General features: G+C 61.3%; 56 protein-coding genes (1 of these 56 only partly in view). 36 read left to right on the forward strand and 20 right to left on the reverse strand.

Annotated features, from left to right (window positions below):
- Positions 1–147: 147 nt before the first annotated feature.
- Positions 148–744 (forward strand): MarC family protein, encoded by a 597-nt coding sequence (locus tag E4O98_RS13860; RefSeq protein WP_003171467.1) that lies wholly within the window; start codon positions 148–150, stop codon positions 742–744.
- On the opposite strand, the gene E4O98_RS13865 is transcribed toward E4O98_RS13860, so the two are convergent.
- The 5 genes from E4O98_RS13865 to cobG all read right to left on the reverse strand — a co-directional run bounded on the left by E4O98_RS13865 (position 741) and on the right by cobG (position 6,091).
- On the reverse strand, positions 741–1,520 hold the full coding sequence (locus E4O98_RS13865; RefSeq protein ID WP_032878118.1) for a hypothetical protein: 780 nt from the start codon (positions 1,518–1,520) through the stop codon (positions 741–743). The genes E4O98_RS13860 and E4O98_RS13865 overlap by 4 nt on opposite strands.
- A gap of 237 nt (positions 1,521–1,757) precedes the next feature.
- The gene (gene cobJ, locus E4O98_RS13870) at positions 1,758–3,395 is read right to left on the reverse strand and encodes a precorrin-3B C(17)-methyltransferase (protein ID WP_228309295.1); all 1,638 of its coding nucleotides are present in this window, start codon (positions 3,393–3,395) and stop codon (positions 1,758–1,760) included.
- Positions 3,395–4,126, reverse strand: a complete 732-nt coding sequence (locus E4O98_RS13875) for a precorrin-2 C(20)-methyltransferase (protein ID WP_005784378.1) — start codon at positions 4,124–4,126, stop codon at positions 3,395–3,397. The genes cobJ and E4O98_RS13875 overlap by 1 nt, the downstream gene beginning before the upstream one ends.
- Complete coding sequence (locus E4O98_RS13880; RefSeq protein ID WP_005784376.1) at positions 4,126–4,752, reverse strand: precorrin-8X methylmutase; 627 nt, start codon at positions 4,750–4,752, stop codon at positions 4,126–4,128. Before E4O98_RS13880 ends, E4O98_RS13875 begins: the two co-directional genes overlap by 1 nt.
- Positions 4,745–6,091: a precorrin-3B synthase gene (cobG, locus tag E4O98_RS13885; protein ID WP_248135525.1), complete on the reverse strand. Its 1,347-nt coding sequence runs from the start codon at positions 6,089–6,091 to the stop codon at positions 4,745–4,747. The genes E4O98_RS13880 and cobG overlap by 8 nt, the downstream gene beginning before the upstream one ends.
- Before the next feature lie 38 nt (positions 6,092–6,129).
- Between cobG and cbiE the strand changes: the two genes are divergently transcribed.
- The 22 genes from cbiE to ureC all read left to right on the forward strand — a co-directional run bounded on the left by cbiE (position 6,130) and on the right by ureC (position 28,635).
- Positions 6,130–7,335 (forward strand): precorrin-6y C5,15-methyltransferase (decarboxylating) subunit CbiE, encoded by a 1,206-nt coding sequence (gene cbiE, locus E4O98_RS13890; protein WP_148852868.1) that lies wholly within the window; start codon positions 6,130–6,132, stop codon positions 7,333–7,335.
- The gene (locus tag E4O98_RS13895) at positions 7,332–8,051 is read left to right on the forward strand and encodes a cobalt-precorrin-6A reductase (protein ID WP_248128430.1); all 720 of its coding nucleotides are present in this window, start codon (positions 7,332–7,334) and stop codon (positions 8,049–8,051) included. The genes cbiE and E4O98_RS13895 overlap by 4 nt, the downstream gene beginning before the upstream one ends.
- Positions 8,052–8,309: 258 nt before the next feature.
- A complete protein-coding gene (locus E4O98_RS13900) occupies positions 8,310–8,702 on the forward strand; it encodes a DUF2946 domain-containing protein (protein WP_248135527.1) in 393 nt (130 codons plus the stop codon).
- A 47-nt stretch (positions 8,703–8,749) separates the two neighbouring features.
- Positions 8,750–9,232: a copper chaperone PCu(A)C gene (locus E4O98_RS13905; RefSeq protein WP_032878127.1), complete on the forward strand. Its 483-nt coding sequence runs from the start codon at positions 8,750–8,752 to the stop codon at positions 9,230–9,232.
- 9 nt (positions 9,233–9,241) lie between these two features.
- Positions 9,242–9,631, forward strand: coding sequence for a DUF2946 domain-containing protein (locus E4O98_RS13910; protein ID WP_248135529.1), 390 nt, complete (start codon positions 9,242–9,244; stop codon positions 9,629–9,631).
- Between the two features lie 93 nt (positions 9,632–9,724).
- Positions 9,725–11,785 (forward strand): TonB-dependent copper receptor, encoded by a 2,061-nt coding sequence (locus E4O98_RS13915; protein ID WP_248135531.1) that lies wholly within the window; start codon positions 9,725–9,727, stop codon positions 11,783–11,785.
- A gap of 117 nt (positions 11,786–11,902) precedes the next feature.
- Positions 11,903–13,285 carry a PepSY domain-containing protein gene (locus tag E4O98_RS13920; RefSeq protein ID WP_248135533.1) on the forward strand — a complete coding sequence of 461 codons (1,383 nt, stop codon included), beginning with the start codon at positions 11,903–11,905 and terminating at the stop codon, positions 13,283–13,285.
- A 151-nt stretch (positions 13,286–13,436) separates the two neighbouring features.
- Entirely contained in the window at positions 13,437–15,545 is a 2,109-nt protein-coding gene (locus E4O98_RS13925; protein WP_248135535.1) for a TonB-dependent receptor, read from the forward strand.
- Positions 15,545–16,333, forward strand: a complete 789-nt coding sequence (locus E4O98_RS13930) for an ABC transporter ATP-binding protein (protein WP_228309289.1) — start codon at positions 15,545–15,547, stop codon at positions 16,331–16,333. Before E4O98_RS13925 ends, E4O98_RS13930 begins: the two co-directional genes overlap by 1 nt.
- Positions 16,330–17,277: an ABC transporter substrate-binding protein gene (locus E4O98_RS13935; RefSeq protein ID WP_223018723.1), complete on the forward strand. Its 948-nt coding sequence runs from the start codon at positions 16,330–16,332 to the stop codon at positions 17,275–17,277. Before E4O98_RS13930 ends, E4O98_RS13935 begins: the two co-directional genes overlap by 4 nt.
- On the forward strand, positions 17,274–18,284 hold the full coding sequence (locus E4O98_RS13940) for an iron ABC transporter permease (protein ID WP_032878137.1): 1,011 nt from the start codon (positions 17,274–17,276) through the stop codon (positions 18,282–18,284). Before E4O98_RS13935 ends, E4O98_RS13940 begins: the two co-directional genes overlap by 4 nt.
- Before the next feature lie 184 nt (positions 18,285–18,468).
- A complete protein-coding gene (gene urtA, locus E4O98_RS13945; protein WP_032878139.1) occupies positions 18,469–19,734 on the forward strand; it encodes an urea ABC transporter substrate-binding protein in 1,266 nt (421 codons plus the stop codon).
- Between the two features lie 139 nt (positions 19,735–19,873).
- Positions 19,874–21,376 (forward strand): urea ABC transporter permease subunit UrtB, encoded by a 1,503-nt coding sequence (urtB, locus tag E4O98_RS13950; RefSeq protein WP_148852887.1) that lies wholly within the window; start codon positions 19,874–19,876, stop codon positions 21,374–21,376.
- Positions 21,376–22,443: an urea ABC transporter permease subunit UrtC gene (gene urtC, locus E4O98_RS13955; protein WP_248135537.1), complete on the forward strand. Its 1,068-nt coding sequence runs from the start codon at positions 21,376–21,378 to the stop codon at positions 22,441–22,443. Before urtB ends, urtC begins: the two co-directional genes overlap by 1 nt.
- On the forward strand, positions 22,440–23,273 hold the full coding sequence (urtD, locus tag E4O98_RS13960; protein WP_087149500.1) for an urea ABC transporter ATP-binding protein UrtD: 834 nt from the start codon (positions 22,440–22,442) through the stop codon (positions 23,271–23,273). The genes urtC and urtD overlap by 4 nt, the downstream gene beginning before the upstream one ends.
- 148 nt (positions 23,274–23,421) lie before the next feature.
- Positions 23,422–24,120 carry an urea ABC transporter ATP-binding subunit UrtE gene (gene urtE / locus E4O98_RS13965; protein WP_078820165.1) on the forward strand — a complete coding sequence of 233 codons (699 nt, stop codon included), beginning with the start codon at positions 23,422–23,424 and terminating at the stop codon, positions 24,118–24,120.
- Between the two features lie 31 nt (positions 24,121–24,151).
- Positions 24,152–24,991 carry an urease accessory protein UreD gene (locus E4O98_RS13970; RefSeq protein WP_032878148.1) on the forward strand — a complete coding sequence of 280 codons (840 nt, stop codon included), beginning with the start codon at positions 24,152–24,154 and terminating at the stop codon, positions 24,989–24,991.
- A gap of 159 nt (positions 24,992–25,150) precedes the next feature.
- Positions 25,151–25,453 carry an urease subunit gamma gene (gene ureA / locus E4O98_RS13975; protein ID WP_032878149.1) on the forward strand — a complete coding sequence of 101 codons (303 nt, stop codon included), beginning with the start codon at positions 25,151–25,153 and terminating at the stop codon, positions 25,451–25,453.
- A gap of 9 nt (positions 25,454–25,462) precedes the next feature.
- Positions 25,463–25,975, forward strand: coding sequence for a GNAT family N-acetyltransferase (locus E4O98_RS13980; RefSeq protein WP_248135539.1), 513 nt, complete (start codon positions 25,463–25,465; stop codon positions 25,973–25,975).
- Positions 25,976–25,980: 5 nt separating this feature from the next.
- Complete coding sequence (locus E4O98_RS13985; protein WP_223018727.1) at positions 25,981–26,514, forward strand: GNAT family N-acetyltransferase; 534 nt, start codon at positions 25,981–25,983, stop codon at positions 26,512–26,514.
- Complete coding sequence (locus E4O98_RS13990) at positions 26,511–26,816, forward strand: urease subunit beta (RefSeq protein ID WP_148852890.1); 306 nt, start codon at positions 26,511–26,513, stop codon at positions 26,814–26,816. The genes E4O98_RS13985 and E4O98_RS13990 overlap by 4 nt, the downstream gene beginning before the upstream one ends.
- A gap of 118 nt (positions 26,817–26,934) precedes the next feature.
- Complete coding sequence (gene ureC / locus E4O98_RS13995; protein WP_078820161.1) at positions 26,935–28,635, forward strand: urease subunit alpha; 1,701 nt, start codon at positions 26,935–26,937, stop codon at positions 28,633–28,635.
- 45 nt (positions 28,636–28,680) lie between these two features.
- Here ureC and E4O98_RS14000 read toward each other — a convergent pair whose 3' ends face one another.
- The gene (locus tag E4O98_RS14000) at positions 28,681–29,619 is read right to left on the reverse strand and encodes a DnaJ C-terminal domain-containing protein (protein WP_032878155.1); all 939 of its coding nucleotides are present in this window, start codon (positions 29,617–29,619) and stop codon (positions 28,681–28,683) included.
- Between the two features lie 238 nt (positions 29,620–29,857).
- Here E4O98_RS14000 and E4O98_RS14005 point away from each other — a divergent pair, with 238 nt between their 5' ends.
- Positions 29,858–31,126: an Hsp70 family protein gene (locus E4O98_RS14005; RefSeq protein WP_078820160.1), complete on the forward strand. Its 1,269-nt coding sequence runs from the start codon at positions 29,858–29,860 to the stop codon at positions 31,124–31,126.
- A gap of 83 nt (positions 31,127–31,209) precedes the next feature.
- On the opposite strand, the gene E4O98_RS14010 is transcribed toward E4O98_RS14005, so the two are convergent.
- The 3 genes from E4O98_RS14010 to E4O98_RS14020 all read right to left on the reverse strand — a co-directional run bounded on the left by E4O98_RS14010 (position 31,210) and on the right by E4O98_RS14020 (position 33,592).
- Positions 31,210–32,223 (reverse strand): AI-2E family transporter, encoded by a 1,014-nt coding sequence (locus tag E4O98_RS14010; RefSeq protein WP_032878157.1) that lies wholly within the window; start codon positions 32,221–32,223, stop codon positions 31,210–31,212.
- Positions 32,224–32,432: 209 nt separating this feature from the next.
- On the reverse strand, positions 32,433–32,732 hold the full coding sequence (locus tag E4O98_RS14015; RefSeq protein WP_005784310.1) for a PsiF family protein: 300 nt from the start codon (positions 32,730–32,732) through the stop codon (positions 32,433–32,435).
- A gap of 71 nt (positions 32,733–32,803) precedes the next feature.
- On the reverse strand, positions 32,804–33,592 hold the full coding sequence (locus tag E4O98_RS14020) for a helix-turn-helix transcriptional regulator (RefSeq protein WP_005784308.1): 789 nt from the start codon (positions 33,590–33,592) through the stop codon (positions 32,804–32,806).
- Positions 33,593–33,689: 97 nt separating this feature from the next.
- Between E4O98_RS14020 and E4O98_RS14025 the strand changes: the two genes are divergently transcribed.
- From E4O98_RS14025 to E4O98_RS14035, 3 genes are all read left to right on the forward strand, one after another.
- The gene (locus E4O98_RS14025) at positions 33,690–34,580 is read left to right on the forward strand and encodes a DMT family transporter (RefSeq protein ID WP_228309285.1); all 891 of its coding nucleotides are present in this window, start codon (positions 33,690–33,692) and stop codon (positions 34,578–34,580) included.
- Between the two features lie 97 nt (positions 34,581–34,677).
- The gene (locus E4O98_RS14030) at positions 34,678–35,208 is read left to right on the forward strand and encodes a ferritin-like domain-containing protein (RefSeq protein ID WP_005784304.1); all 531 of its coding nucleotides are present in this window, start codon (positions 34,678–34,680) and stop codon (positions 35,206–35,208) included.
- A 181-nt stretch (positions 35,209–35,389) separates the two neighbouring features.
- Positions 35,390–36,100 carry a hypothetical protein gene (locus tag E4O98_RS14035; protein ID WP_050549358.1) on the forward strand — a complete coding sequence of 237 codons (711 nt, stop codon included), beginning with the start codon at positions 35,390–35,392 and terminating at the stop codon, positions 36,098–36,100.
- On the opposite strand, the gene E4O98_RS14040 is transcribed toward E4O98_RS14035, so the two are convergent.
- Positions 36,097–38,166 (reverse strand): AsmA family protein, encoded by a 2,070-nt coding sequence (locus E4O98_RS14040; RefSeq protein ID WP_032878160.1) that lies wholly within the window; start codon positions 38,164–38,166, stop codon positions 36,097–36,099. The two genes, E4O98_RS14035 and E4O98_RS14040, sit on opposite strands and share 4 nt — an antisense overlap.
- Positions 38,167–38,523: 357 nt before the next feature.
- On the opposite strand from E4O98_RS14040, the gene E4O98_RS14045 reads away from it, so the two are divergent.
- Complete coding sequence (locus tag E4O98_RS14045; protein ID WP_005784302.1) at positions 38,524–38,844, forward strand: hypothetical protein; 321 nt, start codon at positions 38,524–38,526, stop codon at positions 38,842–38,844.
- 151 nt (positions 38,845–38,995) lie between these two features.
- The gene (locus tag E4O98_RS14050; protein ID WP_005784300.1) at positions 38,996–39,628 is read left to right on the forward strand and encodes a TetR family transcriptional regulator; all 633 of its coding nucleotides are present in this window, start codon (positions 38,996–38,998) and stop codon (positions 39,626–39,628) included.
- A gap of 4 nt (positions 39,629–39,632) precedes the next feature.
- Here the strand turns inward: E4O98_RS14050 and E4O98_RS14055 are convergent, their stop codons facing one another.
- The gene (locus tag E4O98_RS14055; RefSeq protein WP_148852897.1) at positions 39,633–40,130 is read right to left on the reverse strand and encodes a C40 family peptidase; all 498 of its coding nucleotides are present in this window, start codon (positions 40,128–40,130) and stop codon (positions 39,633–39,635) included.
- 337 nt (positions 40,131–40,467) lie between these two features.
- Here E4O98_RS14055 and ureE point away from each other — a divergent pair, with 337 nt between their 5' ends.
- From ureE to E4O98_RS14080, 5 genes are all read left to right on the forward strand, one after another.
- Positions 40,468–40,968 (forward strand): urease accessory protein UreE, encoded by a 501-nt coding sequence (gene ureE / locus E4O98_RS14060; RefSeq protein ID WP_005784297.1) that lies wholly within the window; start codon positions 40,468–40,470, stop codon positions 40,966–40,968.
- Positions 40,965–41,639 carry an urease accessory protein UreF gene (locus E4O98_RS14065; protein WP_032878161.1) on the forward strand — a complete coding sequence of 225 codons (675 nt, stop codon included), beginning with the start codon at positions 40,965–40,967 and terminating at the stop codon, positions 41,637–41,639. The genes ureE and E4O98_RS14065 overlap by 4 nt, the downstream gene beginning before the upstream one ends.
- A 24-nt stretch (positions 41,640–41,663) precedes the next feature.
- Positions 41,664–42,278: an urease accessory protein UreG gene (gene ureG, locus E4O98_RS14070; protein ID WP_005784294.1), complete on the forward strand. Its 615-nt coding sequence runs from the start codon at positions 41,664–41,666 to the stop codon at positions 42,276–42,278.
- Positions 42,279–42,300: 22 nt separating this feature from the next.
- Complete coding sequence (locus tag E4O98_RS14075) at positions 42,301–42,873, forward strand: HupE/UreJ family protein (RefSeq protein ID WP_032878162.1); 573 nt, start codon at positions 42,301–42,303, stop codon at positions 42,871–42,873.
- 173 nt (positions 42,874–43,046) lie between these two features.
- The gene (locus tag E4O98_RS14080; protein ID WP_248135547.1) at positions 43,047–44,156 is read left to right on the forward strand and encodes an AGE family epimerase/isomerase; all 1,110 of its coding nucleotides are present in this window, start codon (positions 43,047–43,049) and stop codon (positions 44,154–44,156) included.
- A gap of 108 nt (positions 44,157–44,264) precedes the next feature.
- Here E4O98_RS14080 and E4O98_RS14085 read toward each other — a convergent pair whose 3' ends face one another.
- The 9 genes from E4O98_RS14085 to E4O98_RS14125 form a co-directional block, all read right to left on the reverse strand.
- Positions 44,265–45,170: a cation diffusion facilitator family transporter gene (locus E4O98_RS14085; RefSeq protein WP_005784289.1), complete on the reverse strand. Its 906-nt coding sequence runs from the start codon at positions 45,168–45,170 to the stop codon at positions 44,265–44,267.
- Between the two features lie 156 nt (positions 45,171–45,326).
- Entirely contained in the window at positions 45,327–46,094 is a 768-nt protein-coding gene (locus E4O98_RS14090) for an SDR family oxidoreductase (protein WP_186562749.1), read from the reverse strand.
- Between the two features lie 824 nt (positions 46,095–46,918).
- On the reverse strand, positions 46,919–47,635 hold the full coding sequence (locus tag E4O98_RS14095) for an ABC transporter ATP-binding protein (protein WP_005784287.1): 717 nt from the start codon (positions 47,633–47,635) through the stop codon (positions 46,919–46,921).
- Complete coding sequence (locus E4O98_RS14100; protein WP_005784285.1) at positions 47,632–48,507, reverse strand: ATP-binding cassette domain-containing protein; 876 nt, start codon at positions 48,505–48,507, stop codon at positions 47,632–47,634. Before E4O98_RS14100 ends, E4O98_RS14095 begins: the two co-directional genes overlap by 4 nt.
- On the reverse strand, positions 48,504–49,781 hold the full coding sequence (livM, locus tag E4O98_RS14105) for a high-affinity branched-chain amino acid ABC transporter permease LivM (RefSeq protein WP_005784284.1): 1,278 nt from the start codon (positions 49,779–49,781) through the stop codon (positions 48,504–48,506). Before livM ends, E4O98_RS14100 begins: the two co-directional genes overlap by 4 nt.
- Positions 49,782–49,783: 2 nt before the next feature.
- Positions 49,784–50,698, reverse strand: a complete 915-nt coding sequence (locus E4O98_RS14110) for a branched-chain amino acid ABC transporter permease (RefSeq protein ID WP_003188099.1) — start codon at positions 50,696–50,698, stop codon at positions 49,784–49,786.
- Between the two features lie 201 nt (positions 50,699–50,899).
- Positions 50,900–52,036 (reverse strand): branched-chain amino acid ABC transporter substrate-binding protein, encoded by a 1,137-nt coding sequence (locus E4O98_RS14115; RefSeq protein WP_248135549.1) that lies wholly within the window; start codon positions 52,034–52,036, stop codon positions 50,900–50,902.
- A 374-nt stretch (positions 52,037–52,410) separates the two neighbouring features.
- Positions 52,411–53,694, reverse strand: coding sequence for an FAD-binding oxidoreductase (locus tag E4O98_RS14120; RefSeq protein WP_032878169.1), 1,284 nt, complete (start codon positions 53,692–53,694; stop codon positions 52,411–52,413).
- 170 nt (positions 53,695–53,864) lie between these two features.
- Entirely contained in the window at positions 53,865–55,355 is a 1,491-nt protein-coding gene (locus E4O98_RS14125; RefSeq protein ID WP_032878171.1) for an aldehyde dehydrogenase family protein, read from the reverse strand.
- 153 nt (positions 55,356–55,508) lie between these two features.
- On the opposite strand from E4O98_RS14125, the gene E4O98_RS14130 reads away from it, so the two are divergent.
- Both E4O98_RS14130 and pncB read left to right on the forward strand, forming a co-directional pair.
- A complete protein-coding gene (locus E4O98_RS14130; RefSeq protein ID WP_078820151.1) occupies positions 55,509–56,399 on the forward strand; it encodes a LysR family transcriptional regulator in 891 nt (296 codons plus the stop codon).
- A gap of 207 nt (positions 56,400–56,606) precedes the next feature.
- Positions 56,607–56,750, forward strand: the 5' portion of a protein-coding gene (gene pncB / locus E4O98_RS14135; protein ID WP_248135551.1) for a nicotinate phosphoribosyltransferase. It continues 1,071 nt past the right edge of the window; only the first 144 of its 1,215 coding nucleotides appear in the window; it begins with the start codon at positions 56,607–56,609; the stop codon falls past the right edge of the window.

Here is a 56,750-nt window from a genome sequence, read left to right on the forward strand (position 1 = left end):
GACTCGCTTCGCATCGTGGTTACCGTCGGCTGCTACAACCTACAAAATTGTGTAGATACCTATGGCTATCGCAGTTCAAGCCAGCTCCCACATTTGATCTCTGTCGGATAGACTCCTCCACACTTCCCCCGCCCGCGAGCCGCCCCCATGCTCCATGTGTTATTCAGCGTTTACCTGAAGATGCTGGTGCTCTACAGCCCGTTTTTTGTGCTGTCCTGCTTTATCAGCCTGACCCGTGGCTATTCCAGCAAGGAACGTCGGCGCCTGGCCTGGAAAGTCGCACTGGCGACCCTGGTATCGAGCGTGTTGCTCTACCTGTTCGGCAGGGTGATTTTCAGCGTGTTCGGCATTACCGTGGACGCGTTCCGTATCGGCGCCGGCAGCGTGTTGTTTATCTCGGCCCTGGGCATGGCTCAGGGCAAGTCGGCGGTGCAGACCGACAACGTGCAGCAGGACGTGACCATCGTGCCGCTGACCATCCCGCTCACTGTCGGCCCAGGCACCATCGGTGCGCTGCTGGTGATGGGCGTGAGCCAGCCCCACTGGGACGACAAGCTCACCGCCATCCTCAGCATCGCCTTGGCCAGCCTCACAGTGGGTGTGGTGCTGTACCTGTCCAACCGTATCGAACGGATTCTCGGCGACCAGGGCTTGCAGATTGTAAGCCGGTTGATGGGCCTGTTCGTATGCGCCCTGGCCGCGCAAATCATTTTTACCGGGGTTCGCGGCTACCTGGTGCCTTAGATCCGGTATTTGGCAATCGCCAGCTGCACCTTGTCACCGGCGCTTTCGCGCATCAGCTGGATGGTTTTTTCGTTGACCACCGAGGTGTTCAGCACCAGGCAGGTTTGCCCGCTGAAAGCCTCGAACGATGAGCTGTCCCATTCAAGGAACGGCACTCCCACCTGTTTGTTCACGCCGTGGCTGCTGAAGGTCACCAGCACCATCATCACTTCACCATTGGTTTCGGCGCAGGACGCCACGCCGAAGTCACCGCCCTCATGCACCGCGCTATTGCGCTTGAACAAATCAAAAGACGCCGGCTGCCGCTTCAATGCCTCCAGCGCATCGGCGGCCAGTTTTGGCAGCGCGGTAACCAGCGGCCCCGACAGTGACATCGACGCCAGCAGCGCGCCGATAATATTCAGCGCCGCCAATTGCACCGTCAGTCCCTTGCCGGAGCGCGAGACACGCTCGAAACTGCTGCGCACCGGCAGCCAGCCAAGACTGACCATGACCTTGATAAATTCGTCGTACCACGCCTCGGTGCCCCGATGTACTTTCAATACATCGCTCACGTAACTGCTGGCCAGCAGGTAACTCTTGCGAATGTATTCGCGGTTCAGCCCAGACAGCCCCTCGGCGAAGGAAATCACCCCGTTGTTGACCACCGCCGCATTGCAGTCGTCGTCAGTGTCCAGGGGTAACGCCGCGTGCACTCCTGGTGCCCCCGGCAACTTGTAGGCGGCAATCAGCTTGCGCCGTTTGATAGTGTTGATCCTTCTGTGACGTCGCTCCATTTTTCAGTTCTCCACAAGCACCCGACATGGGGCTTTCCTTCACACTAGTCCAGCGGGCGGAGGGCTTTCCATGCGACAAACATGCCTTGGTGGCACCGGTCAAAACCCAGTGCCCAGCAATCACAAGGCACAGCCGGCAGGCTTGCGGTTTTCACCGTAAAAAAAAGAAAAAGCCCCGAACAACCTCAGGAGAATCCCAGGGTCATTCGGAGCTTTCCGGCGGCCAGCGGGCCGTTTTCAGGAGGCGGGTTTGTCGCCGTACCAACGCGGCGTGTACACCCACGCCCCGCCACCGGCACGCGGGAACACGCAGGTGGTGGACGAGCCGATCAGCACCATGGTGCGCATGTCCACCTGCTCGGGCGTCAATTGGCCCAGGGTGGTGACGCGTAGCGTCTGGCCCGGGCGGCCGATGTCGCGGCCCAGCACCACCGGCGTATCGGGCGTGCGGTGCAGGCCGACGATCTCCAGGGCACGCCCCAGTTGCCAGGGCCGCGAACGCGAGATCGGGTTGTAGAACGCCAGGGCCAGATCGGCCTGGGAAGCCAGGTCCAGGCGCTTTTCAATGATCGACCAGGGCTTGAGGTTATCCGACAGCGACATGACGCAGAAGTCATGCCCCAAGGGTGCACCGGCCTGGGCGGCGGTGGCCAAGGAGGCAGAAACCCCCGGCAGGATTTCCAGGTCGACCTGATGCCAGGCCGGGTCCGTGGAGTCGTGCAGCGCCTCGATCACCGCGGCGGCCATGGCGAATACACCCGGGTCGCCGGACGACACCACCACCACCGAACGCCCCTGCGCAGCCAGCTCGAAAGCATGGCGAGCGCGCTGCATTTCTTCGCGGTTGTCGGTGCAGTGTTGCACTTGATCGTCACGGAACGGCCCGGCCATGCGCACATAGGTTTCATACCCCAGCACATCGGTGCAACGCGCCAGTTCCGCCTTGACCGCCGGCACCATCAACTCGGCCGCGCCGGGACCCAGGCCGATCACTGCGAGACGGCCACGGGGGCGTCCCACCTGCGACACGTCCAAGGGCTGTTCGGCCACGGTAATGCTGATGTCCGCAATGGGCGTCACCGGGGCAAAACGCAGCGGCACACCCAACGCCAGCGCAGCTTCATGCAATGAGGCGTCGGCCATCTGCAGGTCGCTGGCCAACAGGCAGGCCACGGCTTGCACCGCGATCCCCGCCTCATGCAGCGCAGTGCGCACGCGCTCGGCCAACCGCGCACCAGGCTTGCAGGTAATGCAGACGTTTTGCGGATAAATCAGCAGCTCGTTCGCTGCCGGTGGGCGCTCGGCACTGCCCACATGAATCGCCAGGCGCGCCTGTGGGTCCTGGGCCAGATTGGCTTGATCCAGCCACGGCGCCACGCCTTCGACGCGTACCGACTCACCGGCCAAAAGGTCCGAGACAAAGCGCTTGCCCAGTTCAATGTCCGCCAGTTGATAACCCGTCGGCGGGTTGAGCAGGCAGGTGCCAAAACGCAGTTCGCCACTGGTGGTGATTGCCGCGGATACGCCCAATGCCGCGGCGATGTCCCGCGCCATCACATTCACCCCGCCCAGGCCACCCAGCAGCGGCACCACGGCGCTGCCGTCTTCTGCCACGGCCAGCACGGCGGGTTCCTCGCCCTTTTCCAGCAGCAGCGGCGCCAAGGTGCGAATCACAATGCCGGCCGCGCACAGGGCAATCAGCGGCGTGCCTTGCTGGTAGAGCTGGCGCAGCGTCGCGCCGAACTCGCTGTAGCTCTGGTCCGCCCCTTCAACCCGAGCGGCCAGGCCGTGAATCAACGCGCCAGGGTAAACCTGCTGGATCTTGCGCGCCGTGGCCAAACTGCCTTGGCCCAGAATCACAATCGCCGGAGTCATCAACCTTGCCACCTTTCACCGGGCACGATGATCAGCGAGAAATACGGCGACGACATCGGCTCCACCTGGTCCAGCGGCACGATCTTCTGGTTGGCCATGGTGGCGCGCTCCACGTACAACGCACGTTCGGCCAGGCCCAGCTCTTCCAACACCTGGCGCACCTTCGGGAAGTTGCGCCCCAGCTTCATGATCACTGCGGCATCGGCATCCGCCAGGCGGCGCTTGAGGTCATCATGGGGCAACACGCCCGAGAGCACCGACAAGCTCTGGTTGCGATACACCAACGGCGCGCCGAGCACCGAAGCGCCACCGAGCATCGAACACACGCCCGGAATTACCTGGGCTTCGTAGCGCTCGGCAAGGCGGTCATGCAGGTACATGTAGGAGCCGTAGAAGAACGGATCACCTTCGCAGATCACCGCCACATCGCGGCCCGCGTCCAGGTGCGCGGCCACGTCGAGGCTGGCGTTGTCGTAGAAGTCGCTGATCACTTGTTCATAGGACAGCGGCGCCGGCAGCGCTTCAGTGGTGACCGGGTACACCAGCGGCATCAGGGTCTGCTGTGGCACCAGGTGGCCTTCGATGATGCCGAAAGCGTTGCCCTTCTTGCCCTTGGCCACGAAATACGCCACCACCGGCGATTCACGCAGCAGGCGCAGGGCCTTGAGGGTGATCAGTTCCGGGTCACCGGGGCCTACGCCCAGCCCGATCAAACGTCCGCGCACCTGCATTATTCGACCTCCGTGGCCAGGGCGTTGACGGCGGCGGCGGCCATTGCGCTACCGCCCAGGCGGCCTTGCATGATCACGAAGGGTACGCCACGGCTGTCGGCGGCAAGCATGGCCTTGGATTCGGCGGCGCCGACGAAACCGACCGGGAACCCCAGGATCAGCGCCGGTTTTGGCGCGCCGGCGTCGAGCATTTCCAGCAGGTAGAACAAGGCGGTCGGCGCGTTGCCGATCACCACCACGCTGCCTTCCAGGTGCGGGCGCCACAGCTCCAGGGCGGCGGCGGAACGGGTGTTGCCCAGCTCCCGCGCCAGCTGCGGCACGCTGTCGTCGCGCAGGGTGCAGATCACTTCGTTATTGGCCGGCAAACGAGCACGAGTCACGCCCTCGGAGACCATCCGCGCATCACACAGGATCGGCGCGCCAGCAGCCAGTGCATCGCGCCCGGCCTTGCCCGCCCCTTCGGAAAATTGCAGACCGTCGATGGCCTCGACCATGCCGCACGCATGAATCACCCGCACCGCGAGTTTTTCCAGATCGGCCGGGATGCGGTCCAGGTTGGCTTCCGCGCGAATAATGGCAAAGGAGTTGCGATAGATCTCCTGACCGTCGCGGATGTAATCAATCATCGGTGTTGCTCCGTGGGCGAGCGCGTAACAGGGCGCCCGCCGCTTCAATGGAAAGAGTGCGCGCGTGCAGCCGACCGAAACCCGGGTGGGCTGCATCGCGAAAATAGAGGTCGTAATGGCCGGGGCTCACCGCCAGCAACGTGACCGGCGCGGTGTGCGCGGCGGCGCATGAGCGCGGGCAGCCGGACAGGTGCGCTTCGACGCCGGGTTGCAGGGCGGCCAGTTGCACCGCGTCGACCTTGGTATCGGCCAGGCCCTTGCCGCAACCGCTGGAACCGGTGCAGGCAATCATGCGCGCCAGGGGTTGGTCGATTGAACACACAAAGCCCAGTTGCGCCAGGCGTTCGGTCACGGCGCCAACGCGTTCAATGTTGGCCAGTAGCACGCCCTGCCAGGGCGTGAAGCGCAACGTGCCATCGCCGTACTCGCTGGCCAGTTGCGCGGCGCCCTGGAGCATCAGCGAATCCAGGCGGCCCAATGGCGCGACTGCCGCGACGTAAAACTGATTCTTTTGGGCCTGTGGATAACTGCCGATGTGCAACAACGCACCACTGGCCGGGCGCTTGAAGCCCTGCGCCGACAACAGCGGCAGCCTCAGGCGGCCCAACAAGTTATCCACAGGCAGATGACGCATACGTGTTTGCTCGGGCGTCGCCAGGTCGAGAAAGGCCTCCAGCACCGCCACCACCAGCGCATGCCCCTGGTCCAGCGGCACTGCTGCCACGGGCGCATCCAGCCCCGGACAACCGGCCAGGCCGAACGCCAACAGCGTCTGACCATCGCGCACAAACGCCGACAGCCACAGGTCATGGTGATGCTCCAGCATCGCCAGGGCTTCACCGCCATCGAGTTGTATCGCGAACTTGGCCGACAGCTGGTGGAACCGCGCATGGTTTTGCAAGGTGGCAAGAATCTGCGTGGCCAGCGGGCGGGTGTCGAACAGCATCTGCGGGTCGATACCAGCAGCGGGGCTGAGCATCAGGTTGCGCACGTCGTCACCGGCAGCGTTATTGGGGCCCAGACCGGCGGCAAGCAACCTGGCGATCAAGGCGTCCTGCTCGGCGCCAATGCCGCGGATCTGCAAGTTGGCGCGGTTGGTCGCCTCGATTATCCCCCCCGCGTACGTACGGGCCGCGTCGGCCACGGCGCTGGCCTGGGCTGCGGTGATCGAACCACCGGCGAGTTTGATCCGGCAAATGCCGCCGTCCAACGCCTGGACAATACGCAGCAACCCCGGACAAGCCGAGGGGCGCATGGTATTCACAGCGGGCGTTGGGTTCACGGGGCTACCGGTTGACGGGTAAAGGCGCGGTATTATGCCTGCTTTGTCCGGCGGCATGAAAAGCCTGCCCGTCGGATGTCGCTCAAGGAATTGATATGTCGCCCTGGCTGACGGTTGTAGGCATCGGTGAAGACGGCTTCAAGGGCCTGGGCAGGAATGCCCGGCACGCCCTGTTGCGCGCCACGCGGATTATAGGCGGCCAACGCCAGTTGGACCTTTTGCCGGTGTGTATTCGCGGCGAACGCCAGGTGTGGCCGAGCCCGTTTTCCCTGGAGCCGGTGTTGTCGCGGCGCGGGGAGCCTGTGTGCGTCTTGGCCAGTGGCGACCCGATGTTCTATGGCGTCGGCGCCAGCCTGGCCCGGCAAGTGGCAGCTGAAGAGTTGTTGATTTTGCCCGCACCATCGTCGGTGTCCCTGGCGGCAGCGCGCCTGGGCTGGCCGTTGCAGGAGGTGGTGACGCTATCGGTGGTCGCTCGTCCGTTGGCGGCACTTAATGCGCATCTGGCCGCTGGCGTGCGCTTGTTGGTCTTGAGCAATGACGGCAGCAGCCCCGCTTTGATGGCTGCGTTGTTGGCCGAACGCGGTTTCGGCCCCAGCCGGATTACTGTGTTTGAACACCTGGGCGGCCCGGCTGAGGGGCGCATCGACGGGCACGCGCAATCGTGGGAACACGCCGAAGTTGCCGCTTTGAACCTGGTCGCCATCGACTGCCTGGCGGATGCGAACGCACCACGTCTGTCACGCCTTGCAGGTTTGCCCGACGCGGCCTTCAAGCACGATGGCCAACTGACCAAACGCGACGTGCGCGCCATGACCCTCGCCCGCCTCGCCCCCATGCCCGGCGAACTGCTGTGGGACGTGGGCGCGGGCAGCGGCTCCATCGGCATTGAATGGATGCGCACGCATCCAAGCTGCCGCGCCGTGGCAATCGAGGCCGACGCAGGCCGCCAAAGCCTGATCGAACACAACCGCGACGCCCTCGGCGTGCCCGGCCTGCAACTGATTCGCGGCAAGGCGCCGGATGCGTTAAGCGGTCTGGAAGCACCGAACGCCATCTTCATCGGCGGCGGCGTCACCCGCGAAGGCGTGCTCGACACCTGCTGGCAACACCTGCGCCCCGGTGGACGGTTGGTGGCCAATGCCGTGACCCTGCAAAGCGAAATGACCTTGATGAACTGGCGCGCCGAGCATGGCGGCGAACTGACCCGCATCCACGTGGCCCAGGCGCAACCATTGGGCGAGTTCGATACCTGGCGCCAGGCATTGCCGATCACGCTATTGGAAGTGATCAAGCCCCTATGAAAAGGATTCTGTTGCTGGGCGGCGTGACGGAGGCGCTGGCCGTTGCCCGCACCCTGGGGCCGGAGCATATCTACAGCCTGGCGGGCGTAGGCCGTGTGCCGACCGACCTGAGCTGCCAGGTTCGAGTCGGGGGTTATGGAGGCGCTGAAGGGCTCGCGCAGTTTGTTCGTGACGAGCGTATCAGCCTGATTCTCGATGCCACGCATCCGTATGCGGCGCAGATCAGCCACAACGCGGCCCAGGCGGCGCGATTGAGCGATGTGCCTTGCTGGGCGTTGCGACGTCCAGCGTGGCAGCCGCAGGTGGGGGATGACTGGCGGGAAGTGCCTGACTGGGCCGCACTGATAGCCGCGTTGAAGCCCTTCAAGCGCCCATTGTTCACCTTGGGTCGCGAACCGTTGCAGCATCTGGAGGAAATCCCCGCCGACCAGTTCTGGACGCTGCGCGCACTGGACGTTTATCCGGGGAATGCGCGGTGTGAAGTGATCGGCGCGCGCGGACCGTTTCTGATCGAGGATGAGCGGGCTTTATTCGAACGGCGCAGGATCGATGTACTGATCAGCAAGAACAGCGGCAGCACCGCCACCGAACCGAAGCTGGAAGTGGCGCGTGAGCGTGGCGTGCCGGTATTGGTGCTGAAGCGGCCAGTGCTGGCGGCGGTGAATCGAGAGTTCACCACCGTAGCTGCGGTGCTACAGGCAATACACCCCCTCTGAGCAACACCGACCTAATGTGGGAGGGGGCTTGCTCCCGATGGCGGCGGATCAGCCAACAAATCAGTAACTGACACACCGCGATCGGGAGCAAGCCCCCTCCCACATTTGACCTGCGCAGCCCTGAAGATCCTCATCCACTCAATTCCCGTCTACGCTCAAATCCAGCACTGCGACACCAAACCACACCGCCCCTTTTTACTTATCCCCCCCGATCAGGCTAAATACCCCCTGATCGTTTAACCCTACGGATTATCCGCCATGGCCCGTCAACGCTTTGCAATTGCCTGGATCGCCTGCCTTGCAGTGCTGTTCAATGCGTTTGCCATGCCGTTGGCCAGTGCGATGCAGCAGACTGATGACCCGGTCAAGCGTCTGATGAGGGGTGGGTTCTGTTCGTCCAATGGTGCGAGCCTGAAGGCGATTGCCCTGGGCAAGCTGGAAATCCCGGCAGCGCCGGACGATCACTCTGCCATGCAGCATTGCTGGTGTTGCTCGGGCTCGGCGCCGTTGGTGGCGTTGCCGGGGCATGTGCCGCAGCTGTATATGACGCGCTTCGAGGCGGTGCAGAGCCTGCCGCCACGCTTATTGCGCAATCCCACCCCGCGCCAGCAATGGCCAAGCCTTAACCCTCGCGCCTCCCCAACGGCCTGATCTTCTTCGCAAGTGAACTGCGTTTAGAACCGTTCTGGAGAACTGCCATGCTTAAATCTTCCCTGCTTCTGGCTGCGTTGCTGTTGCCGGTGTTCAGTGCTGCCAATGCCGATGACTACAAGGCCGGCGACCTGTTGGTGAGCGATCCCTGGTCCCAGGAGCTGCCACCGAATGCGCCGACCGTGGCGGCCTACTTTGTGATTCATAACACCGGGGCTGCTCCGGATCGCCTGCTCAGCGTTGAAACCAGCGTCGCGGAGAAAGCCGAGCTGCACGAGCATGTGATGCAAGGCGACTTGATGAAGATGCAGCAAGTGCCCAGCGTTGCCGTACCGGCCAAGGGTGAGCTGACCTTCGCGCCGATGGCTTATCACGTGATGCTGCTGGGCCTCAAAGACCGCAGCCTGTTGGCCGATGGCAAGCAATTCCCACTGACCCTGACCTTCGAGAAAGCAGGCAAGGTTCAGGTGCAAGTGTCGGTGCAGAAGGTCCCGCCGATGGCCACGCACGAGCATAAGCACACTCACTAGACCTACCCGATGGGCGCCCCCCGCGCCAGGTTGTCTCCGCACCGCCGTGTGATGCGCGGCAGTTGGATCAGCCTGTTCGCCATGCTGATGATCTTTATCGGTCCGCTGATTTCCCAAGCGATGCCGATGGATCATCACGCCGGTATGTCCATGGACATGCCCGCGTGCCACGGCGAGCCCAAGCCGACCAAAACCCCCGACGAACATCATGTCCTCTGGGAGAAATGCGGCTATTGCAGCCTGCTGTTCAGTTGCCCTGCCCTGCCCGGCAGCGTCTCCTACGTAACGCTCGGCACCCCGCCGCCAGCCAACGCGCTCATCCCCGCCCCCCACCTGGGCCATGCTCGGCAGAGCATCTTCCCTGGCGCCCGCAGTCGTGCGCCGCCCATCGTGTCGTAAGCCCTTCACCGCGTTACTTCACCCCGGCCGACTTCAATTAGACAGCCGCAGGCTGCTGGCCGTGTTGTTTACGATTGATTGATGGAATTTGTCATGTCCAGGTTTTCTGCTGACACCCGTTTGGGCGCTGCCCCTGTTTTCGCCGCTCTGTGCGGCGCACTGCTTGCCCCCTACGCCCATGCGCACGAACACGAGCTGAGCCCCACGGTGATCACCGCGATCGCTCCCAGCTCGCCCCTCACCGTTGTCACCAACCCCAAGGATCCACGCCAGCCGGTGCCCGCGAGCGATGGCGGCGACTACCTCAAGACCATCCCCGGCTTCGCCCTGGTGCGCAACGGCGGCACCAACGGCGACCCGGTGCTGCGCGGCATGTTCGGCTCGCGCCTGAACATCCTTACCAACGGCGGCATGATGCTCGGCGCCTGCCCAGGCCGCATGGATGCGCCGACTTCGTATATTTCGCCGGAAACCTACGACAAGCTCACCGTGATCAAAGGCCCGCAAACCGTACTCTGGGGCCCGGGCGCGTCGGCCGGTACGATCCTGTTCGAGCGTGAGCCCGAGCAGTTCGGCGAGCTGGGCACGCGGGTCAATGCCAGTGTACTGGCCGGTTCCAACGGGCGTTTCGACAAGGTCATCGATGCTGCTGCAGGAGGCCCGTTGGGCTATGTGCGGGTGATCGGCAACCAGGCCCATGCCGACGATTACAAGGACGGCAACAACGACACTGTCGCCTCGCGCTATGACAAGTGGAATGGCGATGTGGCGGTGGGTTTCACCCCCGACGCCGACACGCTGCTGGAACTAACCGCCGGCCGTGGCGACGGGGAAGCGCGCTACGCCGGACGCGGTATGGACGGCTCGCAATTCCTGCGCGAAAGCCTCGGGCTGCGCTTCGAAAAATCCAACCTCGGCGAGGTGCTGGACAAGGTCGAGGCCCAGGTCTACTACAACTACGCCGACCACGTCATGGACAACTACAGCCTGCGCGTCCCTTCGGGCACCGGCATGATGGCCGGGCCCATGGCCTCCAACGTCGACCGTCGCACCCTGGGCGGTCGCATCAAGGCAACCTGGCGCTGGGCCGATGTGCAACTGATCGGCGGTCTGGACGCGCAGACCAACGAACACCGCGCGCGCAGCAGCATGGGCATCGACACCTACAAGGACCTGCCGCGCAACAAGGACGCCAACTTCCACAACTACGGGGTATTCGGCGAGCTGACCTGGTACGCCGCCGACAACGACCGCCTGATCACCGGCGCCCGCCTGGACCGCGCCTCAGCCAAGGATTTCCGGCAACGCACCGGCTCGGCAATGATGAGCCGCCCCAACCCCACCGCCGACGACACCCGCGCAGACACCTTGCCATCGGGCTTTGTGCGCTACGAGCACGACCTGGCGGACACGCCCACGACCGTCTATGCGGGCCTGGGTCACGCTGAACGCTTTCCGGATTACTGGGAACTGTTCTCCCCCAACACCGGCGCGGTCGGCTCGGTGAATGCCTTTGACGGCGTGAAGCCCGAGAAGACCACGCAGCTGGATTTCGGCGCGCAATACAAAACCGCCGACCTCGAAGCCTGGGCCTCGGGTTACGTCGGCCAGGTGCGCGACTTCATCCTGTTCGACTACCGGCCCGGCATGATGGGCACCACTTCCCAGGCGCGCAATGTCGACGCGCGCATCATGGGTGGCGAGTTGGGTGCGGCCTACAAGCTGAGCCGCAACTGGAAAGCCGACGCCAGCCTCGCCTACGCCTGGGCCAAGAACAGCAGCGATGGCAAAGCCCTGCCGCAGATGCCGCCGCTGGATGCACGCCTGGGCCTGACCTACAGCGAAGACGACTGGAGTGCCGGCGCCTTGTGGCGCGTGGTCGCGGCGCAAAACCGCATCGACCAGAACAAGGGCAACGTGGTCGGCAAGGACTACGACAAGAGCGGCGGTTTTGGCGTGTTCTCGCTCAACGCTGCGTACCGCATCAATAAGAACTTCAAGGTCAGTACCGGAGTCGACAACCTGTTCGGCAAGGCTTATGCCGAGCATTTGAACCTGGCGGGTAACGCAGGCTTCGGTTACCCGGCGAATGACCCGCAAGCCATCAAGGAGCCGGGGCGTACGCTCTGGACCAAGGTGGACATGAGCTTCTAACAGCATCGGGAGCAAGCCCCCTCCCACACTTGAAACGCATTTCAAATGTGGGAGGGGGCTTGCCCCCGATGGCGGTGTAACCGACACAAAAAAATCAAAAGCCTTGCGGAGCCCCTGATGAGCACACCGAAAATCTCCTTCTACAACCTGGCTTGGCGCTGGCACTTCTACGCCGGTCTCTTTGTCGCCCCTTTCATGGTGCTGCTGGCCCTGACCGGCATCATCTACCTGTTCAAACCCCAACTCGACCCGCTGATGTACGGCCACCTGCTCACCGTACCCGCCGCCGAGCACGCTCTGAGCGCCGACGAACTGCTGCAACGCGCCAAAGACGCCTACCCCCAGGCCGCGATCAGCAAATACCTGCCGCCTGCCGACGCCACCAGCAGCGCGCAGTTCGTTATGCACAACCAGGGCCGCGAGATCAGCGTATTCGTCGACCCGTATCGCGGCACAGTCCTGGGTGAGCAGGACGCCAAATACAACCTGCAGGCCATTGCCCGCGCCCTGCACGGCGAGCTGATGATCGGCACCACCGGCGACCGCCTGATAGAACTCGCCGCCGGCTGGGGCGTCATGCTGGTGGTGTCCGGCCTGTACCTGTGGTGGCCGCGTGGCAAGTCATCGGCTGGCATATTGTGGCCGCGCCTCAACAGCCGTGGCCGCTTGTTCTGGCGTGACCTGCACGCTGTCGCCGGCTTCTGGGGCGCGGCATTTCTGCTGGTCATGCTGCTCAGCGGCATGACCTGGACCGGTTTCTGGGGCAAGCAATACGCCGACCTGTGGAACACCTTCCCGGCGGCGATGTGGAACAACGTGCCGCAGTCCGACCAGCAGGCACGCGTGCTTAACACGGCCACCCAACAGACCGTGCCCTGGGCCATGGAAAACACGCCGATGCCGATGTCTGGCGACCACGCCGAACACATGAAGCATGGCGCCATGCACTCAGGCCCTGCCGCGCCAAGCGTGCGCCTGCAACAAGTGGTCGACTTGGCCAATGCACGCAAGGTCGAGCCCGGCTACAGCATCACCTTCCCCACCACCGCCACGGGGGTATTCACCGTCGCGGTGTTCGCCAACGACCCGCGCAATGACGCCACCCTGCATGTGGACCAGTACACCGGCAAGGTCCTGGCCGATGTGCGTTGGGAACATTACAACCTGGTCGCCCGCGCCACCGAGACCGGCGTGATGCTGCATGAAGGCAAGATGTTCGGCTGGGTCAACCAACTGATCGTGCTGGTGATCTGCCTGATGATCCTGCTCAGTGCGGTCAGCGGCGTGGTGATCTGGTGGAAGCGTCGCCCTGCCGGTGGCGTGGGTGTTCCGCCGTTGCGTCATGACCTGCCAAAGTGGAAAACCGCGGTGGTGATCATGCTGGGCCTGGCACTTGTTTTCCCGCTGGTGGGGGCGTCGCTGATCGTGGTGTGGGTACTGGATCGTCTGGTGCTGTCGCGCTTTTTTGGCCAAGGTGAATCCGCTTCAGGTTCCGCATGAAACAGGCGAGATGCCCAATCCAGGGGGCTTGTGTAGCCTTGCGCAGACTTTTGCCCCGCAGCCGATAAGTGTTAACTTATAACACTTTCTGCGCTATCGTTGCTCGCCGCGCCCTGCGGCGAGTACCTCTCAAGAAGCGACTGATCGACCGATGAACAACTACCTTGCGAGCGGCCTGTGCCTGCTCGCCCTGCATACCAACGCCCAGGCCCTGACCCTGCCCGCCAGCCCCATTACCGCACCGGCAGTGGATAGTGAGCGCGTTGACCTCAACACCCCGACCACCGCCGGTTCGCGCCTGAATCTCACAGCGCTGCAAACCCCCGGCAGCGTTGAAAGCCAGACCGGCGCCCAGATCCGCGAACGTGGCGACGCCAGCGTGCAGGACGCCATCTCCCGCGCCACCGGCATCAGCCGCACCGGCACGCCGGGCGACGGCGGCACCTCGTTGCAGGCCCGTGGTTTTACCGGCCAAAGCTCGGTTATGCAGCTGTACGACGGCAACCGCATGTACACCGGCATGGGCACCTCGACCTTCCCGGTGGACAGCTGGGCAGTGGAGCGGGTGGACGTGCTGCGCGGCCCGGCCTCGGTGCTGTACGGCGAAGGCGCCACCGGCGCGGTGATCAACACGATCTCGAAAAAACCCTTTGCGGGCGAGATCGAAAACCATATCCGCCTTGGCTACGGCTCCTACGACCGCCAGCAGCAAGCCCTCGACAGCGGCGGCTCGCTGACCGACACCTTGAGCTACCGCTTGAACCTCAACCGCCTGCGCAGCAACGGCTTCATCGACCGTGGCGATTCCAGCAGCGATTTCATCAGCGGCGCCCTGCGCTGGCAACCAGCCGACAACCTGAGTTTCACCCTGGCCAGCGACTACGGTGATCAGCGCCCACAAAACTACTTCGGCACGCCCCTGGTCAACGGCCAGTTGCACAAGGGCCTGCGCGACAAGAACTACAACGTCAGCAACGACACCCAGCACTACAACGACCAGTGGACGCGCCTGACCAGCGAGTGGCAACTCAACGACAACGTCAGCGCCACCAACGAGTTGTATTACCTGAAAAACCAACGCCGCTGGCAAAACGCCGAGAACTACAATTTCACCAACGGCCAACTGACCCGCAGCGGCAACTTCGGTATCAAGCACGATCAGGAACAGGTGGGCGACCGCCAGACCTTCACCTTCAAGCACACCCTGTTCGGCCTCGATAGCCAGACCGTAGCGGGCGTGGAATACAACCGCATCCGTTTCCGCCTGGCGAGCAACACGCCATTTAATGATGTGTCGGGAACCGGCCAACCCATCGACCTGTATCACCCGGCGCCCGCGCCGTTTGCCAGTAAAGACCCGTTCAAACCGGTGTTTTCCACTACGACCAAAACCTTCGCAGGGTTTGCTGAAAACCGCTTGCAGTTGACCGACCAACTCACGCTGATCACCGGTATCCGCCGCGACTACGCGCACATCGACCGCGACGACCTGCGCACTGGCGGCCAATCCGACAAAACCCTCACCGGCAATAACTGGAAAGCCGGTCTGGTCTACGCGATCACCCCGGACACCTCGGTCTACGGCCAGTACGCCACCAGCACCGACGGCGTCGGCGGGCTGATCTCCCTGAGCCCGAGCCAGCAACAGTTCGACCTGTCTACCGCCAAGCAGACCGAGGTCGGCATCAAACAAGCGTTCTGGGGTGCCCGCGGAGAATGGACCCTCGCCGCCTACCACATCGTCAAAAAGAAACTGCTGACGGATGTGCCGGGTGAGCCGGACTTCAAACAGCAAGTCGGCCAACAATCCTCCAACGGCCTGGAAGCCAGCCTCGACTTGCAACTGCCCCACGCCTGGCAGTTGCAAGCCAACGCCGCCGTCGTGCGGGCGCAGTACGACGATTTCAAACAAGACGTCAACGGCGTACAGGTCTCCCGCGACGGCAACCGCCCGGTGGACGTTCCGCGCCGCACCGCCAACCTGTGGCTGAGCAAGGCCGTGACCGACAACGTGCGTGCCGCTGCCGGTGTGCGTTACGTCGACGCACGCTATGCCGATATGGCCAACCAGAGCGAGCTGCCGAGCTATACCGTGGTCGATGCCACGTTGTCGTGGAAAGCCATGCGCGACACCACGCTGGGCCTGCAACTCAATAACCTGTTCGATCGCACTTATGCGGTCAGCCAATACAACGATGGGCAGCAGTGGATTCTAGGTGTACCTCGCTCCATGTTCATTACCGCGGACTACACCTTCTAATGACCTCACTCACCCTCACCGACCTGGCTTGGACTCCACCCGGCCACAACCACTGCCATCACCAGTTCCAACTGCGTGACGCCAGCCTGCGCGTCGGTGCCGGGGAGTTTGTCGGGCTGATCGGACCTAACGGCAGTGGCAAGACCAGCCTGTTGCGCTGCGCCTATCGGTTCACCCGGCCAGAACAGGGTGATGTATCGCTTGCGCACCAGAATGTCTGGAAGCAAAGCGCAAAGTGGTGCGCGCAACGCATCGCCGTGGTGCTGCAGGAGTTTCCCGATACCTTCGGCTTACGCGTGGATGAGGTGGTCGCCATGGGGCGCACACCCCACAAGGGTTTGTTCGACAGCGACACACTGCACGACCAGCAACTGATCCTTCACGCGCTGGAATCGGTGGGCATGCAAGGCTTCGAGGACCATGCCTTCGCGACCCTGTCCGGCGGTGAAAAACAGCGCGTCATCCTTGCCCGCGCCCTGGCCCAGCAACCGCAACTGTTGATCCTTGACGAGCCGACCAACCACCTCGACCCGCGTTATCAACTTGAGTTGCTCAGGCTGGTCAGGCGTTTGAACATCGGCACCCTGGCGAGTATCCATGACCTCAACCTGGCCGCCGCCTTCTGTGATCGCCTGTACGTGATCCACCACGGGCGCATCGTCGCCAGCGGCACGCCCCACGAAGTGCTGACCGCCGCGTTGCTGCGCGACGTGTTTGGCGTCGAGGCCTTGATCGACACTCACCCCTTGGACGGCTACCCACGAATCACTTGGATAACCCAGCCATGATCCTGCGCATCCTGCTGTCTCTGCCTCTGTTGCTCGGCGCGGCTCAAGCACTCGCCGAAAGCACCCGATACCCGCTGACCATCAAAAGTTGCAACCGCGACGTAACCTTCCAGCAAGCCCCACAACACGCGGTCAGCCACGACATCAACATGACCCAGATGATGCTCGCCCTGGGCCTCAAGCCACGCATGGCCGGCTACAGCGGCGTGACCGGCTGGAAGTCAGTACCGCCGCAAATGGCCACGCTCCTCGACGGCCTGCCGGAACTGGCGAGCAAGTACCCGTCGGTGGAAACCCTGCTCAACGCCAACGTGGATTTCTTCTTCGCCGGCTGGGATTACGGTATGCGCGTGGGCGGCGACCTCACGCCGTACACCCTGCAACCCTTGGGCATCAATGTGTATGAGTTGACCGAGTCATGTGCGTTCGTGATGAAGCGCCCAGCCGCAAGCCTCGACGATACCTATAACGACCTGCGCAACCTGGGCAGGATCTTCGACGTGCAGGATCGCGCCAATACCCTTATCGCCCAGATGCAGGCGCAAGTGGCCGAGGTGCAAAAAGACCTGCCCGCCGACAAGCCACGGGTGTTCCTTTACGACAGCGGCGAAGACCGCGCCATGACCTCGGGCCGCCTGGGCATGCCCCAGGCGCTGATCGACGCCGCCGGCGGGCGCAACATCCTCGATGACATCGACGCCAGCTGGACCCGAGTCAACTGGGAAACCGTCGTTGAGCGCAACCCACAAGTCATCGTGATCGTTGACTACAGCGAGGTCACCGCCGAACAGAAGAAACAGTTCCTGCTTGACCACCCTGCACTGCAATCGGTGGAGGCCATCAAGCACCAGCACTTCATCGTGATCCCCTATATGCAAGCCACACCAAGCATCGACAACGTGCTAGCGGTTGAAACCCTGGCCAAGGGGTTTCACGGCGAATGATCACCCGTCACTACGTCCTGTTATTAAGCGCCCTGGGTGCCTTGTTGCTGGTCTCCTGCGTGATCTCCCTGGGGTTCGGTTCGGCGCAGGTGCCAGTGGACGTGGTGTGGCGAATTTTGCTGAACAAGGTGTTCGGCTTGGGTGTGGTGGACTGGAGTGTGGGCCAGGAACATATCGTCTGGCTGATCCGTGTGCCGCGTATGCTACTGGGGGCGCTGGTAGGCGCCGGGCTGGCACTGATAGGCGCGGTACTGCAGGCGGTCACGCGTAACTCGCTGGCCGACCCGCACCTGCTCGGTGTGACCTCCGGCGCCACCCTCGGCGCGGTGATCGTGGTGCTGCATGTGGGTGAAATCATCGGCCTGCTGACCTTGCCCCTCGCCGCCTTTATCGGTGCGCTGCTGAGCATGTTGGTGGTGCTGGCCGTCGCCAGTCGCAACGGTCGCCTGGAAAGTGATCGCCTGCTGCTGTGCGGTGTAGCGGTGTCGTTTGTGATGATGGCGGTGGCCAACCTGTTGCTGTTCATGGGTGACCACCGCGCCGCCTCGGCGGTGATGTTCTGGATGCTCGGCGGCCTGGGACTGGCCCGCTGGGAACTGCTGGCAATTCCCGCCACCACGGTGCTGCTGGGGTTGCTGTTGCTGCTCGGCATGGCCCGCCCGCTCAACGCATTGATGGCCGGTGAGCAGACCGCCGTGACCCTCGGTTTGAACGCACGCAATGTACGCTTGAAAGTCTTCCTGGTCGCCTCGCTGATGACCGGCGTGCTGGTGTCCATCAGCGGCTCTATCGGCTTTGTCGGGCTGATGGTGCCGCACATCGCCCGGCGCCTGATAGGTGCCGAACACCGGCGTTTACTGCCAGTGTGCGTGCTGCTGGGCAGTGTGTTCCTGGTGTGGGTCGATGTCGCCGCACGCACACTGATAGCGCCCGAAGACTTGCCGATTGGCGTGGCGACGGCGGCGATTGGCGGGCTGTTTTTTATCGGTTTGATGCGCAAGCGTTGAGCGCGCCCCGTTGTAGCGCACAGCCACGCACCTGGCAGACCGTCCCGCCATTTCATGGTGCATTTCCCATGCGCTGACCTGGGCGAAGCGACCATTTCATGCCTTTTTCCGACTCGGCACAGCGCTTGCAATCACCTGCTCAACTTTCCCCTCATAACAGTGTTGAGTCCACGGAGATCGCACCATGCAGCGTCGCAGCTTGATCAAGGCTTTCACTTTGTCGGCATCCATTGTCGCCATGGGTTTGACCTGGACCGTCCAGGCCGCCGAGACCATCAAGGTCGGCATCCTGCACTCGTTGTCCGGGACCATGGCGATCTCCGAAACCTCGCTTAAAGACATGGCGCTGATGACCATCGACGAGATCAACGCCAAGGGCGGCGTGAACGGCAAGATGCTCGAACCAGTGGTGGTGGACCCGGCGTCCAACTGGCCGCTGTTCGCAGAAAAAGGCCGGCAACTGTTGACCCAGGACAAGGTTGCCGTGGTGTTTGGCTGCTGGACCTCGGTGTCGCGCAAATCCGTATTGCCGGTGTTCGAAGAACTCAACGGTTTGCTGTTCTACCCGGTGCAATACGAAGGCGAAGAGATGTCGCCGAACGTGTTCTACACCGGTGCAGCGCCGAACCAGCAGGCGATTCCGGCAGTGGAATACCTGATGAGCGAAGAAGGCGGCAGTGCCAAGCGCTTCTTCCTGCTGGGCACCGACTACGTGTACCCGCGCACCACCAACAAGATCCTGCGCTCGTTCCTGCATTCCAAAGGTGTGGCGGATAAAGATATCGAAGAGGTCTACACCCCGTTCGGCCATGCCGATTACCAGACCATCGTCGCCAACATCAAGAAATTCTCCGCCGGCGGCAAGACTGCGGTGGTCTCCACCGTCAATGGCGACTCCAACGTACCGTTCTACAAAGAGCTGGCCAACCAGGGCTTGAAAGCCACCGAAGTACCGGTGGTGGCGTTCTCGGTGGGCGAAGAAGAACTGCGCGGCATCGACACCAAACCACTGGTGGGCAACCTGGCGGCGTGGAATTACTTCCAGTCGGTGGAGAACCCGGTCAACCAGAAATTCGTCGCCGACTGGAAAGCCTACGCCAAGAAGCACAACCTGCCGGGCGCAGACAAAGCCGTGACCAACGACCCGATGGAAGCCACCTATGTGGGCATCCATATGTGGGCCCAGGCGGCAGAGAAAGCCAAGTCCACCGACGTCGACAAAGTGCGCGAAGCCCTGGGCGGCCAGACCTTCGCCGCACCGTCGGGCTTTACCCTGACCATGGACAAGACCAACCACCACCTGCACAAACCGGTGATGATCGGCGAGATCCAGGCCGACGGGCAGTTCTCGGTGGTGTGGCAGACCGAAGCGCCGATTCGGGCACAGCCATGGAGCCCTTACATCCCGGGCAATGACAAGAAGCCGGACTATGCGGTGAAGAGCAACTAAAGCCCCACGCGTTCTACATGTGGGAGGGGGCTTGCTCCCGATGGCGGCGGGTCAGTGATACATGCATTGCCTGACACACCGCTATCGGGAGCAAGCCCCCTCCCACAGTGTTGACCGCGCATGACTAGGACATTGTGTTATGCCTACTGCCCTCCACCGCTTCATCCTCGCCGTGCTGTTGTTGCTGCCTTTGGCTGCACACGCCAGCGACGCCGAAGACTTCATCAACGCCAACCCGATGCAACAAGCCAAGCTGCTCCAGGACTGGGCCGCCCAGCCTGACCCGGCGCGCATCGAGCTGGTGGATGCCCTGCAACAAGGCCAACTTAACGTCAACGGCGAAACCAAGACCGTACGCCTGAACAACCGTCTGCGCGGCCTGATCGACAACGTCCAAGCCAGCCAGCAACTGCTCGCCGCCGATCCCAAGGTTCGCCTGGCGGCAGCTCGAACCCTGCAAAAAAGCGCTGTGCCTGCGCAGTTGAAATTCCTCGACCAGCAGGTCGCCGCCGAAACCGACGAGGATGTGCACAGCGCCCTCAGCCTGGCCCTGGCCAACCTGCAACTGGTGGACACCGACCCTGCGGTGCGACTGGCCGCCGTGCGTCTGCTCGGCAGCACCGGCGACCCGCTGGCACGCACGCGCCTCGAAGCGCTGCTCGCGCCGGGCGTGGAAACCGATGCCGCCGTGCACACCGCCGCCGAAACCAGCCTGGCCCAGGTCAAACGCAAACTGATGGTCGGCGAGATCCTCGGGCAGGCGTTCAGCGGCATGTCGCTGGGCTCGATTCTATTGCTGGCGGCACTGGGTCTGGCGATCACCTTCGGCCTGCTCGGCGTGATCAACATGGCCCATGGCGAGATGCTGATGCTCGGCGCCTACTCCACCTATGTGGTGCAGCTGATGATGCAGCGCTATGTGCCCCAGGCCATCGAGTTCTACCCGCTGATCGCGCTACCGGTGGCGTTCTTCGTCACCGCCGCCATCGGCATGGCCCTGGAACGCACGGTGATTCGTCACCTCTATGGCCGACCACTGGAAACCCTGCTCGCCACCTGGGGCATCAGCCTGATGCTGATCCAACTGGTACGCCTGGTGTTCGGCGCGCAGAACGTCGAAGTGTCCAACCCCGCCTGGCTGTCCGGCGGTATTCAAGTACTGCCCAACCTGGTGCTGCCGTACAACCGCATCGTCATCATTGCCTTCGCGCTGTTCGTGGTGGTGCTCACCTGGTTGTTGCTGAACAAGACACGCCTGGGTCTTAACGTGCGCGCCGTCACCCAGAACCGCAACATGGCCGCCTGCTGCGGCGTGCCCACCGGGCGCGTGGACATGCTCGCCTTTGGTCTGGGCTCCGGCATCGCAGGCCTTGGTGGCGTGGCCCTGAGCCAGATCGGCAACGTCGGCCCGGACCTGGGCCAGAGCTACATCATCGACTCGTTCCTGGTGGTGGTACTCGGTGGCGTCGGCCAGTTGGCCGGTAGCGTAATGGCGGCCTTCGGCCTGGGTATCGCCAACAAGATTCTTGAACCGCAAATCGGTGCCGTGCTCGGCAAGATCCTGATCCTCGCGCTGATCATTCTATTTATCCAGAAACGCCCGCAAGGACTCTTCGCACTGAAAGGACGGGTGATCGACTGATGAACCAGCCATTGATGCTTACGGCCACGCAAAAGGCCGGCCCCAAGGTGACGATCGCCGTCGGCGTGGTGATCCTGTTCCTGCTGCTGGCGCTGCCACTGTGTTCGCTGCTGGCGCCGGACAATCCACTGCATGTGTCGGCCTACACCCTGACACTGGTGGGCAAGATCCTCTGCTACGCCATCGTCGCGCTCGCGCTGGACCTGGTGTGGGGCTATGCCGGGATGTTATCCCTGGGCCACGGTCTGTTCTTCGCCCTGGGCGGTTATGCCATGGGCATGTACCTGATGCGCCAGGCGTCGGGCGACGAGTTGCCGGCGTTCATGACCTTTTTGTCCTGGACCGAATTACCCTGGTACTGGGCGGGCACCGACAACTTTCTCTGGGCGCTGTGCCTGGTGGTGCTGGCCCCGGGAGTGCTCGCGCTAGTGTTCGGTTTCTTCGCCTTCCGCTCACGGATCAAAGGCGTGTATTTCTCGATCATGACCCAGGCCCTGACCTTTGCCGGAATGCTGTTGTTCTTTCGCAACGAGACCGGGTTCGGCGGCAATAACGGCTTCACCAATTTTCGCAGCATCTTAGGCTTTGGCATTACAGAACCTGGCACACGGGCGGTGTTGTTTGTGGCCACGGTGCTGTTGCTGGTAGCCAGCCTGTACATCGGCTGGCGCCTGGCGCAGAGCAAGTTCGGCCGCGTGCTGACCGCCTTGCGCGATGCCGAGAACCGCCTGATGTTCTGTGGTTACGACCCGCGTGGCTTCAAGTTGTTTGTGTGGGTGTTGAGCGCAGTGTTGTGCGGGTTGGCGGGGGCGCTGTATGTGCCGCAGGTGGGCATTATCAACCCCAGCGAAATGTCGCCGACCAACTCCATCGAGGCCGCCGTATGGGTCGCCCTCGGCGGGCGGGGCACACTGATCGGGCCATTGCTCGGCGCTGGGGTGGTCAACGGCATGAAGAGCTGGTTCACGGTGGCGTTTCCCGAGTACTGGCTGTTCTTCCTGGGGGCGCTGTTCATCATCGTCACCCTGTACCTGCCCAAGGGCGTTATCGGCCTGCTGAAGAAATGAGGAACGTCATGCTTGAACCTATTTTCGATGCGGGCAGCGGCCGCGATGCGATCGGTATCGGCCAGGCCGCAGGCAAAGGGCTCAACACCCGCCACGGCACCATCCTGACCCTGGAAGATATCAGCGTCAGCTTCGACGGTTTCAAAGCGTTGAATGACCTGAACCTGTATATCGGCGTCGGCGAATTACGCTGCATCATCGGCCCCAACGGCGCAGGCAAGACCACGTTGATGGACGTGATCACCGGCAAGACCCGGCCCAGCCACGGCAGGGCCTGGTTCGGCGAAACCCTGGATCTGACCAGCATGAGCGAAGTGCAAATCGCCCAGGCCGGTATCGGCCGCAAGTTCCAGAAGCCTACGGTGTTCGAAGCCCTCAGCGTGTTCGAAAACCTTGAGCTGGCGCAGAAGACCGACAAGTCGGTGTGGGCCAGCCTGCGGGCGCGCCTGAGTGGCGAGCAAAAAGACCGCATCGATGAAGTACTCGACACCATCCGCCTGACCGCCTCGGTGCATCGGCCCGCGGGTTTACTGTCCCACGGCCAGAAGCAGTTCCTGGAAATCGGCATGTTGCTGATGCAAGACCCGCAACTGTTGCTGCTCGACGAACCGGTGGCTGGCATGACCGACGCCGAAACCGAATTCACAGCCGAACTGTTCAAGCGCCTGGCCGGCAAGCATTCGTTGATGGTGGTGGAGCACGACATGGGCTTTGTCGGCTCCATCGCTGATCACGTCACCGTGTTGCACCAGGGCAGCGTATTGGCCGAAGGGTCGCTGGAACAGGTGCAGGAAAATGAGCGGGTGATCGAGGTCTACCTCGGTCGCTAACGCTGACACAAACTGCTTTATTTGGGAGCTGGCTTGCCTGCGATGGCGTCACCTCAGTGTCACACAAACACCGAGTCGCCTGCATCGCAGGCAAGCCAGCTCCCACATTTGATCCGGTTCCCGCAGGGGGATTGAAGAGGTATTGAGAATGCTGCAAGTCGACAAACTGCACCAGTACTACGGCGGTAGCCACATCCTGCGCGGGCTGTCCTTCGACGTGAAAATCGGCGAAGTCACCTGCCTGCTCGGCCGCAACGGCGTGGGCAAGACCACCCTGCTCAAGTGCCTGATGGGCTTGCTGCCGGCCAAGGAGGGCGCGGTAAATTGGGAAGGCAAGGCCATCACCGGCTTCAAGCCGCACCAGCGTGTCCATGCCGGGATCGCTTATGTGCCTCAGGGCCGGGAGATTTTTGGCCGGCTGACGGTGGAAGAAAATCTGCTGATGGGGCTGTCGCGCTTCCCCGGTTCCGAAGCCAGGGAAGTGCCCGCGTTCATCTACGAGCTGTTTCCGGTGTTGCTGCAGATGAAGCATCGACGCGGCGGCGATTTGTCCGGGGGCCAGCAGCAACAGTTGGCGATTGGCCGCGCCCTGGCCAGCCGCCCGCGCCTGCTGATCCTCGATGAGCCCACCGAAGGTATCCAGCCGTCGGTGATCAAGGAGATCGGTGCGGTGATCAAGAAGCTTGCCGAGCGTGGCGACATGGCGATCCTGCTGGTGGAGCAGTTCTACGACTTCGCTGCCGAACTGGCCGACCACTACCTGGTGATGTCACGCGGTGAAATCGTGCAGCAGGGCCGCGGTGAAAATATGGAGAGCGAAGGTGTACGCGGCCTCGTAACCATCTAATCTGTGGCGTCACGACATTAAGCCAAAAACCATGAACCTGCCCGTTTCCCCTGCCCTGTTCACCCCCAGCTGGCACGCCGCGCTGGAACTCGGCTACGCGCGTTTCGGCGACACCACGCGCCCGGTATTGCGCCGCCACCTGGGCCCGCTGCGCGTGCAAAAGCACCTGTACGCCGAAGGCCCCCAGGTGTGCCAGCACATCATCGTGCACCCGCCCGGCGGAATTGCCGGCGGCGATCGCCTGGACATCAGCGCCCACGTCAGCGCCGGTGCATGGGCGCAGTTGACCAGCCCCGGCGCCGCCAAGTGGTACCGCGCCAGCGGCCCGGCATTTCAGCAACTTGAGTTGACCGTCGAGGCCGGCGCGACCCTGGAATGGCTGCCCCAGGAAACCATCGTGTTCAGCGCCGCCCAGGCCGAACTCACTACGCGCATCGAGCTCTCGGGCGATGCGCGGTTGTTCTACTGGGACGTGGTCGCCCTGGGGCGCCCGGCCAGCGGCGAGCGGTTCGACCTCGGCCACTTTCAATCACACCTGGATATTCGCCGCGACGGCCAGTTGCTCTGGCATGAGCGCCAGCGCATTGTGGGCGCCGATGGGTTGCTGGATTCGCCCATCGGGCTGGATGGGCAGCCGGTGTTTGCCACGTTGCTGGTGACGGGTGAGGTCGATCCTGAATTGCTTGAGCGTTGCCGCTCGCTGCCCCACGCGGTGCGCGGAGATTTGACCCAACTGCCTGGGTTGCTGGTGGCGCGTTGTCTGGCCGAGGAAGCGCTGTTGGCGCGGGGGTGGTTGATTGATTTATGGCGGCTGTTGCGCCCGGCAGTGCTGGGGCGAGAAGCCGTCGCACCACGAATCTGGAGCACATGAAGATCAACAAGTGAAACTGAGTTTATGTGGGAGCTGGCTTGCCTGCGATGGCGGTGTGCCTGATACACCGCTATCGCAGGCAAGCCAGCTCCCACACCGGCCTGTTTCCACAGGGGATCTGCGGTGTTTTTATGAATGCTGTTTGAAGGACCTTGAACCATGGATTTGACCCCACGGGAAAAAGACAAACTGCTGATCTTCACCGCCGGCCTGGTGGCCGAGCGCCGCTTGGCGCGCGGCGTGAAGCTCAACTACCCGGAAACCATCGCCTATATCTCGGCCGCGCTGATGGAAGGCGCTCGCGATGGCCGCACCGTGGCCGAGTTGATGCACTTCGGCACCACCTTGCTCAGCCGCGAGCAAGTGATGGAAGGCATCCCGGAAATGATCCCGGATATCCAGGTGGAAGCCACCTTCCCCGATGGCACCAAGCTGGTGACTGTCCACCAGCCAATCGCGTGAGGCCCGGCCATGATTCGTGATGCTACCGAGCAAGACCTGCCGGCGATCCGCGACATCTACAACGACGCGGTGCTCAACACCACGGCGATCTGGAACGAACAACCGGTGGACCTGACCAACCGCCAAGCCTGGTTCAGCGCACGCCAGGCGCAGCAGTACCCGATCCTGGTCGCGGTGGAAAACGACGAAGTCACCGGCTACGCCTCATTCGGCGACTGGCGACCTTTCGAAGGCTTTCGCTACAGCGTCGAACACTCGGTGTACGTGCGCAATGACCAGCGCGGCAAAGGCCTCGGTCCACGCCTGATGCAGGCCCTGATCGAGCGCGCCCGCAGCTGCGGCAAGCACGTCATGGTCGCCGCCATCGAAAGCGGCAACCTGGCCTCGGTCCACCTGCATGAACGCCTGGGTTTCATCACCACCGGGCATATGCCGCAAGTGGGCATCAAGTTCGGCCGCTGGCTGGACCTGACCTTTATGCAACTGACCTTGAACCCGGGCGCCGAACCGCCCAAGGAGTGAGATCGATGAACGCTGCACAACTGCGTCGAGTCAATGCTGAAAGTTTTGCCCATTACCGCCTGGGCTTGATCGAGTTGTTGCTGGACGCGGTGCAGCATGGCGCGTCGGTGGGCTTTATGGCCGACTTCGATGAGGCCCAGGCCCGCGAGTATCTGGCCGGCGTGCAAGCCGGTATCGAAGACGCCAGCCTGCTGTTGTGGGTGGTGGTACGTGAAGAACGGGTAGTCGCCAGTGTACAACTGGCGCTGTGCCAAAAGGCCAATGGCCTCAACCGCGCCGAAGTGCAAAAGTTGCTGGTGCACAGCAGCGCCCGCCGCCATGGCCTGGGCCAGCAATTGATGCACAGCCTGGAGCTCGCCGCACGCCAGCACAAGCGCGGCCTGCTGTATCTGGACACCGAGGCCGGCTCCGGCGCCGAAGCCTTCTATCAGTCGCTGCGCTACATCAAGATCGGTGAGCTGCCCGATTACTGCCAAAGCCCGGACGGGCGCTACAGCCCGACCGCCATCTACTACAAGACCCTGGGGCAACCGGCATGATTCCTGGTGAATATCAGATCCAGCCTGGCGAGATCGAACTGAATGTCGGCCGCCGCACCGTCACCTTGAGCGTGGCCAATAGCGGCGACCGGCCGATCCAAGTGGGCTCGCATTACCATTTTTTCGAGACCAATGACGCGCTGGAATTTGAACGTTCAGCGAGCCGCGGTATGCGCCTGAATATTCCGGCAGGCACGGCGGTTCGGTTTGAGCCGGGGCAGCGTCGGGAGGTGGAGTTAGTCGATTTGAGCGGCGGGCGCCGGGTGTTCGGGTTTGCCGGTCGAATTATGGGCGACCTCTAGGGCCTCATCGCAGGCAAGCCGGCTCCCACCTTTTGACAGTGTTCACAAATCAAAATGTGGGAGCGGGCTTGCCCGCGATAGCGATCTCACATTCAACACAATTAATCAGGGCAACCACATGAAAATCAGCCGCCAAGCCTACGCCGACATGTATGGCCCCACCGTCGGCGACAAAGTCCGCCTGGCCGACACCGAGCTGTTTGTCGAAGTCGAACAGGACTTCACCGTCTATGGCGAAGAAGTCAAATTCGGCGGCGGCAAGGTGATCCGTGACGGCCAGGGCCAGAGCCAGTTGCTCGCCCATGAGGTAGTGGACACCCTGATCACCAATGCGCTGATCATTGACCACTGGGGCATCGTCAAGGCTGACGTTGGCTTGAAGAACGGTCGCATCCATGCCATCGGCAAGGCCGGCAACCCGGATATCCAGCCCGGCGTGACCATGGCCATTGGCGCCAGCACCGAAGTGATCGCCGGTGAAGGCATGATCCTCACCGCCGGCGGCATCGACTCCCATGTGCACTTCATCTGCCCGCAGCAGATCGAAGAAGCACTGACCAGCGGCGTCACAACCATGATCGGTGGCGGCACCGGGCCGGCCACCGGTACCAACGCCACCACCTGCACGTCGGGGCCGTGGCACCTTGCGCGGATGCTGCAGGCCAGTGATTCGTTCCCGATGAACATCGGGTTTACCGGCAAGGGCAACGCCAGTTTGCCCGAGCCATTGATCGAGCAGGTCAAGGCCGGTGCCATCGGTTTGAAGCTGCATGAAGACTGGGGTACCACGCCTGCCAGCATTGATAACTGCCTGAGCGTCGCCGACCAGTACGATGTGCAGGTGGCGATCCACAGTGACACGCTCAACGAGTCGGGCTTCGTCGAAACCACCCTCGCCGCGCTAAAGGGCCGCACCATTCACACTTACCACACTGAAGGTGCCGGTGGCGGCCACGCACCTGACATCATCAAGGCGTGCGGTTACCCGAACGTGCTGCCTAGTTCTACCAACCCGACGCGGCCATTCACCCGCAACACCATCGACGAGCACTTGGACATGCTGATGGTCTGCCATCACCTGGACCCGAGCATCGCCGAAGACGTGGCCTTCGCCGAGAGCCGCATCCGCCGCGAGACCATCGCCGCCGAAGACATCCTGCATGACCTCGGCGCTTTCTCGATGATCAGTTCAGACAGCCAGGCCATGGGCCGTGTCGGCGAGGTGATCACGCGCACCTGGCAGACCGCCGACAAGATGAAAAAACAGCGCGGCCCACTGCCAGGTGACGGCCCCGGCAACGACAACTTCCGCGCCAAGCGCTACATCGCCAAGTACACCATCAACCCGGCGATCACCCACGGCGTGAGCCATATCGTCGGTTCCGTCGAAGTCGGCAAATGGGCGGACCTGGTGTTGTGGCGCCCGGCGTTTTTCGGTATCAAGCCGACCCTGATCCTCAAGGGCGGCGCGATTGCGTCGAGCCTGATGGGCGATGCCAACGCCTCGATTCCCACACCGCAACCGGTGCATTACCGCCCGATGTTCGCCAGCTTCGGCAGCTCACTGCACGCCACCAGCCTGACGTTTATCAGCCAGGCGGCACAGGACGCCGGCCTGCCCGAAGCCCTGGGATTGAAGAAGCAGATTGCAGTGGTCAAGGGCTGCCGCGATGTGCAGAAAAGCGACCTGATCCACAACGATTACCTGCCGGATATCGAGGTTGATCCGCAGACCTATCAGGTCAAGGCCGATGGCGTACTGCTGTGGTGTGAACCGGCTGAAGTCCTGCCGATGGCGCAGCGATATTTCCTGTTCTAGCTCAAACTCATGTGGCGAGGGAGCTTGCTCTCTCGCCACAGGACCTTAGAACTGCTCGCGTGGGTTAAAAGCGGCTTTTTGCGCCAGCTCCTGCCACAACGCTTTCACATCCTCATTGCCCGCAGGGGGCATGACCGCCTTCAACTGGATGAACAGGTAGCCACGTTGCCCGGCCTTGTTCAGCAAGCCATGGCCCTTGGCGCGCATACGCTGGCCATTCTGGCTGCCGGCAGGCACCTTGAGGTTGATCTTGCCGGTCAGGGTCGGCACTGCCACTTCCGCACCCAAGGCCAACTCCCACGGGGCCAGCGGCAGGTTGATGACCAGGTTCTCGCCATCGACCTCGAACTTGGGGTGCGGCGCAAACTTGATGATCAGGTACAGGTCGCCATTGGCGCCACCGCCAATGCCTGGCGCGCCCTGGGCCTTGAGACGGATGCGCTCGCCGTCGGCTACACCGGCGGGGATCTTCACATTCAGGCTCTTGACGCTATTGCTGACATGCCGGCCAGAGGCGTCGTATTGCGGCACCTGAAAGCTGATCTGCTTGGACTCGGCCGACAGGGTTTCCTCAAGGGAGACCGACAGCTGCATCTCCACATCCTGGCCCTTGCGCCCGGTAGGACGACGTTGGCCACCACCGAAAGCATCGCCGCGCGAGCCAAAGATCGAGCTGAAAAAGTCCGAGAAATCGCCCGCGTCCTGGCCTCCGCCAAAGCCGCCACGGCTCTGCCAGCCCGGCGGGCCCTGGAACGGCTGGCCATGCTGGCCGTATTTGCGCAATTCGTCGTACTCGGCTCGCTTGTCGGCGCTTTTAAGCGCTTCATAGGCTTCGGACGCGTCCTTGAATTTCTCTTCGGCGTCTTTTTCCTTGCTCACATCGGGGTGATATTTGCGCGCGAGCTTGCGATAGGCAGCCTTGATTTCCTTGTCATCGGCCGTCGGCTCGACACCCAGAATCTTGTAGTAATCTTTGAAATCCATCGACGGTTCACCATCCTTTATCGAGATCGCACTGCCCGGGGCGCAACGTGCGCTGGTTTGCACCTGGTGAGGGTTGCGGCCTGGGGGTACGTCAAAGTGTTATCGGCATCAGCCGTATGCAACAGATGTGGGGGCAAATCCCGTACTTTCAAGCACGATTTAACGGATGGTTGGCCTACGCAAGCGCTTGCGACTGGCATACACTGCGCGGCCGTTTTTCAACCGGAACCCGATAGACATGAAAAACCCATCCCCAGCCCGTGCCTGCGGCATTGACTTCGGCACGTCCAACTCCACCGTCGGCTGGATCCGCCCCGGCATGGAAACGCTGATCGCGCTGGAGGACGACAAAATCACCCTGCCGTCGGTGGTCTTCTTCAACTTTGAGGAGCGCCGCCCGGTGTACGGTCGCCTGGCGCTGCACGAATACCTGGAGAACTACGAAGGCCGCTTGATGCGCTCGCTCAAGAGCCTGCTGGGTTCCAAGCTGATCAAGCACGACACCAGCGTGCTTGGCACTGCAATGCCTTTTACCGACCTGCTGGCGCTGTTTATCGGCCAACTCAAGAGCCGCGCCGAAGCCAACGCGGGGCGTGAGTTCGAAGAAGTGGTATTGGGCCGCCCGGTATTCTTCGTCGATGACGACCCGATGGCCGACCAGGAAGCCGAGAACACCCTGGTGGACGTGGCGCGCAAGATCGGCTTCAAGGACATCTCGTTCCAGTACGAACCGATTGCGGCGGCGTTCGACTACGAGTCCACCATTGAAAAAGAGGAGCTGGTGCTGATCGTCGACATCGGCGGTGGTACCTCCGACTTCTCCCTGGTGCGCCTGTCGCCGGACCGCCGTCACAACGACAACCGCCAGAGCGACATCCTCGCCACCGGTGGCGTGCACATCGGCGGAACCGATTTCGATAAGCAACTCTCGCTGGCCGGCATGATGCCGCTGTTCGGCTACGGCAGCCGCATGAAGAGCGGCGCCTACATGCCTACCAGCCACCACATGAACCTGGCGACCTGGCACACCATCAACTCGGTGTACTCGCAAAAGTCCCAGCTGGCCCTGGGCAGCATGCGCTACGACATCGAAGACACCGGCGGCATCGACCGCCTGTTCAAGCTGATCGAACAGCGCGCCGGGCACTGGCTGGCGATGGAAGTGGAAGAAACCAAGATCCAGCTGACGCAGGCAGACAGCCGCCATGTGCCACTGGACCGTATCGAAGCCGGCCTGAGCGTGGACCTGAGCCGGGCGCTGTTCGAGTCCTCCATCGACAACCTGCTCGAACGCGTGCGCGGCAGTGTCACGCAACTGCTCAATGACGCCTCGGTGAGCGTGGCCCAGGTGGACACGGTGTTCTTCACCGGTGGTTCCAGCGGCATCCCCGCGTTGCGCCACAGTATCTCGGCGATGCTGCCGAATGCGCGGCATGTGGAAGGCAATATCTTTGGCAGTATCGGCAGCGGGTTGGCGATTGAAGCCAGCAAGCGTTATGGGTCTTAAGCGGTAAGTTTTCAGCTGCAAGCGGCAAGTAAAAGCCAATCTGCTTCCACTTGCCGCTTGCAGCTTGTAACTCGCATCTGCGCCTAAACCATCCCACCCAACTTCAGCTCACTCTTCAGATACGCATAATAAATCGGCCCTGCCACCACCCCCGGCAAACCGAACGCGGCTTCAAACACCAGCATCGCCAGCAGTAACTCCCACGACTTGGCACTGATCTGCCCGCCGACGATGCGCGCGTTGAGGAAGTACTCGACCTTGTGGATCACGATCAAATACCCCAGCGCCGCCACCGCCACCCAGATCGACAGCGACAGCGCGACGATGGTGATCAGGGTGTTGGACATCAGATTGCCGATCACCGGCAGCAAGCCAAGCAGGAAGGTCAGCACGATCAGGGTTTTGGTCAGCGGCAGGTGAATGCCGCACAGCGGCAGCACCACGGCGAGAAACACGGCGGTGAAAGCCGTGTTGAGCGCGGCGATTTTGATCTGGGCGAAGACGATGTTGCGAAACGCCTGAACCAGCAGGTGTAAACGGTCGAACAGCGCGGCGGCCAGGGGTTTGCGTTTGGTCAGGTCGGGCACCCGTTGCAGGGCGATGATGGCGCCGAGCACCATGCCGATCAGCAAGGTGACGAACATATGGGCGGCGTCTTTGCCGACCAGTTGCAGTTCGCTCAAGTGCTTGCTCATCCAGTCGCCGATGGCCACGCGAAACTCGGCGGCGCTGGCGGGCAGGTAGGCGTCGATGAACGGCGGTAACTGGCCGCGTGCGCGGTCGACCACGCCCATGAATTTATCCAGGGAAGCCCCGGGGTTTTCAGCTTCGTGGAGCAGGAAGCTGATGGCGCCGGCGAAGATCAAGGTGAGTACGCTGACGATCAGGGTGCCGAGCAAGGCCACCGCCAGCCAACGGGCGCGCCGGCCTTCGATCAGTCGTTGCAGTTGGGGGGTGAGCATGTTGACCAGTTCATAGACCAACAGGCCGGCCAGCAGGCTGGGCAGCAACTTCAGCGGCAGCACCAGCAGCAACCCGCCGAAAATGATGATGTAACTGGCCAGCAACAACACATGACGCTGAGAAAACGTTGGCATACAGCCTCAAAACGAACGGCGTTAAAGGATGGGCAGTCTGCCAGCGTTGCAGGCATCAAGCGAGGGGGGACGACTGTGAATGCGATCAAGTGTGGGAGGGGGCTTGCTCCCGATTACGGAGGATCAGCCAATGAATCGATTGACTGACACGGCGCTATCGGGAGCAAGCCCCCTCCCACATTTGATCTGCAGCGCCTGCGAAATCGTGATTAACCTTTGAGGCAGGTGCTCATGAATGTTTTACGCGCATCGCCGGTCAACGCTTTGGTTTTAGCCGACGCATTGCAGTCCTTCATCTTCTGCTGCTGCGGCGTCAGGGTCTTGGCATCGTTGGCGGCAGGCGCCGACAGGCAGGTCTTCATGAAGGCCTTGCGGTCATCGCCCTTGAGGGTCTTGGTGGTGGCTTCGGCATTGCAGGTGGTCATTTTGTTCTGCTGGGCAGTGGCGGCAAAACCTTGTGAACACAACAGCAGGCCCATCATCAACAACGGAATACGCAGCATCTTCATGGAGTTTTCTCCCTGTTACCGTGCCGACGGGCACGGCCTACAGCGCAGTGTAGTCAAAAGCTGTTACAACTTCACCGGCCACGAATATTCGTCCGTCGGTAGTGCTCCGGGGTGCAGCCAGCATGGCGTTGGAACATGGCGATAAATGCCGAGGCGGTGCTGTAGCCCAAATCAAACGCCACGTGCTGCACGCTGCGATCACTGTCCAGGGCTTCGATGGCCGCCAGGTAGCGCAGGCGCTGGCGCCATTCACCAAAACTCATACCCAGCTCGCGCACAAACTGACGCGCCAGGGTGCGTTCGCTCACATGTACCTGCTCAGCCCATTGCCCGAGCGGGCGATTGTCGGCGGGCTGCGCCTGCATACCTTCCAGCACCCCCAGCAGCCCGGGGTGGCGGGCGTAGGGCAGGAAGCCATCATGGATCGGCGCCTGCTTGAGTTGGTCCACCAGCACCTGGGCCAGGCGGATATCCGCGTCCGATTGCGGGATATTCACGTCGCGCTGGGCGAAATCGCTGAGGATGGCCTTGAGAATATCGCTGATCGTCAGCGTGCACGGCGCTTGCGGCAGCTGCTCGCAGAGCGTCGGCGCCAAGCCCACCGAACGATAGACAATCGCCTGGGCGTTGTAGGAGCTGTGTTCGGTGTTGGGCGGGATCCACACCGCGTACTGCGGCGGCGACATAAAACGGCTGCCAGCCACCTCCATGCGCATCACGCCGTTGGCTGAATAGTCCAACGACCCCCAGCTGTGCCGGTGCGGTGTGCACTCGGTATCGGGTGCGAAATCGGAATAGCGAAAGTACACAGGGCTCGGCAGGCGGGGGAAATCCGCCAGGCGTACGGTATGTCGGGGCATGTTGTCTGGATTCAGAGGTCGGTTGTCTGGATCGCAGTATAGGCTTCGATCCAGACAGGGGATAATCGCGCCTCGTCAATACACTGGGTTTCTTTCGATGCAATACGCGTATCCGCTGCTGGCCATCTTTATCTGGGCCGGCAACACCGTGGTCAACAAATTGGCCGTGGGCTCGATTTTCCCGGCTGAAATCGGCTTTTACCGCTGGCTGTTCGCAGCACTGCTGTTCACCCCGTTCATGCTCAAGCCGGTCGTTGCCAACTGGGCGCTTATCCGTCCCAACCTGGGCAAGATCTTCATCCTCGGCGTGCTGGGCATGGCGGTGTATCAAAGCCTGGCCTATTACGCCGCCACGCTGACCAGCGCCACCAACATGGGCATCATCCTCTCGCTGATGCCGCTGATGGCGTTGACCGCCGCGATTATCAGCCTGGGGCAACGCCTGACCTTAGGCGCGCTGACCGGCGCGGTGCTGTCGTTCGCCGGTGTTGTGGTGGTGGTATCGTCCGGCAGCCTGGGCGCGCTGTTGCAACACGGGGTCAACCTGGGTGACGGCATGATGCTGGTGGCGACGCTGGCTTATGCGGTCTACAGCACCCTGCTGAAAAAATGGCAACTGCGCCTGCCGCCGTTGGTGCTGCTGTATTTGCAGGTGCTGGTGGCGGTGGTGGTGCTGCTGCCGCTGTACCTGTTCTCGGCCAAGGCCGGTTTGGGGTGGACGAATATTCCGCTGGTGCTGTACGCCTGCCTGCTGGCTTCAATGCTGGCGCCGCTGGCGTGGATGCACTCGGTGAAGACCCTGGGGCCAAGCCGTACCACGCTGTTTTTCAACCTGCTGCCGTTGATTACCGCACTGATCGCAGCAGTGGTGTTGAAGGAAGAGTTGGCGCTGTATCACCTGGTGGGTGGCTTGCTGACCCTGGGTGGAGTGATCCTGTCGGAGCGCTGGACCACACCGGTCAGACGTGCTCATGACACATCCTGTTAAATCCGATAAAACTTTTCGCCTGGCCCGGGACTCACAACCTATAGCGATCACGCCGGCAGAGCGTGGCGTACAACCGGATTAGCCCCAGGAGATTGAAATGACTGAAGCACACTTGACTGACATTGCGACCCTGCGCAGCCGCGCCCGCCAGAATGTCGAAAACGGTGCCGTGACCGAAGGCTACGACGCCGACCGTCAGGAAATCATCCGCCTGCTCAACGAGTCGCTGGCCACTGAGCTGGTTTGCGTGTTGCGCTACAAGCGTCACTACTTCATGGCCAACGGCCTGAAAGCCAGCGTGGCTGCCGATGAGTTCCTTGAACACGCCACCCAGGAAGCCGAGCACGCCGACAAACTGGCCGAGCGTATCGTGCAACTGGGCGGCGAGCCGGAGTTCAACCCCGACCTGCTGTCGAAGAACTCCCACGCTCAATATGTGGCAGGCAACTCGCTCAAAGAGATGGTCTACGAAGACCTGGTAGCCGAGCGCATCGCGGTGGACAGCTACCGTGAAATCATCCAGTACATCGGCGATAAAGACCCGACTACCCGTCGCATCTTCGAAGACATCCTGGCCCAGGAAGAAGAGCACGCCGATGATATGGCGGATATTCTGCAGGACCTCTGACAGGTCGCAGTTCAAACCCCAGGTGCAAGCCGAGCGCTTCCACCTGGGGTTTTATTCTGTCTATATGCCCACCACCGACCTGTCAGGTTTGACAGTAGATTTTCCAGCGCACCAGCGCTAATTAATACTTCCAACGTTCGCTGACAACACTGTCAGCCGAATGAAAAGGGAGTAACCGCCCATGAAAAATACTTACCTCTTTGCAACGGCGATGGCCACGCTGCTGATCAGTCATGGCGCCTTGGGCCTGGATGCGAACGAGGAGATAACCCCCAGCAGCAAGGGTTACCAATATTTAGTCTACGCGGTGACCTGGCAGCCCAGTTTCTGCAAGCTCAAGCCGAAAACGTCGGGCTGCGATAAACCGCCGCAAAAGTTTCTGACCCATGGCATCTGGCCCTATAACAACAGCATCGGGCAAAAAACCAATCGTCATCCGGCCAATTGCAATACCGCGCCCAGCTGTAAATCATCCACAGAGTGCGATATCAGCGAGGACAAACTCAACCAAATTTCCGACACCCGCGCAATTGCCGGGCTAGTAACCGCCTCCCCGCAAGAAATGTTCAGATACGAGTGGAAGAAACACGGGACCTGCTCCAATCAAACTGAGACGGACTATTTCAATGACATTGTCAGACTGCGAAAAGCAGTGATGTACCTCGAGCCAATGTTTAATACCTGGATAGGTCGTAGCGTGAAGTTCGATCAACTCAAAAATGCATTCCCGACCCATGCATCTTTCCGCTGTTTTACCCTGGACGGTAAGCAGTACTTGCATGAAGTGTTCTACTCGATCTATCCGGACGGCACCCCCTATAAAGGCGATCCGTCCCTCCAGATCGGTATTCCCTGCGCGCCCGGGGAAACGCTTATCCCCAGTGGCAGTTAACCTTTCACCGTCTTGGGTGCCTTGCCTTCCTTCATCTGCTGCAGCAACGGTGCGCACTCATTGGGCTCTCCGCCACTTGGAGCGACCAAGGCGAGCAAGCCGGCGGCTGGCCCGGCGATAACGCCCAGGGCGACCATGCCTGCACCACGTAGCGCCAGCGGAATGGCTTTCACGCCAGCATTGGGCTTGATAAACGGCCCATTGACGTACAGCGGCGAGCGCAGCGAAAACAAGCGAAAGCCCTTGGACTCCGGCGTGATGGTCAGGTCCAACTGCTCCGTGGCCATGTTCGCGGTGCCGTCGATGTAGATGATGGCGTTCTCGGTATCGAACACAAACAACCGCGTGGTCGCCAGGCCCGTCTTGATGCCGAAGTCCGCCGCTGCGCAGTTGATCTTCACTTCCTCGTCGCCGAACAGGCGCCCCACGACGTAGTTGCCCACGTTGAGCCCGGCGATTTCCATCAGGCTGCGGCTGATGGCGCCATCGTTGATCAGCATCTTCAGGTCGCCGTTGGAGGTTCCCAGCAGTGCCGCCACCGAGTTGCCGCGCCCGGAAATATCGGCATCGCCGTTGAGTTCGCCGAAGCTGGTTTTCATCGGCTCAAAGGTCGGGAACAGTTGCTTGAGCTTGAAGTTGCGTGCCGTCAGCTTGGCGCTGCCTTCCATCGGCGTAATGCGGCCATTCAAGCGAATCTGCGCATCGAGCTTGCCGCCGGCCACGCCGAAACGCAGGGGTTCGAGGCTCAGTTGGCCGTCGTTGAGCACCAGGTGCGTATACAGATCGGTGAAGGGCAAGTCGGCGCTGTGCACGATACGCTTGCCGGTGAATTCCACGTCGGCATCCATCTCGCGCCAGCGCTCGGTGCGGAACTCTTCAACCGGCAGCACTTTGGTCGCCGGTTGTTTGCTTTCACCGCCACGAGCTTTTTGCTCGGCGTTGGAATCCGCGCCAATCAGAGGCGCCAGGTCATCCATCAGCAGTTGGTTGGACACCAGCGCGCCGCTGAGCTTGGGCCGTGGCTGGCTGGCGACATAGGCCAGGTCGCCATGGATGTCGCTGTTGCCGATCTTGCCGTTGAAGTTCTCGTAGCGGAATGAGGCGCCGCTGGTTTCATGCAGCTTGGCGATCAAATGGCCGTCGGTTGAATAGGCCGGCGAATCCGGCAAGGTCACACCAGTCAACGGGTAAAGGTTACCCAGGCTGCTGCCCGAGAGTTTCAGGCGCAGGTCCAGGGCACCGAGGTTAAGCGGGTCGGTCAAGGTGCCGGCCAGGGCGATGCTGGTGTCGGCGACTTTCACCTGGGCTTGCAGCGGGAACGGCTTGGCCGCGTCCTGCAAGGCCAGCAGACCGCCGATCTTGCCGGTGCCGGCGAGCTTCTGGCCGTGATATTGGCCTTTGACCTTGAGGCCGAACGCGTAGTCCTGAGGCGCCGAGCCTTTTTCCAGCGCCTTCTTGGCATCGGCGTCCCCGACAATTTCACCAAACGGGATGGGTTTGCCCAAGGGGTCGATGATCACATCCAACTGAGTCTTGAGGGTTTGATCGTCGAGGGTCACATGGCCCTTGTCAAAGCCGATGGCGCCGATATCCACCACCCAGTTGGAGGGCTCGGCGTCGGGGTCCTTGGGATCGAACTTGAACGTCCAGTTGGCGCGGCCGTCGGCCAGGCGCTGCAACTGGGCACTGGGTTCGGTGAGGTCAATGCGCGGGATCACCACGCGCTGCACCAGCAAAGCCAGGGGTGAAATACGCAGCTCGACCTTCTTGAGCGTGACCATCTGCGGTTGTTTCGACCAATCCGGGTTGCCCAGGGTCAGGTCTTCGGCGATCACATGGGGCCACGGCACCCAGGCACGCCAGCCGCCCTCATCGGGCTCGCGCTGCCACACCACCGCGAGGTTGCCGTTGATGGCGAACGGGCGATGCAGTTCTTCGGATACCTTGGCGTTGAGCGGCGGCTTGATGCGGTTCCAGTCGAAGAACACCAGCACAAGTACCGCTATGGCAATTAACAGAACGAAGCTGGCGCAGCTCCAAGCGACGATTTTACGAGTGCGCGTCATTGCACAGGGCTCCTGAATACGACTGGCTGGGCAACAGCCTTTGACACAGCTTATAGAACTACGACTGGCAAAGTGCCGGAGGGTTTAACCCAACGGCGGATTTAGCCGAAAAAAACGATTTTCCTGATCAAGCAGACAGATTTCATCATCGACAGCGCACCATTGTTACCCAGGTTCGTGTCGAAAATACCCACTGCGGTGCAAAACCGCGTGCTTGAGAGGCTCGATCTAGAGCCTTTGCAGGGAACAATCAATTCTGTTGATTATTACCATTGTGTTTATGAACTTTTATATCGACTTATCAAGAGTAGCATTAGCCCTGTACCCACTTTATCGCCCTCCCAAGGAGCAACCATCATGAAACGCCAATTACTCGCTACCGTCCTGTTATCTGTCCTGGCTTCCAGCGCTTTCGCCCTGCCAGCCGCCGAACAGGCCACTCCACAGAACAAAGCTCAAGCCATGCAGACTAGCCAAACCGTGGCGCGCAGCGGTTCGCAAGAAGACGAAAACCGTGACTACGCCAAAGGTGCTGTCGCTGAAAATGGCTACAATCGCCTGCAAGAGAAAGGTCTGGTAGAAGGCGGTGCTGAACAAGCCAACAAACGCGCCTACACCGAAGGCGTTGCTGAAGGTGGTGCCGACCGTCTGCAAGAACTGCATCAAGCACAGAGCTAAGCCCGTGGTGGCCCAGAAAAAAGCCCGATCAGCCGATCGGGCTTTTGCTTTTATATAGACCGCGTCACGCCTCGCCCCCGCCAAGTTCGACGCCGGCAAAGCGCTTTTGCTAGAGTGCGTCGCTGTACTTGCCGACAAAGCCCATCCGCTCATGCTGCCCCGCGCCGAACAGAAGCAACAGACACGCCTTGCCTTGATGGACGCAGCCCGCCATCTGATGGAGTGTGGCCGTGGGTTTGGCAGCCTGAGCCTGCGCGAAGTGGCCAAGACAGCGGGTATAGTGCCAACTGGTTTCTATCGCCATTTTGCCGACATGGACCAGCTTGGGCTGGTATTGGTCAGCGAAGTCGGCCAGACCTTCCGTGCCACGATCCGCCTGGTGCGCCACAACGAATTCGTGATGGGCGGCATTATCGATGCCTCTGTGCGGATCTTTCTCGACGTAGTTTCGGCCAACCGTTCGCAATTCCTGTTTTTGGCCCGCGAACAGTACGGCGGCTGCCTGGCCGTGCGCCAAGCCATCGGCGCCCTGCGCGAGGACATCACCCGCGACCTGGCCGCCGACCTGACGCTGATGCCCAAATTGCAGCATCTGGATGCAGAAGGTTTACATGTGATGGCCGACCTGATCGTCAAAAGCGTGTTTGCCACCCTGCCCGATATCATCGACCCACCGGCCCATGCCCTGCCGGCCCACCTCACGCCCCAGGCGAAAATCACCCAGCAACTGCGCTTTATCTTTATCGGCCTCAAGCACTGGCAAGGGCTGGGCAGTACCGAGTAATCCCTCAGCCAGCCTTGTGAAAACGCTTGGCCGTTGTGTAGTTCTTGCTCCAGTACTTATTGCTCAACGAATCGATACGCACATGCTTGCCGGTACGCGGTGAATGGATGAACTTGCCTTCGCCGATATACAGCCCGACGTGACTCACCCGCCCTCGCCCGTTGCCTTTGAAAAATACGGCATCGCCCGGTTTTAACGCTGTGCGCTTGATGGTTGCAGCGGTTGAACGGTGCATCGCCGCAGTGGTACGCGGCAGCTGAATGTTGGCTTCGGTCTTGAACAGATAGACCAGGAAACTGCTGCAATCAAACCCCTGCTCGGCAGACGTACCGCCCCACTTGTAGGGAGTGCCGAGCAGTTGATGGGCGCGGTCGATCACATCGTCGACCGAAGACGCCGCATGGCTTGAAGCGAAAGTCGGCGGCTGTTGAAGATTGGCCGAGGCTGACGAGATAACACACGACAGGCCGACAATGACTGAACAAATAAATGACTTGAACATGATGAACATCGCGGTGAATTAAACACGGCGCGAATCTTAAAGAACCATCACGTAAGCCCACGAAGGCCGATTCTCGGGTCTTTGTAGGATAAATCCTTAAAAACGCAACGGATAATTGGATGAAAGAAATTTCATGCAGCACCAGGCTTCTTTCAGGGAAAACGCCCTTTTCCAGTGCTATAACCGCTCATGTGCACCAAATTTGAACGCTCTATACAACCCGTGGATGCCCTATCCATGCGCAACCACCTGCACTGACAGGAAACTCCTACGCCAATAGCAGGTTGGCAAGCCCCTTGCTCTAGCACTGCTATCGCTCATAGCTGGAAGCCTACCGATGCTGGTGATCCACCGCCGAATCGCCCCCCAAGCCCTCTGGGCCGCTGAGTTGCTGCTGAACTTCGAAGCCCGCAGCAAAAGCCGCCTGCGCTGTTTCAGTGCCGACGGTGAAGACGTCGGCCTGTTTTTGGAGCGTGGACAGCCGCCCTTGCACGATGGCGAGTTCCTACAAGCTGAAGACGGACGTGTCGTACGCGTTTGCGCCCGCCCTGAACAACTGCTGCACGTCACTTGCCGCAACGCCTTTGAACTGACCCGCGCTGCCTATCACCTGGGTAACCGCCATGTGGCCCTGCAAGTCGGCGACGGCTGGCTGCGCCTGCTCGACGACTACGTGCTCAAGGCGATGCTGGAACAGTTGGGCGCCGACACGCAAACCATCGAGGCGCCGTTCCAGCCGGAACATGGCGCCTACGGCGGCGGCCATCATCATTCGCGCCATGGCGACGAAGACTTCAACTACCCGCCCAAGCTGCACCAGTTCGGCGTACGTCTATGAACCCAGCCTGGGCGCTGTTGCGCCTGGCCAGTCCGCAGTTGCCGATTGGCGGCTACAGCTATTCCCAGGGCCTGGAAATGGCTGTGGACAACGGCCGCGTACAGGATGCCGCGAGCGCAGGGCGCTGGATCAGCGATCAGTTGCTGCTCAACCTTGCGCGCTTCGAAGCGCCGCTGTTGCTCGGCCATTGCCGCGCGGCCGCTGAACAGGACTGGCCTGGGCTGGCGCAATTGTGCGAAGAACACCGCGCCAGCCGTGAGACCCGCGAGCTGTATCAGGAGAGCCGGCAAATGGGTTACTCCCTGCAGCAACTGCTCAATGGCTTACCGGAACTGGACAGCACCGCCCGTGAGTTCCTTGCACAACGCGGCGAACCGCACCTGGCTCTTGGCTGGGCCCTGGCCGCCCGCGCCTGGCACATCAGCCCCGACGATGCTCTCGCCGCGTGGCTGTGGAGCTGGCTGGAGAACCAATTGGCCGTGCTGATGAAAACCCTGCCACTGGGCCAGCAAGCCGCGCAACGCCTGACCAGCGAACTGCTGCCCTTGCTACAGCAAGCCCAGCAGGACGCCGAGCGCATTGACCCTGCGCGGTTGGGCAGCGCCGCCTTTGGCCTGTCCCTGGCGTGCATGGCCCACGAACGCCAGTACAGCCGCCTGTTTCGTTCCTGAACGTTTTTTATTGTGGAGAAGCACATGAACACACAACCCCTGCGCGTCGGAATCGGCGGCCCGGTGGGCTCCGGCAAGACCGCCCTGACCCTGGCCCTGTGCCTGGCGCTGCGTGATCGCTATAACCTGGCGGTGGTCACCAACGACATCTATACCCGCGAAGACGCCGACTTTCTGGTACGTAACAAGGCGCTGGCGCCGGAGCGCATCATCGGCGTGGAGACCGGCGGCTGCCCGCACACGGCGATTCGCGAAGATGCTTCGATCAACCTTGAGGCCGTGGACCAGCTCAACCGCCGCTTTCCCGGCCTGGACCTGATCCTGGTGGAGTCCGGCGGCGACAACCTGTCGGCCACCTTCAGCCCGGAACTCTCAGACCTGACCATTTATGTGATCGATGTGTCCGCTGGTGACAAGCTGCCACGCAAAGGCGGGCCCGGTATTTGCAAATCCGACTTGCTGGTGATCAACAAGATCGACCTGGCCCCGCTGGTGGGCGCCTCGCTGGAGTTGATGAACAGCGACACCCAGCGGATGCGCAACGGCAAACCCTTTGTGTTCAGCAACCAGAAAACCGGAGTCGGCCTGGACGACATCGTCGCCTTCATCGAACGCCAGGGCTTGCTGACCGCCGCCTGATCAACCCATAAGGAACCTGTCCATGAGCCTCAACAAACTCTTCGCCGCTGCCGCGCTGCTGCTGGCCCCTGCCCTGGCCTTCGCGCACCCTGGCCACGGCGACAATGGCCTGGTGGCCGGCATCAGCCATCCCTTGGGCGGCCTCGATCACTTGCTGGCCATGGTTGCGGTCGGCCTGTGGGCGGCCCAACAGAAAGGCGTCGCGCGCTGGGCACTGCCATGCACCTTCGTGGGCACCATGCTGATCGGCGGGGTGTTGGGTTTTGAAGGGCTGCAATTGCCGGCGCTGGAAAGCGGGATTGCCGCTTCGGTGCTCGCCCTGGGCCTGGCCGTGGCACTGGCAGTGCGGCCGCCGCTGTTCATGGCGGTGGGCGCCACGGCGTTGTTTGCGTTGTTTCACGGCGTGGCCCATGGCCTTGAACTGCCGGACATGACCAGCCCTTGGGCGTATGCCATTGGGTTTGTGGGTGCGACTGCGGCGTTGCATGCCGCCGGTTATGCAGTGGTGCGCTTTTTGCCAGCGGCTGCAGCACCCTTGGTGCGGGTGGCCGGGGCGGCTTCGGCAGCGACTGGGGTGTGGTTGTTGGCGGGCTGATCGTCAGCGACTGCAAGGACCTCATCGCAGGCAAGCCAGCTCCCACATTTGAGAGGGTTCACACTTCAAAAATGTGGGAGCGGGCTTGCCCGCGATAGTGCCAGTACAAACACCACCGATCCCAAGCCTGCTACCATGCGCGGCAAACACCCCTGCCGTGACGACGCCAGCCAATGCCCATCGCTTCCCCCTATTCCCTGACGCCTGTGCTCACGCACTTCCATGACCTGATCGTGCCGCTCTGGCAAGGCCCGGGCTGGAATGCCGACCTCGCACTGCCCTTTGAGGCACTGGATGCCGATCATCAACCATTGCCCCCACAACGCTATCGCGCCATGGCGTGCGCCCGGCAGCTGTACCTGTTCGCCAGCCTGATCGGCGAGCCAGGTGCGGCCTTTGCCGATGAACGGGCGGCGGCGCTGTTCCGCTCCCTGCAGCGGCACTTCCATGATGCCGAGCACGGCGGCTGGTTCTACAGCATCGACCCGGCCGGCCAACCGCTGGACAAGCGCAAGGACCTCTACACCCACGCGTTCATCATCTTTGCCTGTGCCCATTACTGGGCCAAGGTGCGTGAACCCTTGGTGGAGTCAGTGCTCAACGCCGCACTGGAAGTTGTGGCTCAACGCTTTGCCACAGGCGATGGCTTGTATGAGGCCGTACTTGAGCGCAACTGGGCCTCGCTGAAATCCGGCCCGTTGCAAAACCCGCTGATGCACTTGGCCGAGGGCTTCCTCGCCACCCTCGCGGTACGCGAGGACGCGCAGGTACAAGCGGCACTGCTGGCACTGGCGACGGCCATGCAGCAACGCTTCATCGACCGCGAGCACGGCGTGATGCTGGAGAAACCGCTGGGCGCTGTGGATAACTGGTTTGAGCCAGGGCACCAGTTCGAATGGTTCTTTTTGCTGGAATCCTCAGAGGTGCTGCGCGGCACGCCGCTGCATGCATCACTGACACGGGCGTTTGCCTATGCCGAGCAAAAGGGTGTGGATAAGTTAAGCGGTGCGGTCAGTGGCATGTTGGCACTCGATGGCACGGTGCGCGACGGCACTCAGCGCATCTGGGCCCAGGCGGAATACCTGCGAGCACTGACCTTGCGTCCCGGCAGCGAGACGGTGCTGCAACGTCAATTGCTGGCGCTGCAACAGCGTTTTCTGCATGCAAAGGGCTGGCATGAATGCCTGGATGCCGACGGTAAGGTGAGCCGGCGGGATATGCCTTCTACCACCCCTTATCATTTGGCGACTTGCTATCAGGGTCTGGTCCAGCATCTGGGCTGACCTGCAAGGCCCCATCGCAGGCAAGCCAGCTCCCACACCTTAATGTGCGAACCCAATCAATGTGGGAGCTGGCTTGCCTGCGATAGCCTCACCTCGGTCTAACAGACGTTATGCAATCCACTTGCGATCGCCCGTAAAACTGATCGTCAACCAACGCGCCGCATCCGGCGTGCCCAGCCCTGTGGATATCTCTTCGCGCAACCTGTCGAGGGTCGCGACCTTATCCACTGGGTAATCGGCCGGCAGCACTACATGAATCTCGATAAACCGCGCCCGCCCGTGCTTCTGCACATAGGACACGTAGTCATCGAAACCATGCCTGGCCTGCGCCGCATCCATCACTTCGCGTACTTTATCGTCCAGGTGATCCGGCGCGATCCCCAGCACTTCACGCAACGCCGGGCGCAGGATCTTGAACGCTGGCGCCAGCATACTCAGGGCCAACAGGATCAAAATCAGCGGGTCGACGTACACCGCCCATTCGCCATAGCCCTGGGACTTGAGCAGCAGTGCGGCAAGGAAGCTGATCAGCAAGCCCACCGACAGCATTGCGTCCACCAGCCAACTGATGTTGTCGAACTGGATCAGCGACGATTTAAGCGTGCGGTTGCGGTAGCGCACATAAAAGAAGTAGGCGAACTCCACGACGGTAAACACCGCCGCATAAATGATCACCAGCCCCAACTCGATCTCGCGCCCGCCGTTGATGATGCCGAACACACCATTGAGGAACGCGTAGATGGCGATCAGCAGCAGGAAACTGCCTTCGATCAACAGCACCATCGGTTCCAGGTGCCAATAGCCGAACTGGAAGCGCTCGTTGCTTTTCTTGGCGATCAGCTTGGCCGTGATCAGCATCAGCACCTTGATGGCGGTGGCGATCAGCGAGAAAAAGCCGTCGAATAAAATGGATTGGGCGCCGGATATGACACCCGTGACAATCCCGGCGATCGCCACGGCGAACATCAGGATGGTCGATTGTTTGAGCAGTGCCTGCTCACCTCGGTTACTCACATTTCCTCCTGTCAAAACCTTTAAACCGCACAGTGCGGAGGGTTTTCAGGAGCGGAGTGTACCTTATGCCGCATTTTGGCCGATTTGCCGCACTTAAAAGCTATCGGAAAACATTGTGGCGAGGGAGCTTGCTCCCTCGCCACAGAAGCGATCGCCTTAGCCCTTGGCCCCCCGCTCAATCGCAAACCCAGCCCAGGTCTGGCTCACAGGCATCAGCTCCAACCGGTTGATATTCACGTGCGCCGGCGTATTCATCACCCAGAAAATCGTGTCGGCAATATCCTGCGGCTGAATCGGCTCGGCACCTGCGTAGGTGGCGTCATAACGCGCCTGGTCACCGCCAAAGCGCACCAGCGAGAACTCGCTCTCGCACAGGCCCGGCTCGATGTTGGTCACACGCACGCCAGTGCCTTGCAGGTCGCAGCGCAGGTTCAACGAGAACTGCTTCACGAACGCCTTGGAGCCGCCATACACATGGCTGCCGGGGTACGGGTAGTTACCGGCGATGGAACCCAGGTTGATGATCCCCGCACCACGGCCATGAGCAATCAGGCGCGGCAGCAGCAGGTTGGTAGTGGTCAGCAGGCCCTTGATATTGGTGTCGACCATGGTTTCCCAGTCGTCGAGGTCGCACTTGGGGGCCGGATCAGTGCCCACGGCCAGGCCAGCGTTGTTGATCAGGCCACGCAGTTTGGCGAACGACGGCGGCAAGTTGGCGATGGCCTCCTCCATGCCTTTGCGATCGCGCACATCCACCACCAGGCCATGCACTTCGGTCTGCCTGGAAAGTTCTTCGACCAAGGCATTCAAGCGCTCGGCACGACGACCGGTGAGCACCAGTTTCCAGCCGGCTTCGGCAAAACGACGGGCACAGGCCTCGCCGAAACCTGAAGTAGCGCCAGTAATGAATAGCGTGTCGGACATGGTGTTCTCCTTGAGTGCATCGGGGAAAAAAGTTGCCAGCAGAATGCCCTTCCGCCGCGGCTGCGGCAACCGCTACGCACGTAACTTCACACGCAACTGTGCGTTTTTTAACCACCCCAAGCAAAGCCTTATAAAACGTGGCCTGCAGCCATATGCGCGCAGGTTATCCACAACTGCGCCCACAGTCTTTGGGGGCAAGTGCAAATCGCTCGAAGCCACTGTGTACAAGGCTTGCAGGCGTTTTTAGAAAGTTTTTTGCTTGACCTTGGCTGGGGCGTATGTAGCCCCTGAAAAATTCGGAAAAACGCAACGATGGCTTCAGGCCAGTCATTCCGGCCCCTGCGGGCGTCTTTCCAGAGTTTAGTCACAGACTTATCCACAGGCTGGATGGACATATTCCGGTCATATACCTGTGTCTTTAAACAGGTTGACAAAGCCGGTAGAGGGTCGAGAAAAAGCCGCCGATCAAAAAACAACCACAACGCTACAGGCCCCGTATTCAAAGGCTTTCAGCCAAGTACACCCACGTTACCCACAGCCGGTTCCACAGTGGATGGGGACAAGTCAAAACTGTGACAAAACAGGGATTTGCGGCGGCTATATGTCGCGCTTTGGAGGTGGGCTGGATTTGTTTTCCACAATTTGGTGGAGGGCTTGTTGACACCGCAAAAACAAATGTGGGAACCGGGCCTTGGGTGGGAGCTGGCTTACCTGCGATGCAGCCACCTCGGTATGCCAGCTAAACCGAGGTGATGCTATCGCGGGCAAGCCCGGCTCCCACATAAGGCCAGGTTCCCACAGGGGTGATGTGTCTGGACTTGAGGTCAGTGACCGCCCAGGTAGGCGTTGCGCACTTCCTCGTTCACCAGCAGCTCTTTACCGGTGCCCGTCAGGCGAATCTCGCCATTGACCATCACATACGCCCGATCCGACAAGCGCAGCGCATGGTTGGCGTTCTGCTCCACCAGGAAGATGGTCATCCCGGTAGACGCCAGCTCGCGCAGGGTAGAAAAGATCTGCTTCACCACAATCGGCGCCAGTCCCAGGCTTGGCTCGTCGAGCAGCAACAGTTTGGGCCGGCTCATCAGCGCACGAGCGATGGCGAGCATTTGCTGCTCGCCGCCGGACATGGTCATGGCGCGCTGGTTACGCCGCTCCTTGAGCCTGGGGAACAGCTCGAACATGCGTTGCATATCCTCGCTGGCAAACTTGTCGCCAATGGGGATGGTGCCCATCAGCAGGTTTTCCTCGACGGTCATGTCGGGGAACACCCGCCGCCCTTCCGGCGACTGTGCAATGCCGTTGGAGGCGATGTAGTGGGACGACTTGTGGGTAATGTCGACGCCGTTGTACAGAATCTGCCCCGACTCGGCCCGAGGCTGGCCGAAGATCGACATCAGCAGCGTGGACTTTCCCGCGCCGTTGGAGCCGATCAGGCTGACGGTTTCGCCTTCGTTGATGTGCAGCGAGACTTTCTTCAACGCCTGGATCGGGCCGTAGAACACGTCCAGGTCCTTCATTTCGAGGATAGGTGCGCTCATACCAACTCCTCTTCGTCCGCGCCCAGGTAGGCGGCGATCACTTTCGGGTCGTTGCGGATCGCGTCGGGGCCGCCTTCGGCGATCACGTTGCCGTGGTCCAGCACCACAATGTGGTCGGAAATACTCATCACCATGCCCATGTCGTGTTCGATCAGCACCACCGTGAGGTCGTGTTCGTCGCGCAGCAGGCGAATCATCGCGCTGAGGGCTTCGGTTTCCTGAGGGTTGAGGCCCGCTGCCGGTTCGTCCAGGCAGATGATCTGCGGCCGCGTGCACATGGCGCGGGCGATTTCCAGGCGGCGCTGCTGGCCATAGGAGAGCTCGCCAGCCAGGCGGTTGGCGCAATCCACCAGGTCCACAACCTCCAGCCAGTAGAACGCACAGTCCAGGGCGTCACTTTCAGCCTTGCGGTAGCCCTTGGTATTGAGGATGCCCGCGAGCATGTTGCGGTTGACCCACATGTGCTGGGCCACCAGCAGGTTTTCCAGCACCGACATTTCCTTGAACAGGCGAATGTTCTGGAAGGTCCGTGCCAGGCCGGCGCGGTTTACCAGGTGGGTGCCGCCGAACATCTTGTAGTACACGCGGCTGAGGAAGCTTTTGGGCGACACGAAGTCGGTGGCCTCAAAGCGCTCACCCAACAACTGGATGACGTTGGTTTGCTTGCCGCGCACGTTGAGTTCGATCTTGCCGCCGCTGGCTTTGTAAAAGCCGGTGAGGCAGTTGAACACCGTGGTTTTGCCGGCGCCGTTGGGGCCGATCAGGGCAAATATCGAGTTGCGTTCGACCTTGAGGCTGACATCGCTCAGGGCCTTGATGCCACCGAAGTGCATCATCAGGTGTTCGACAGATAGCACGACTTCCTTGCTCATGGCGCTACCCCCTTGCGTGGCGTCACACCGGTGCGGCTGATCCGAATCAAGCCACGCGGTCTCCAGATCATCATCACCACCATCAACACGCCAAACAGCAGCACGCGGTATTCGGAGAAGCTGCGCAGCAATTCAGGCGCCACGGTCAGCACAAACGCCGCAATCACCACGCCCACCGTCGAGCCCATGCCGCCCAACACCACGATGGCCAGGATCAACGCCGACTCGAAGAAGGTAAACGACGACGGATTGACGAAGCCCTGGTAACTGGCAAAAAACACACCCGCCAATCCGGCAGTGGAAGCCCCAATGGTGAACGCCGAGAGCTTGACCAATACGTGATTCAGGCCCATGGAACGACAGGCGATTTCATCTTCACGCAAGGCTTCCCAGGCGCGACCGACCGGCATACGCGTGAGGCGATGCTTGATGTACAGCACGGCCAGCACCACCAGAAACAGCACGATGTAGATGAACATGAACTTGATGTTGGGGTTGTAATCGATGCCGAAGAACTCGTGAAACGGGATGCCGCCATCCTTTGCACGCTTGCCGAACTCCAGGCCCAGGAAGGTTGGCGAAGGCACCGGCATACCGTTGGGGCCGCCGGTGAATGACAGCCAGTTGTTGAGCACCAGGCGGATGATTTCACCAAAGCCCAGGGTCACGATGGCCAGGTAGTCACCGTGCATTCGCAGCACCGGGAAGCCGAGTATGCACCCCGCCAGTGCCGCCGCGATTGCCGCCAGCGGCAGCACCGTCCAGAACCCCAGGCCGAGGTATTGATAACCCAGCGCCAGGCCATAGGCACCGATGGCATAGAACGCCACGTAACCCAGGTCGAGCAGACCGGCCAGGCCCACCACGATGTTCAGGCCCAGACCAAGCAACACGTAGATCAGCCCGAGAATCACCACGGTCAGCAGGTATTTGTTGGCGAAGATCGGAAACACGATGGCGATCACGATCAGCGCCGGGATGATCCAGCGCAGCCGCGACTTGTAGTCCGGTGGCAGCACATGCACGCCCGAGCCGCTGCTTTCGAAGCCCTGCAGGATCTTCACACCCTTGGGGGTTTGCAGGAACAGGCTCAAGGCGAAACGCCCAGCCATGACGATGGCGACCAACGTGGCAACGCGCAGCGGCTCCAGGTTGAAGCTGTAGCCGTCGAGCACTACGCCGACGATGGGCCCGAACACGATCAGCGAAATCAGCCCGGCGAGGACCGTATCGACCACACTTTTCTTGATATCAATGGATTTGGCAGCAGACATGTTTACACCTTCGCCACGAGTGGGCGACCAAGCAGGCCCTGGGGACGGAAAATCAGAATCACCACCAGCAGGGAGAAACTGAACACGTCTTTGTAGTCAGAGTTGATCAACCCCGAGAACAGCGACTCGGAGATACCGAGGATGATCCCGCCCAGCATCGCCCCAGGCAGGGAGCCGATGCCGCCGAGTACCGCCGCGGTAAACGCCTTGATGCCGATGATGAAGCCGGCATAGAAGTCGAAGGTGCCGTAGTTGAGGGTGATAAGCACGCCGGCCAGGGCAGCCATGGCCGCGCCGATGACGAACACGTAGGAGATCACCCGGTCGGTGTTGATGCCCAGGATCGAGGCCATCTTGCGGTCTTGCTGGGTGGCGCGGCACATGCGACCCAGCTTGGTGTACTTGATGATGTAGGTGAGCAACGCCATGCCGGCGAATGCCGCCACGAGGATGAACACTTTGGTGTAGGTCAGTTGCACGAAGCCAGTGCCGATATCGACGCGCCAGGCGCCGGCCAGCAGGGTCGGGATACCTTGTTGCTTGGCGCCCTGGGCGATCTGTGCGTAGTTCTGCAGGATCAGCGAGATGCCGATGGCGCTGATCAGCGGAGCCAGTCGGGTGGAGTTGCGCAACGGTTTATAGGCGACCCGTTCAATGACCCAACCGTACACGCCGGTGACGACCACGGTGAAGATCAAGGTGCCGAGAATGAGCAGCGGGAAGGATTCGATGCCGAAGTAAGCCAGCAGTGCCAGACTGATCGCCGCGAGGTAAGCGGAAATCATATAAACCTCGCCGTGGGCGAAGTTGATCATGCCAATGATGCCATAGACCATTGTGTAGCCGATGGCGATCAGGCCATAGACCGACCCGAGGGTCAGGCCGTTGACCAGTTGCTGCAGGAAAATACCATCCATAACGCAATCTCACGCGGTGAGCACCTGCACACCGGTGGGTGTGCGGCGCTTCTGGAGGAAAAAACAGATCTCAATAACAACACCGTTCCCCTGTGGGAGGGGGCATGCTCCCGATTTCGGTGGGTCAGTCATGCATGTGTTGGCTGACACTGCGCTATCGGGAGCAAGCCCCCTCCCACATTGGAACTGTGGTGCTCAGCCTTACTTCTGTTTTTCCAGCTGATGGTACTTACCGTCCTTGTCCCACTGGTAAACCACATAGTCAGAGACTTTCAGGTCACCTTTGCCGTCCCATTCCTTCTTGCCCATTACCGTCTGCACGGGGTTGGCCTTGAACCACTTGGCCGCGTCTTCGCCCTTGTTGGACTTGGCACCGTTGAAGCCGGCGGCCAGGGCCTGGATCGAGGCGTAGGCATACAGGGTGTAGCCTTCAGGCTCGGTGCCGTTTTTGCGGAACTCTTCAACCACGGTCTTGCTGTCCGGCAACAGGCGCGGATCGGCGCCGAAGGTCATGTAGACGCCATCGACGTACTGCGCACCACCGGCGGTCGCCACCAGTTCGTCGGTCACTACGCCGTCATCGGACATGAACTTGACGTCTTTGAGGCCCGCTTCACGGATCTGGCGCACCAATGGGCCGGCCTCTGGATGCAAGCCGCCGAAGTACACGACGTCGGCGCCCAGGGAGCGGATCTTGGTGACCAGGGCGCTGAAGTCTTTCTCGCCACGGGTCAGGCCCTCTTCCAGCACCGGCTTGACGCCACGCTTGGTCAACTGCGCAGCGGTGGCGTCGGCCAGGCCTTTGCCGTAGGTGTCCTTGTCGTTGATCACCGCGACTTTCTTGCCCTTGAGCACATCGACGATGTAGTCGCCGGCGACGATGCCTTGCTGGTCGTCACGCCCGCACATACGGAACATCGCGGCCAGGCCGCGCTCGGTGACCTGTGGATTGGTGGAGCCTGGGGTGATGGCGATGATGCCGGCTTCGTCGTAGACCTCAGACGCCGGGATGGTGTTGGACGAGCAGAAGTGCCCGACCACACCGATCACCTTGTCCTGGTCCGCCAGGCGGTTGGCCACGGCCACGGCTTGCTTGGGTTCGCAGGCGTCATCGCCGGCAATCAGCTTGATCTGCTCACCGTTGATGCCGCCGGCCTTGTTGATAACGTCGGCTGCCGCCTGGGCACCCTTCATGTACTGCTCACCGAAAGCGGCGTTGGCACCCGTCATCGGGCCCGCCACACCAATTTTCACATCAGCTTGAACAAACGTAGAAACACCCAGCGCCGCTGCAACGGCGAGGGCCAGAAAACCTTTCTTGTAAAACGTCTGGGACATGAGTGGTGCTCCGATATTTTTGATTTTTGGCACGACAACTTGCATTCAAACTTTTCACTGAAAGCTCAGAGCAAGCCGCGTGCCATTACTTTTTTATTCTTCAAAAAGACACGGTGTCATTGTTATTACAGGCGTTTCGACGCCTTTTGCCAGGACGTGCAACCGTCTAGCCCCGATAGGTGCAACCAACGAACCAAGAAAGTACAACCCTGACAGGTCGCAGCTGCAACCAGAGGGATAAACGACAGTTCCTACACCTGTAACAACGTGCGTAACGGAACTGCACATTTACAGTGCGTGATTGCTACGCCTTGCACCAATACAGATGGGTAGCCTGCTAAGAAAACGCAGGCTTTTGAGCGGTATTTCGCTGATCAGATCACGATCCTCAGACATTGCCCGGCGTGATACAGCGAGAATCCTGCTTCATACAGGCAACTGCGCAGACCTGCACCCGCCAGTGGCTGCATCGGTGCAAAGGGGATCGGCAAGGCCTGGGGATTCTGGTGACACAGATAGTCGGCAAACGCCTTGCCGACCACACTGCCGGTGGTCACACCACGCCCGTTATAGCCGGTGACTGCGACCAGGCCAGGGGCGGGTTCGAACAGGCGCATCAGATGGTCCGGGGTAAACGCGATGCAGCCGGTCCAAGTGTATTCCCACTGCACCGATTTGAGATACGGGAAGTAGTGCTGCTGCACCCGATCGGCCCACGCCTTGAGGAACCAGGCAGGTTTCTGGTTGCCATTGCCCAGGCTGCCAAGCAACAGACGGCCATCGGCATCGCGACGGATGCTGCTCAGTACCTGGCGCGTATCCCACGAGCCCTGGCCACCGGGGAGGATTTGCCGGGCGGCATCATCGGTCAGCGGCGCTGACGCCACCTGATAGTAATAGCCGGGGAAAAAATTGCGCCGCAACTCGGTCCATTCGCCTTCGGTGTAGGCGTTAGAGGCGATCACCACCTGAGCGGCCTGCACCGCGCCCTCGGCGGTCTGCACCGACCAATCGGCACCTTGGCGCTCAAGCTGGGTGACCGGGGAATGGTCAAACAACTGCCCGCCCAGCGCTGCGGCGGCATTCGCCAAGCCCGTGGTGTAGGCCATGGGGTTCAGGGTGCCGGCCCGTCGATCGAGCAAGGCGGCGGAGATTTTTTGGGTGCCGGTAGCTTGCTCACACGCCTGCCCGGTGAGCAATTCGACCGGCGCGCCACGGCGCTTCCATTGCTCTTCACGACTGCGCAAATCCGCCTCGCCACGGGCGTTGTGGGCCATGTGCAAGGTGCCCTCGCGGCGCAATTGGCAATCGATCTTGTATTTGTCGATCAGGCTGAATACCAGGGCCGGCGCTGCGCCCAACATGCGGTTGAGCTGGCTGCCAACCGCCGTGCCGAACCCGGCTTCGATCTCGTCTGGCGGGATCCACATGCCGGCATTGACCAACCCGACGTTACGCCCCGAGCCGCCATGGCCGGTACGATGGGCCTCCAGCACGGCAACGCTTTTACCCTGCTCCAGCAAATGAATGGCCGCCGACAAACCGGTGATACCGGCACCGATCACGCAGACATCCACCTTGAGCGCGCCCCTGAGCGCGGCACGATCCGGCCGGCCGGGGGTGAGGTGTTCCCATAAACATGTTTCGCGTAGTGCCATTGCCAGACTCCGATGAGACCTAACAAACAACTTTTCAGAATTGAAAATCTGATCAAATGTGGGAGGGGGCTTGCTCCCGATAGCGGTGGGTCAGCTACAGATTTGCTGACTGAAACACTGCTATCGGGAGCAAGCCCCCCCACATTTTGATCTCACTTCGACGCGAGGGCTCAGTCGAAGGTAATGCCTTGGGCCAGAGGCAATTCCAGCGAGTAGTTCACGGTATTGGTCTGGCGGCGCATATACCCGCGCCACGCATCCGAACCCGACTCTCGCCCGCCGCCAGTCTCTTTTTCACCACCAAAGGCCCCCCCGATCTCCGCGCCGCTCGGGCCGATATTGACGTTGGCAATCCCGCAATCACTGCCCACCGCCGACATGAATTGCTCGGCTTCACGCACATCCGTGGTGAAGATGCATGACGACAGCCCCTGTGGCACCGCGTTGTTCAAGCGCAGGGCTTCGGCGAAGTCGGTGTAGCCGACCACGTAGAGAATCGGCGCGAAGGTTTCCGTACACACCACGTCGCTTTGCTCGGGCATTTCCACAATTGCCGGCGAGACGTAGTAAGCGTTGGGGAATGTGTCTTGCAGTTGGCGCTTGCCGCCGAACACCTTGCCGCCTTCGCTCAAGGCTTGCTCCAGGGCGTCCTGCATGTTGTCAAAACCCTGCTTGTCGATCAGCGGGCCGATCAGGTTGCCTTCCAGCGGGTGGCCGATGCGCACCTTGGAGTAGGCCGCCTTGAGGCGGGTGACGATGTCCTCCTTGACCGATTCATGGGCGATCAGCCGGCGCAAGGTGGTGCAGCGTTGGCCGGCAGTGCCGACGGCGCTGAACAGGATGGCGCGCACGGCCATGTCCAGGTCGGCGCTTGGGCCGAGGATCATCGCGTTGTTGCCACCCAGTTCAAGAATGCTACGGGCGAAGCGCGCCGCGACTTTCGGCGCCACTTCGCGGCCCATGCGCGTACTGCCGGTGGCACTGATCAGGGCCACACGCGGGTCGTCCACCAGCGCGGCGCCGGCGTCGCGGCCGCCGATGATCACCTGGCTCAAGTATTCGGGAGCATCGTCAAACTTGCTCAATACGCGCTCGAACAGCGCCTGGCATGCCAGGGCGGTGAGCGGGGTCTTTTCAGAGGGTTTCCAGATCACTGCGTTGCCGCACACCAATGCCAGCGCGGTGTTCCAGGCCCATACGGCCACCGGGAAGTTGAAGGCGCTGATCACCCCGACCACGCCCAGCGGGTGCCAGGTTTCACGCATATGGTGGCCTGGGCGCTCGGAGGCGATGGTCAAGCCGTACAACTGTCGGGACAGGCCCACGGCGAAGTCGCAGATGTCGATCATTTCCTGGACTTCACCCAAGCCTTCCTGGGTGATCTTGCCGGCTTCCCAGGAGACCAGTTCGCCCAGGTCGGCCTTGTATTGGCGCAGTACGTCGCCAAACTGGCGCACCAGCTCGCCACGCCGCGGCGCCGGCACTTTGCGCCAAGCCTCAAATGCATGCTCGGCACGACTGACCTGTTGCTCCACCTCGGCGGCGCCTTCCCAGTGCACACTGCCGATACGGCTGCCATCAATCGGCGAATGCACGGGCTGTTTGCCCGCCTGGTACAGCGCCGGGTTTACCCCGAGACGATCAAGCAATGCGGCAACCATGGGTCACTCCTTCAATCTGCATACAAAAATTCGCGCCGCAATACGCACGGCGATCCTGGCCCTATTTGTAGCTGGCCCAAGACTTGCCAACAAACGACGATTAGGCGAGATATCATTCCGTTTATTCATGCAAAGAATAAAAAGAGGCAAGCCGTGCTGAACAAAAGACATTTGCCGTCGATCACCGCTCTGCAGTGCTTCGAAGCCGCCACCCGCCACCTGAGCTTCACCCGCGCCGCCGAAGAGCTGAACCTCACACAAAGCGCCGTGAGCAAACAGGTGGCGCAGTTGGAAGAGTTGTTGCAGCACCTGCTGTTTCGCCGGGTACGCCGCCGCTTGCAGATGACCCCGGCGGGCGATCTGTACCTGGTGGAAGTGCGCAAGATCCTCACCCAGGTGGAGATGTCTACCCATTACCTGCGCTCCTACGGCGGCGAGACCGAGGTGCTGCGCGTGTCCACGCCCTATACCTTCGGCGCGCGCTGGCTGGTGCCGCGCCTCAAGGGTTGGCGCCTGCGTCACCCGCAGATCCACCTGGACCTGTGCAACGAACAGCAGCCGGACGAGCTGCTGCAAGGCAAGGCTGACATGGCGTTCTATTTCGGCCAGGGCGCACGCCCTGGTACCGAGAGCCTGAAGCTGTTCAGTGAAGAGCTGGTGCCGGTATGCGCGCCGGAGAGCCTGCCGGCGCAGCCTTTCACCGACCCCACGCAACTGAGCGACCTGGTGTTGCTGCAAAACGCCTCGCGGCCCCAGGGCTGGCATGACTGGTTCGCCAGCCAGGGCTTCCACACCGAGCACAGCTACCACGGGCCGCGGTTCGACACCTTCTATATGTGCATTCGGGCCGCGCAAGTGGGTTGTGGCGTGGCGCTGTTGCCGCGCTTTCTGGTGGAAGAGGAGTTGGCCGAGGGCAAGCTGGTGATTCCCTGGCAACATGCGATGCCGAGCCAGGATGCGTATTACCTGGCTTATCCGGAGCATTCGGCGGAGGTGCCGAAGGTCAGGGAATTTGTGAAGTGGATGCTTGAGCAGGTTATTTAGTGCCTGGAATACCGCTATCGGGAGCAAGCCCCCTCCCACATTTGGAACGCATTTCAACCTGTGGGAGGGGGCTTGCTCCCGATAGCGCCAGTGGCCGTGGCAAAAAAATCACTGGCAAACCGACCCACGTCTATGCGCCACTAGCCCCCTTCCTTAATTGTGCGTAAAGGCCGGCGCCCATCGCCGAGCCGTCTGGAGATTCCCGTTATGAGCGAGAGTGTGTTTGCCGATCGCATCGTGCAGAACCTGCTCGACACCGACTTCTACAAGCTGACCATGATGCAGGCGGTGCTGCACAACTACCCCAATGTGGAAGTTGAATGGGAGTTCCGTTGCCGCAACAGCGAAGAC

This window comes from Pseudomonas sp. W2Jun17, from assembly GCF_023127795.1.
Lineage (GTDB): Bacteria > Pseudomonadota > Gammaproteobacteria > Pseudomonadales > Pseudomonadaceae > Aquipseudomonas > Aquipseudomonas synxantha_A.

Coding starts and splice junctions, on each gene's coding strand:
- ureE (WP_005784297.1), top strand. CDS start 40,468: ATGCTGGTGATCCACCGCCGAATCGCCCCCCAAGCCCTCTGGGCCGCT.
- E4O98_RS14040 (WP_032878160.1), bottom strand. CDS start 38,166: ATGACGCGCACTCGTAAAATCGTCGCTTGGAGCTGCGCCAGCTTCGTT.
- E4O98_RS13930 (WP_228309289.1), top strand. CDS start 15,545: ATGACCTCACTCACCCTCACCGACCTGGCTTGGACTCCACCCGGCCAC.
- E4O98_RS14025 (WP_228309285.1), top strand. CDS start 33,690: ATGCAATACGCGTATCCGCTGCTGGCCATCTTTATCTGGGCCGGCAAC.
- E4O98_RS14005 (WP_078820160.1), top strand. CDS start 29,858: ATGAAAAACCCATCCCCAGCCCGTGCCTGCGGCATTGACTTCGGCACG.
- E4O98_RS14000 (WP_032878155.1), bottom strand. CDS start 29,619: ATGGATTTCAAAGATTACTACAAGATTCTGGGTGTCGAGCCGACGGCC.
- E4O98_RS14050 (WP_005784300.1), top strand. CDS start 38,996: ATGCTGCCCCGCGCCGAACAGAAGCAACAGACACGCCTTGCCTTGATG.
- E4O98_RS14090 (WP_186562749.1), bottom strand. CDS start 46,094: ATGTCCGACACGCTATTCATTACTGGCGCTACTTCAGGTTTCGGCGAG.
- E4O98_RS13925 (WP_248135535.1), top strand. CDS start 13,437: ATGAACAACTACCTTGCGAGCGGCCTGTGCCTGCTCGCCCTGCATACC.
- urtC (WP_248135537.1), top strand. CDS start 21,376: ATGAACCAGCCATTGATGCTTACGGCCACGCAAAAGGCCGGCCCCAAG.
- cobG (WP_248135525.1), bottom strand. CDS start 6,091: ATGCCGCCGGACAAAGCAGGCATAATACCGCGCCTTTACCCGTCAACC.
- E4O98_RS14120 (WP_032878169.1), bottom strand. CDS start 53,694: ATGGCACTACGCGAAACATGTTTATGGGAACACCTCACCCCCGGCCGG.
- cbiE (WP_148852868.1), top strand. CDS start 6,130: ATGTCGCCCTGGCTGACGGTTGTAGGCATCGGTGAAGACGGCTTCAAG.
- urtA (WP_032878139.1), top strand. CDS start 18,469: ATGCAGCGTCGCAGCTTGATCAAGGCTTTCACTTTGTCGGCATCCATT.
- E4O98_RS14045 (WP_005784302.1), top strand. CDS start 38,524: ATGAAACGCCAATTACTCGCTACCGTCCTGTTATCTGTCCTGGCTTCC.
- E4O98_RS14080 (WP_248135547.1), top strand. CDS start 43,047: ATGCCCATCGCTTCCCCCTATTCCCTGACGCCTGTGCTCACGCACTTC.
- E4O98_RS14115 (WP_248135549.1), bottom strand. CDS start 52,036: ATGTCCCAGACGTTTTACAAGAAAGGTTTTCTGGCCCTCGCCGTTGCA.
- E4O98_RS14020 (WP_005784308.1), bottom strand. CDS start 33,592: ATGCCCCGACATACCGTACGCCTGGCGGATTTCCCCCGCCTGCCGAGC.
- E4O98_RS13980 (WP_248135539.1), top strand. CDS start 25,463: ATGATTCGTGATGCTACCGAGCAAGACCTGCCGGCGATCCGCGACATC.
- E4O98_RS13915 (WP_248135531.1), top strand. CDS start 9,725: ATGTCCAGGTTTTCTGCTGACACCCGTTTGGGCGCTGCCCCTGTTTTC.
- E4O98_RS14125 (WP_032878171.1), bottom strand. CDS start 55,355: ATGGTTGCCGCATTGCTTGATCGTCTCGGGGTAAACCCGGCGCTGTAC.
- urtE (WP_078820165.1), top strand. CDS start 23,422: ATGCTGCAAGTCGACAAACTGCACCAGTACTACGGCGGTAGCCACATC.
- E4O98_RS14030 (WP_005784304.1), top strand. CDS start 34,678: ATGACTGAAGCACACTTGACTGACATTGCGACCCTGCGCAGCCGCGCC.
- E4O98_RS13860 (WP_003171467.1), top strand. CDS start 148: ATGCTCCATGTGTTATTCAGCGTTTACCTGAAGATGCTGGTGCTCTAC.
- E4O98_RS14075 (WP_032878162.1), top strand. CDS start 42,301: ATGAGCCTCAACAAACTCTTCGCCGCTGCCGCGCTGCTGCTGGCCCCT.
- E4O98_RS14055 (WP_148852897.1), bottom strand. CDS start 40,130: ATGTTCAAGTCATTTATTTGTTCAGTCATTGTCGGCCTGTCGTGTGTT.
- E4O98_RS13920 (WP_248135533.1), top strand. CDS start 11,903: ATGAGCACACCGAAAATCTCCTTCTACAACCTGGCTTGGCGCTGGCAC.
- cobJ (WP_228309295.1), bottom strand. CDS start 3,395: ATGACTCCGGCGATTGTGATTCTGGGCCAAGGCAGTTTGGCCACGGCG.
- E4O98_RS13865 (WP_032878118.1), bottom strand. CDS start 1,520: ATGGAGCGACGTCACAGAAGGATCAACACTATCAAACGGCGCAAGCTG.
- E4O98_RS14010 (WP_032878157.1), bottom strand. CDS start 32,223: ATGCCAACGTTTTCTCAGCGTCATGTGTTGTTGCTGGCCAGTTACATC.
- E4O98_RS13935 (WP_223018723.1), top strand. CDS start 16,330: ATGATCCTGCGCATCCTGCTGTCTCTGCCTCTGTTGCTCGGCGCGGCT.
- E4O98_RS13985 (WP_223018727.1), top strand. CDS start 25,981: ATGAACGCTGCACAACTGCGTCGAGTCAATGCTGAAAGTTTTGCCCAT.
- ureC (WP_078820161.1), top strand. CDS start 26,935: ATGAAAATCAGCCGCCAAGCCTACGCCGACATGTATGGCCCCACCGTC.
- E4O98_RS13895 (WP_248128430.1), top strand. CDS start 7,332: ATGAAAAGGATTCTGTTGCTGGGCGGCGTGACGGAGGCGCTGGCCGTT.
- E4O98_RS13990 (WP_148852890.1), top strand. CDS start 26,511: ATGATTCCTGGTGAATATCAGATCCAGCCTGGCGAGATCGAACTGAAT.
- urtD (WP_087149500.1), top strand. CDS start 22,440: ATGAGGAACGTCATGCTTGAACCTATTTTCGATGCGGGCAGCGGCCGC.
- E4O98_RS14015 (WP_005784310.1), bottom strand. CDS start 32,732: ATGAAGATGCTGCGTATTCCGTTGTTGATGATGGGCCTGCTGTTGTGT.
- E4O98_RS14035 (WP_050549358.1), top strand. CDS start 35,390: ATGAAAAATACTTACCTCTTTGCAACGGCGATGGCCACGCTGCTGATC.
- E4O98_RS13970 (WP_032878148.1), top strand. CDS start 24,152: ATGAACCTGCCCGTTTCCCCTGCCCTGTTCACCCCCAGCTGGCACGCC.
- ureA (WP_032878149.1), top strand. CDS start 25,151: ATGGATTTGACCCCACGGGAAAAAGACAAACTGCTGATCTTCACCGCC.
- E4O98_RS13905 (WP_032878127.1), top strand. CDS start 8,750: ATGCTTAAATCTTCCCTGCTTCTGGCTGCGTTGCTGTTGCCGGTGTTC.
- E4O98_RS14095 (WP_005784287.1), bottom strand. CDS start 47,635: ATGAGCGCACCTATCCTCGAAATGAAGGACCTGGACGTGTTCTACGGC.
- E4O98_RS13940 (WP_032878137.1), top strand. CDS start 17,274: ATGATCACCCGTCACTACGTCCTGTTATTAAGCGCCCTGGGTGCCTTG.
- E4O98_RS13910 (WP_248135529.1), top strand. CDS start 9,242: ATGGGCGCCCCCCGCGCCAGGTTGTCTCCGCACCGCCGTGTGATGCGC.
- E4O98_RS14065 (WP_032878161.1), top strand. CDS start 40,965: ATGAACCCAGCCTGGGCGCTGTTGCGCCTGGCCAGTCCGCAGTTGCCG.
- E4O98_RS14110 (WP_003188099.1), bottom strand. CDS start 50,698: ATGGATGGTATTTTCCTGCAGCAACTGGTCAACGGCCTGACCCTCGGG.
- E4O98_RS13875 (WP_005784378.1), bottom strand. CDS start 4,126: ATGCAGGTGCGCGGACGTTTGATCGGGCTGGGCGTAGGCCCCGGTGAC.
- urtB (WP_148852887.1), top strand. CDS start 19,874: ATGCCTACTGCCCTCCACCGCTTCATCCTCGCCGTGCTGTTGTTGCTG.
- E4O98_RS13880 (WP_005784376.1), bottom strand. CDS start 4,752: ATGATTGATTACATCCGCGACGGTCAGGAGATCTATCGCAACTCCTTT.
- livM (WP_005784284.1), bottom strand. CDS start 49,781: ATGTCTGCTGCCAAATCCATTGATATCAAGAAAAGTGTGGTCGATACG.
- E4O98_RS13900 (WP_248135527.1), top strand. CDS start 8,310: ATGGCCCGTCAACGCTTTGCAATTGCCTGGATCGCCTGCCTTGCAGTG.
- E4O98_RS14100 (WP_005784285.1), bottom strand. CDS start 48,507: ATGAGCAAGGAAGTCGTGCTATCTGTCGAACACCTGATGATGCACTTC.
- ureG (WP_005784294.1), top strand. CDS start 41,664: ATGAACACACAACCCCTGCGCGTCGGAATCGGCGGCCCGGTGGGCTCC.